The following is a 56,576-nucleotide window of genomic DNA, read 5'->3' as shown; positions in this document are numbered from 1 at the left end:
CAGCGCTGCTGCGGCGAAGAACAGGCTGAGGGCCGGCAACCAGGGCATGCGTGCCCAGATGCCACCCATCTGGCGCATGTCACGGGTGTGCAGGCGCTCGTAGAGCTGGCCGCAGAGGATGAACAGTGCAGCTGCCGACAGGCCGTGAGCCAGCATCTGCACCACCGCACCCTGCAGGGCGATCAGGCTGCCGGAGTAGATGGCGATCAGCACGAAGCCCATGTGCGAGACGCTGGAGTAGGCCACCAGGCGCTTGATATCGGTCTGGGCGAACGACAGCAGGGCACCGTAGACGATGGCGAACACGCCGAGCCACATGGCGATCGGTGCGAACTCGGCCGAGGCATGGGGGAACAGCGGCAGGGCGAAGCGCATCAGGCCATAGGCGGCGGTTTTCAGCAGGATACCGGCCAGGTCCACGGAACCGGCGGTCGGTGCCTGGGCGTGGGCATCGGGCAGCCAGGAATGGAACGGGACCACCGGGAACTTCACCGCGAAGGCGATGAAGAAGCCGAGCATCAGCAGGTATTCGGTGCCCGGCGCGAGCTGGGTCTTCAGCAGGTCGGCATAGTTGAAGGTCAACACGCCGGTCTGGTTAAAGTGGACGAATACCAGGCCGAGGATCGCCACCAGCATCACCAGGCCACTGGCCTGGGTGAAGATGAAGAACTTGGTGGCGGCGGTGATGCGGGTCTTGCCTTCGCTGCCGCTATGACCCCAGAGCGCGATGAGGAAGTACATCGGCACCAGCATCATTTCCCAGAAGAAGAAGAACAGGAACAGGTCGATGGCCAGGAACACGCCGACCACACCGCCGAGAATCCACATCAGGTTGAGGTGGAAGAAACCGACGCGGTTCTGGATCTCGTTCCACGAGCAGAGCACCGAGAGCACACCGAGCAGGCCGGTCAGGGCGATCATCAGGACCGACAGGCCGTCCATGCCAAGGTGGATGGTGATACCGAGACGCTCGATCCACTGCACCTTGAATTCATGGGCCCACTGCGGGTCCGCACCGGGTGCCGGGGCCAGGCTGAAGTCGCCGCTGGCCCACAGCCAGAGGCCGAGGCCGAACAGCAGGACCATGGTCAGCAGGGCGATCCAGCGCGGCAGGGTGTTGCCGAAGCGCTCACCTTGCCAGCACAACAGGCCGCCGATGAAGGGGATCAGGATTAGCCAGGGCAGAATCATGACGGGCTATGTTCCTTAATTCAGAAGCAGGAGAGCGGCGAGCACCAGCACGGCGCCCCCGGCGATAGAGGCGGCGTACCAGCGGATCTGCCCGTTCTCGCTGCGCGCGAGCAGGGCATTGCCACCGCGAACCACGCGCGGCACCAGGCCGATACCACGGTCGATCGGGTCACGCCCGAGCAGGCGGCAGAACAGCAGGTACGGACGCACGAAGAGCTTGTCGTACAGCCAGTCGAAGCCCCAGGCGGCGAACCACCAGGCCGACAGGAAGCGCCCGGGTGCGCTCTGCGCCACGGCGGTGGCGAAGCGGCGCTTGCCGAGGAACAGCAGCGCGGCCAGCAGGATACCGGCCATGGCGATGGCGCCCGAGGCGATCTCCAGGCTGTGCTGTGCTTCGCCGCCGGCATGACCGGCGCTCTGCGGCAGGACACCGGCCAGCGGTGGGGTGATCCACGCACCGATGAAGGTCGACAGTACGATCAGCGTCACCAGCGGCAGGCCGTGGGCGATGCCGTGACCGGCGTGGACTTCGGTCTTCTGCTCGCCATGGAAGGCGATGAAGATCAGGCGGAAGGTGTAGATCGAGGTCAGGAAGGCGCCGACCAGGCCGGCATATAGCAGACCCTGATGACCGCTGGCGAAGGCTTCCCAGAGGATCTCGTCCTTGGAGTAGAAGCCGGCGGTGATCAGCGGCAGCGCAGCCAGGGCGGCACCACCGACGATGAAGCTGGCATAGGCCAACGGCAGTTTCTTCCACAGGCCGCCCATCTTGAAGATGTTCTGCTCGTGGTGGCAGGCGTTGATCACCGAACCGGAAGCGAGGAACAGCAGGGCCTTGAAGAAGGCGTGGGTCATCAGGTGGAAAATCGCCGCTTCCCAGGCACCGACGCCCAGGGCGAGGAACATGTAGCCGATCTGGCTCATGGTCGAGTAGGCGAGGATGCGCTTGATGTCGGTCTGCACCAGCGCGGCGAAACCGGCCAGCACCAGGGTCACGCCACCGACGATTCCGACCAGCTCGAGGATATCCGGAGTCAGCAGGAACAGGCCGTGGGTACGCGCAATCAGGTAGACACCGGCGGTAACCATGGTCGCGGCGTGGATCAGGGCCGAAACCGGAGTCGGGCCCGCCATGGCGTCGGCCAACCAGGTCTGCAGCGGCAGCTGGGCAGATTTACCGACCGCGCCACCGAGCAGCATCAGGGTGGCGACCCACAGCCAGGTATCGCCGGCCACGTATTTCTGCGGCGCCAGCACCATCAGCTCCTGGATGTTCAGGGTGCCGAGGTTGAGGAACAGCAGGAACAGGCCGATCATCAGAAACACGTCGCCGATGCGGGTGACGATGAAGGCCTTGAGGGCTGCGTTGCCGTTCTTGCGTTCGCCGTAGTAGAAGCCGATCAGCAGGTACGAGCACAGGCCGACGCCTTCCCAGCCGAAGAACAGTGTCATCAGGTTATCGCCCAGCACCAGCAGCAGCATGCTGAAGATGAATAGGTTGGTGTAGGCGAAGAAGCGCGAGTAACCGCTTTCACCGCGCAGGTACCAACTGGCGAACAGGTGAATCAGGAAGCCGACACCGGTGACCACACCGAGCATGGTGACCGACAGGCCATCCAGGTACAGGGTGAAGCTTGGCGCCAGGCCGCCGACGTTCATCCATTGCCACAGCACCTGGGTGAATACGCCATCGGTAGGTGGCGCGACATTGAACTGGAAGATCACCCAGGCCGCTGTCAGGGCACTGAGGCCGATGGAGCCGACACCGATCACGGCGCTGGCGTTTTCGCCGAAGCGACCCCGCGAGAAAGCCAGGATGAACCAGCCCAGCAGGGGAAATACGAGGGTTAGATAAAGAAGGTTCATCCGCGCATCTCACTGGCAGCGTCAATATCCAGGGTGTTGAAGCGGCGATACAGCTGCAACAGGATCGCCAGGCCGATACTGGCCTCGGCGGCTGCCAGGGTGATCACCAGAATGAACATCACCTGGCCATCAGCCTGTACCCAGCGGCTGCCGGCTACGACGAAAGCCAGGGCGGTGGCGTTCATCATGATTTCCAGGCTCATCAACACGAAGAGAATGTTGCGGCGCACCATCAACCCGAGCAGGCCGATGGCGAACAGCACACCGGCCAGGGCCAGGCCATGTTCCAGAGGGATAGCAGTCATGGCTTGAGCTCCTTGGCTTCGTGACGGCCGAGGTGGTAGGCGGCAACCAGGGCAGCGAGCAGCAGCATGGAGGCCAGCTCTACCGCTAGCAGGTAAGGGCCGAACAAGGCGATACCGACGGCCTTGGCTTCCACGCTGACCAGGCCGATGGCGGCGCCACTCGGTACGGCGAACAGGGTGTAGAGCAATTGACCCAGCAGCAGGGCGCAGAGAATGGCCGGACCGACCCAGATACCGGGAGTCAGCCACTTTTTCTCCTGCTCGGCCGCGGCCGGGCCGAGGTTGAGCATCATCACCACGAACACGAACAGCACCATGATGGCGCCGGCGTAGACGATGATCTCCAGGGCCGCGGCGAACGGTGCCCCCAGGGAGAAGAAGGTCATGGACACGGCCAGCAGCGAGACGATGAGATAGAGCAGGGCATGTACGGGGTTGGTGTTGGTCACCACCCCCACGGTCGAGGCCACGGCAACGCCCGCGGCGAAGTAGAAAGCGAATTCCATCGTTCGTCCTTAAGGCAGCAGGCTTTTCACGTTGATCGGCTCGGCTTCATTCTGCGCGGCGCCTTTCGGCTTACCGGCGATGGCCATACCGGCAACGCGGTAGAAGTTGTAGTCCGGGTTCTTACCCGGGCCGCTGATGAGCAGGTCTTCCTTCTCGTACACCAGGTCCTGACGCTTGTACTCGCCCATTTCAAAATCGGGGGTGAGCTGGATCGCGGTGGTCGGGCAGGCTTCCTCGCACAGGCCGCAGAAGATGCAGCGCGAGAAGTTGATGCGGAAGAAGTCCGGGTACCAGCGGCCGTCTTCGGTTTCGGCCTTCTGCAGCGAGATGCAACCGACCGGGCACGCCACGGCGCACAGGTTGCAGGCTACGCAGCGTTCTTCGCCATCAGGGTCGCGGGTCAGGACGATACGACCACGGTAGCGTGGCGGCAGGTAGACCGGCTCTTCGGGGTATTGCAGGGTGTCGCGCTTGCGAAAGCCATGGCTGAAGACCATGACCAGGCTGCGCAGTTGGGTGCCGGTGCCGACCAGCACATCCCATATGTATTTGAGCATCGTGTTTCTCCTTACTGGGCCGCGGCCAGCACAAGTGCGCCGGTCACCAGCAGGTTGATCAGGGTCAGCGGAAGGCAGAACTTCCAGCTGAACGCCATGACCTGGTCATACCGTGGGCGCGGAATCGACGCACGCAGCAGGATGAAGATCATGATGAAGAAGCAGGTTTTCAGGGCGAACCAGATGAACGGAATCTGTGGCAGGAGGCCGAACGGGCCATGCCAGCCGCCGAAGAACAGCGTTACCAGCAGCGCCGAAACCGTCACGATCGCGACGTATTCGCCGACGAAGAACATGCCCCATTTCATCCCGGCATATTCGATGTGGTAACCATCGGCCAGCTCTTGTTCGGCTTCTGGTTGGTCGAACGGGTGACGGTGCGTCACAGCAACGGCCGCAATGAAGAACGTACAGAAACCGAAGAACTGCGGAATGATGAACCACAGGTTTTCAGCCTGATAGTCGACGATATCGCGCATGTTGAACGAGCCAACCTGCGCCACCACGCCCATCAGCGCCAGGGCCAGGAACACCTCGTAGGACACGGTTTGTGCCGAGGCGCGCAGGGCGCCGAGCAGGGCGAACTTGTTGTTGCTCGCCCAGCCGGCGAACAGCACCGCGTACACCGACAGACCGGCCATGGCGAAGAAGAACAGGATGCCGATGTTCAGGTCCGCCACACCCCAGGTCGGGGTGATCGGAATGATCGCGAAGGCCATCAACATGGCCGCGAAGGCGATCATCGGCGCCAGGATGAAGATGAACTTGTCGGCGAATGGCGGCGTCCAGTCTTCCTTGAAGAACATCTTCAGCATGTCGGCCACGATTTGGAACATGCCGAACGGGCCGACACGGTTCGGACCGTAGCGGTCTTGCCACCAGCCCAGCAGGCGCCGTTCGACGAAGCTGAGCAGGGCGCCGGTGATGACCACCGCCAGCAGGATGACGATCGCCTTGAGGACGGCGATGATCACCTCGACGATATCGGGAGTCAGCCAAATCATTGCGCAGCCTCCTGTACGGACATGGCGACAGCGCCGGCAATCGCAGCCGGAATGCCCGGCAAGCCAGCCGGCAGGCCGACCAGGCCAATGGCCAGTTCTTCACGCACCTGCAGCGGCAGGCGCAGGACCTGGCCGTTGACGGTGAGGCTGAGCAGGGCGCCGTCATTGACACCCAGGCGGTCGGCTTCGGCCTTGGCCAGGGCGACGTAAGGTTGCGCAATGCGCTCCTCGATCGGTTTCGCGCGGGAGGAGTTTTCCTCGCTGCCGAACAGGTGATGGAACGGCACGACCTGCAGGGTGCCCTGCGCTGGATTGAATGCTGCATTGACCGCGAACCACGGCAAGCTGGCACCTTTGGCTTCGATCAGGCGCACGCCCGGATCACCAGCGCGCAGGTGACCACCGACTTCGTCCTGGAACTTGTTCCAGGCTTGTGGCGAGTTCCAGCCCGGCGACCAGGCGAACGGAATCTGCTGACGGTCTTCCTTGCTGCCGGAATAACCTTCCATGGAGAAGGCGAAGGCCGAGTCCTTGTCCTGCGGCTGACGGGGCTCGTGCACGCTGATGTTGGCGCGCATGGCGGTACGGCCGCTGTAGCGGTGCGGTTCACGGGCCAGTTTCAGGCCCTTGATGCGGAACGAGGCGCTGGGCGCGGCTCCACGGATGCCGGCCAGTACCGGGGTGCTGGCGGCGCAGGCTTCGGTAACCTGGTCCAACTGAGTCCAATCGACGTGCTTGCCCTGCAGCGTGCTGTGCAGTGCGTGCAGCCAGCGCCAGCCTTCGCGGACCAGGATGTTGCTGTCGTAGTAGCTCGGCTCGTAGACCTGGAAGAAGCGCTGGGCGCGGCCTTCCAGGCTGACCAGGGTGCCGTCGCCCTCGGCGAAGCTGGCCGCCGGCAGCACCAGATGTGCTTTGGCAGTGGTACCGGTCTGCTGGTGGTCGGCAACGATCACCACCTGGGCGGCAGCGAGTGCGGCGTCGACCTTGGCGGCATCGGCGCGGCGATACAGGTCGTTTTCCAGCACGACGACGGCGTCGGCCTTGCCGGAGGTCAGGGCGTCGAGCGCAGCATCCACCGAGTCACCACCAAACAGGGCCAGGCCCATGCTGTTGGCTTCCGGTACGACCAGGTTGATCGAGCCGTTCTTCTCGCGATTCTTCAGCGCGCTGGCGATGTTCGCTGCGGCTTCGATCAGCGCCTTGCTGCCCAGCGAGGCACCGGCGACGATCAGCGGGCGCTTGGCATTCAGCAGGGCGTCGGCGATGCGTTGCACCAGCTCGGCGGCTTCGCTGTCCAGGCCGTTGACGGCCGGTGCGCTCGGATCGATGGCGTGGGCCACGGCAAAGCCGAGGCGGGCCAGGTCGTCCGGCGCGGCGTGTACGGTTTCCTCGGCGATATCGTCCAGGCGGGTGGTGGCGACACTGGCGATGAACAGCGGGTTCAGCGCGTGCTGGGCGACGTTCTGCACGGCGGCCATGTGCCAGTCCTGGATCTTCGCGCCGGCCGCGATCTCGGTGGCCTTGCCCTTGACCGACTGGCGCAGAGCCAGGGCCAGACGGGCGGCGGTCTGGGTCAGGTCTTCGCCGAGGACGAACACGGCATCGTGGCTTTCCACGTCGCGCAGGTTGGCCACAGGTAGCGGGCCGTTCTGCAGCACGTCGCGGATCAGGCGCAGGTTGTCCAGCTCGGCGGCGGCAATACCGCTGTAGTAGTTATCGGCACCGACCAGTTCGCGCAGGGCGAAGTTGCCCTCCAGGCTGGCGCGCGGCGAACCGATACCGATCACACGTTTGCCCTTGAGCAGCTCGGCGGCCTTGTCCAGCGCACCGTCCAGGCTCAATTTCTCGGCGCTACCTTCTTTATTGAGGAGCAGCGGCTGGCGCGGACGGTCGTCACGGTTGACGTAGCCGTAGCCGAAGCGACCGCGGTCGCAGAGGAAATACTGGTTCACCGAGCCGTTGAAACGGTTCTCGATGCGGCGGATCTCGCCGTAGCGCTCGCCGGGGCTGATGTTGCAGCCACTGGAGCAGCCATGGCAGATGCTCGGGGCGAACTGCATGTCCCATTTGCGGTTGTAGCGTTCGGAGTGGGTCTTGTCGGTGAACACGCCGGTCGGGCAGACCTCGACCAGGTTGCCGGAGAACTCGCTCTCCAGCGTGCCATCCTCGACACGGCCGAAATAGACGTTGTCGTGGGCACCGTAGACGCCGAGGTCGGTGCCGCCGGCGTAGTCCTTGTAGTAGCGCACGCAGCGGTAGCAGGCGATGCAGCGGTTCATCTCGTGGGCGATGAACGGGCCGAGCTCCTGGTTCTGGTGGGTGCGCTTGGTGAAGCGGTACCGGCGCTCGTTGTGGCCGGTCATCACCGTCATGTCCTGCAGGTGGCAATGGCCGCCTTCCTCGCACACCGGGCAGTCGTGCGGGTGGTTGGTCATCAGCCATTCAACGACGCTGGCCCGGAATTGCTTGGCCTCTTCGTCGTCGATGGAAATCCAGGTGTTGTCGGTGGCGGGGGTCATGCAGGACATGACCAGGCGACCGCGCTTGTCGTTTTCGTCGGTGTACTGCTTGACCGCGCATTGGCGGCAGGCGCCGACGCTGCCGAGCGCCGGGTGCCAGCAGAAGTAGGGGATGTCGAGACCGAGGGACAGACAGGCCTGTAGCAGGTTGTCCGCACCATCGACTTCAAGATCTTTGCCGTCTACGTGGATAGTGGCCATGGTTCAGGTTTCTTCTTGCCCCGCGTGAGCGGGCTTGGCTAATGGAATCTCGGTGTGTCGCGGGGCCAGGTCAGTGGCCGCCGCAGCATGAATCTTCACGCGGGAGCGAATTGCCCCGTCGCTGCCGGTGTCGCCTGACTGGACACGCCAGCCTCGAACTCCGGACGGAAATACTTGATCGCGCTGCCCAGTGGCTCCACGGCGCCCGGTGCGTGAGCACAGAAGGTCTTGCCGGGGCCGAGGAAGTTGACCAGGCCGAGCAGGGTGTCGATGTCCTCGCGGGTGCCTTGCTTACGCTCCAGGGCACGGAGAATCTTCACGCTCCACGGCAGGCCGTCGCGGCACGGTGTGCACCAGCCACAGGACTCGCGGGCGAAGAACTCTTCCATGTTGCGCAGCAGCGAGACCATGTTGACGCTGTCGTCGATGGCCAGGGCCAGGCCGGTACCCATGCGCGTGCCGACCTTGGCGATGCCGCCGGCGAACATGGCCGCGTCCAGGTGCTCCGGCAGCAGGAAGCCGGTACCGGCGCCGCCAGGCTGCCAGGCTTTCAGCGTGAAACCGTCACGCATGCCACCGGCATAGTCCTCGAACAGCTCGCGAGCCGGCAGGCCGAAAGGCAGTTCCCAGATCCCTGGGTTCTTCACCTTGCCGGAGAAGCCCATGAGCTTGGTGCCCATGTCTTCGCTGCCCGGGCGGGCCAGGGTTTTGTACCAGTCGACGCCATTGGCGACGATGGCCGGGACGTTGCACAGGGTCTCTACGTTGTTCACGCAGGTCGGTTTGCCCCACACGCCGACAGCGGCCGGGAAGGGCGGCTTGGAGCGCGGGTTGGCGCGGCGGCCTTCGAGGGAGTTGATCAGTGCGGTTTCTTCACCGCAGATGTAGCGCCCGGCGCCGGTGTGCACGAACAACTCGAAATCGAAGCCGCTGCCGAGGATGTTCTTGCCCAGCAGGCCGGCGGCCTTGGCTTCCTCGATGGCACGATTGAGGTTGGCGGCGGCGTCGACGTACTCGCCACGCAGGAAGATGTAACCACGGTAGGCCTTGAGCGCGCGCGCGGAGATCAGCATGCCTTCCACCAGCAGGTGCGGCAGTTGCTCCATGAGCATGCGGTCTTTCCAGGTGTTGGGCTCCATCTCGTCCGCGTTGCACAGCAGGTAGCGGATGTTCATGGATTCGTCAGCGGGCATCAGGCCCCATTTGACGCCGGTGGGGAAGCCCGCACCGCCACGACCTTTCAGGCCGGAATCCTTGACCGTCTGCACGATATCGGCCTGGGCCATTTCGCCGAGGGCCTTGCGTGCAGCGGCATAGCCGTTCTTCTGCTGGTACTCGTCAAGCCAGACCGGCTGGGCGTCGTCACGCAGACGCCAGGTCAGCGGGTGGGTTTCCTCGGTGCGGGCGATGTGGTTGATCGGCCCGTGGGAGGTGAGGATGGTCGAGCTGCGGCTGGTCATTGGAAGCTCTCCAGCAGTTGGCCAACGCTTTCCGGCTGGACATTGCCGAAGGTTTCATCGTCGATCATCAGCGCCGGGGCCTTGTCGCAGTTGCCCAGGCAGCACACGGGCAGCAGGGTGAAACGGCCGTCGGCGGTGGTCTGGCCGGGAACGATGCCCAGCTCACCCTTGATGCTTTCCAGCACGTTTTCATGGCCGCCAACAAAGCAGGTCATGCTGTCGCAGACGCGAATGATGTGGCGACCGACCGGCTGGCGGAAGATCTGACTATAGAAGGTGGCAACACCTTCAACGTCGCTCGCCGGAATGCCGAGGATTGCGCCGATGGCATCGGCAGCGCCGTCCGGTACCCAGCCACGCTCCTTTTGCACGATCTTCAGGGCTTCGATGGACGCCGCACGCGGGTCCTCGTAGTGGTGCATTTCGTGCTCGATGGCCGAGCGCTCGGTTTCGCTCAGGGCAAAACGGTCGGTTTGAATCAGGGATGTCTGGCTCATGTCAGCGGTCCACGTCAGCCATAACGAAGTCGATACTGCCCAGGTAGGCGATGAGGTCGGCCACCATGCTGCCGCGGATCACCGAAGGGATCTGCTGCAGGTGGGCGAAGCTCGGCGTACGAATCCGGGTGCGGTAGCTCATGGTGCTGCCGTCGCTCGTCAGGTAGTAGCTGTTGATGCCCTTGGTCGCCTCAATCATCTGGAAGCTCTCGTTGGCCGGCATGACCGGACCCCAGGAAACCTGCAGGAAGTGGGTGATGAGGGTCTCGATGTGTTGCAACGTGCGCTCTTTCGGCGGCGGCGTGGTCAGCGGGTGATCCGCTTTGTACGGGCCTTCCGGCATGTTGCGCATGCACTGATCAATGATACGGATGCTCTGGCGCATCTCTTCGACGCGGACCATGCAACGGTCGTAGGCATCGCCGTTCACCGCCAGCGGCACTTCGAATTCGAAGTTCTCGTAGCCCGAGTATGGGCGCGCCTTGCGCAGGTCGAAGTCCAGGCCGGTGGAGCGCAGGCCGGCACCGGTGACTCCCCATTCCAGGGCTTCCTTGGTGTTGTACTGGGCAACGCCGATGGTCCGACCTTTGAGGATGCTGTTTTTCAGCGCGGCCTTTTCGTACTCGTCGAGGCGCTTGGGCAGCCAGTCGACGAACTCCTTGACCAGGCCATCCCAGCCGCGCGGCAGGTCATGGGCGACGCCACCGATGCGGTACCAGGCCGGGTGCAGACGGAAGCCGGTGATGGCTTCGATGACCTTGTAGGCGCGCTGGCGGTCGGTGAACGTGAAGAACACCGGGGTCATGGCGCCGACGTCCTGGATATAGGTGCCCAGGAACAGCAGGTGACTGGTGATGCGGAAGAACTCGGCCATCATGATGCGGATGACGTCGACCTTCTGCGGCACCTTGATGCCGGCCAGCTTCTCGACCGAAAGTACGTACGGCAGGTTGTTCATCACCCCGCCGAGGTAGTCGATACGGTCGGTGTAGGGGATGAAGCTGTGCCAGCTCTGGCGCTCGGCCATCTTCTCGGCACCACGGTGGTGGTAGCCGATCTCCGGCACGCAGTCGACGATCTCTTCACCGTCCAGCTGCAGGATGATGCGGAACGCACCGTGCGCGGAAGGGTGGTTGGGGCCGAGGTTGAGGAACATGTAGTCCTCGTGCTCACCGCCACGTTTCATGCCCCAGTCTTCGGGCTTGAAGCGGGCGGCTTCCTCTTCGTGCTGCTGCTTGGCCAGGGTCAGGCTGAACGGATCGAACTCGGTGGCACGTGCCGGGTAGTCCTTGCGCAGCGGGTGACCTTCCCAGGTCGGCGGCATCATGATGCGGGTCAGGTGCGGGTGACCGTTGAAGGTGATGCCGTAGAGGTCCCAGACCTCACGCTCGTACCAGTTGGCGTTCGGCCAGATGCTGGTCACGGTCGGTACGTTGAGATCACCTTCGCTGAGCGCCACCTTGAGCATGATGTCGCTGTTTCGTTCGATCGACATCAGGTGGTAGAAGACGGTGAAGTCGGCACCCGGCAGGCCGCGGCGCTGCGTGCGCAGGCGCTCGTCGACGCCGTGCAGGTCATAGAGCATGACGTAGGGGCGCGGCAGGTTACGCAGGTAGGTGAGCACCTCGATCAGACGCTCACGGGCAACCCATAGCACTGGCATGCCGGTGCGGGTGCTTTGCGCGGTAAACGCATCAGCACCAAAACGGGTATGAAGCTCGGCGACGACATCTTGGTCGTCTGCCTTATAAGGCGGTATGGACAGAATGCTGTCTGCAGTCATGGTCTCGGTCGCTATCGGTCAACGGCGGATGTGAATGGCTCGGGTAAGAGCCAGCAATCACACTTCGTCGGGGCTGCGCAGGTTGGTAACCGCGATACGTTGTTCGCGGCGCTGTTCTTTCTGCGACGGCATATCGGCACGGTAAATGCCTTGATCGCCGACGACCCAGGACAGCGGACGACGCTCCTTGCCGATGGATTCCTGCAACAGCATCAGGCCTTGCAGGAATGCCTCGGGGCGGGGCGGGCAGCCGGGAATGTAAACGTCGACCGGGAGGAACTTATCGACCCCCTGGACCACCGAGTAGATGTCGTACATGCCGCCGGAGTTGGCGCATGAACCCATGGAGATCACCCACTTGGGCTCGAGCATCTGCTCGTACAGGCGCTGTATGACCGGGGCCATCTTGATGAAGCAGGTACCGGCGATGACCATGAAGTCGGCCTGGCGCGGAGACGCACGAATGACTTCCGCACCAAAGCGCGCAATGTCGTGCGGCGCAGTAAAGGCGGTGGTCATTTCCACGTAGCAGCAGGACAGGCCGAAGTTGTACGGCCACAGGGAGTTCTTGCGCCCCCAGTTCACCGCACCGCTGAGAACATCCTCAAGCTTGCCCATGTAGATGTTCTTGTGGACCTGATCGTCTAACAGCGGGTCGGAGACAGTCTCCCGCTCGCCGACCGGATACTGCTCATTAGGCGCATCCGGATCGATCCGAGTAAGTTTGTATTGCATCGCCAAAGCCTCATTGTTTTAGCTTCGCCTGCCGTTCACGACGTCCCTGGGGAGCCCAATCGAGCGCCCCGATACGCCAAAGATAGACAAGACCTGCCAACAGAATTGCTATGAAAACGGTAGCTTCGATCAGTCCAGCCCAGCCGCTTTCGCGAACGGAGACTGACCAAGCAAAAAGGAAGAGGGCTTCGACGTCGAAGATCACGAAGAGCATCGCGACCAGATAGAACTTGGCGGAGAGGCGCAGTTGGGCGCTGCCGGTAGGTAGCATGCCGGATTCGAACGGTTCGTTCTTGCTGCGCCCCCAGGCTTTGCTACCCAGCAGGCTGGATAGACCGAGCATGAACGCGATGAGTGCGCAGACTCCGAGCAGGAAAATGGCAAACGCCCAGTTATGGGACATGGTGGCTACCGCATCAGGCATGCCGTTACTCCTTGGGTAAGGGGCGGCTTCTATTATGGTGAGGTACACCCGATTAAAGGTGCCCTGCAAAGTATGCGCGCAATTTTAGGCCTGCATTGACCGTTAAGTAAATTTTTCTGAATAGAAAAATGCACAGGAGTCTGTCTGGAAAAGGGATTTCACGTCTGAAAAGCCGGTGTCTCCTTGTGCGCAGCCGCTCTAAAACTTTGGTCTTATGGCTCGAATAGCGTTTATCTGTACCGATTTGGCGCTTTTTTGTAAGGATGCTGTCGGTAATTGTTTACAGATCATGGGCTTATCGAAAGCGGTAGGGATTGCTGACCGTTTGGCCACAATTTGTTTCCCCTGAGGCCTGGGTGTGAGCCTGCGATGCCTTGGCGGTATTTCTACAGACAAAAAAAGCCCCGGCATTTCTGCCGGGGCTTTTTTCAACACGCTCGGCCTTGATCGTGGTCTTGGCCGAGTGAACCGTTCTTAGTGGAACTGGTTCATGGTGTTGTCTTTACCGCTTGCCTTCAGAGCGGCTTCGCCAGCGAAGTACTCTTTATGGTTGTCGCCGATGTCGGAGCCAGCCATGTTCTGGTGCTTGACGCAAGCGATGCCCTGACGCAGCTCTTCACGCTGTACGCCTTTGACGTAAGCCAGCATGCCCTGGTCTGCGAAGTAACCTTTGGCCAGGTTGTCGGTGGACAGCGCGGCGGTGTGGTAGGTCGGCAGCGTGATCAGGTGGTGGAAGATGCCAGCGTGAGCCGAACCGTCGCGTTGGAAGGTGCGGATCTTCTCGTCGGCAACCTGAGCCAGTTCGGTGGCATCGTAGTCGATGCTCATCAGCTTGGCGCGGTCGTAGGCGGAAACGTCTTTGCCTTCGGCAACGAACGCATCGTAAACCTGCTGACGGAAGTTCAGGGTCCAGTTGAAGGACGGGCTGTTGTTGTAGACCAGCTTGGCGTTCGGGATGACCTTGCGGATCTCGTCAACCATGGCAGCGATCTGACCAACGTGCGGCTTCTCGGTTTCGATCCACAGCAGGTCGGCGCCGTTCTGCAGCGAGGTGATGCAGTCCAGTACGCAGCGAGCTTCACCGGTGCCAGCGCGGAACTGGAACAGGTTGGACGGCAGGCGCTTCGGACGCAGCAGTTTGCCTTCGCGGTTGATCACGACGTCGCCATTGCCCAGCTCGGCAGCGGAAACTTCTTCGCAGTCCAGGAAGCTGTTGTACTGGTCGCCCAGGTCGCCGGCTTCTTTGGTTACAGCGATTTGCTTGGTCAGGCCGGCACCCAGGGAGTCGGTACGAGCAACGATCACGCCGTTGTCGATGCCCAGCTCCAGGAAGGCGTAGCGAACGGCAGCGATCTTCGCCAGGAAGTCAGCGTGCGGAACGGTCACTTTGCCGTCTTGGTGGCCGCACTGCTTCTCATCGGAAACCTGGTTTTCGATCTGGATGCAGCAAGCGCCTGCTTCGATCATGCGCTTGGCCAGCAGGTAGGTGGCTTCCGGGTTACCGAAACCAGCGTCGATGTCGGCGATGATCGGCACGATGTGAGTTTCGTGGTTGTCGATCTGCGACTGGATTTCAGCGGCTTTGGCGGTGTCGCCAGCTTCGCGAGCGGCATCCAGAGCGGTGAACAGCAGGTCCAGCTCGCGGCTGTCAGCCTGACGCAGGAAGGTGTACAGCTCTTCGATCAGACCGGAAACTGCGGTCTTTTCGTGCATGGATTGGTCAGGCAGCGGGCCGAAGTCGGAGCGCAGAGCGGCAACCATCCAGCCGGACAGGTACAGGTAGCGCTTGTTGGTGGTCTTCAGGTGCTTCTTGATCGAGATCAGCTTCTGCTGACCGATGAAGCCGTGCCAGCAGCCCAGGGACTGGGTGTAGACGGACGAGTCGGCGTCGTACTCGGCCATGTCTTTGCGCATGATGTCAGCAGTGTACTGAGCGATTTCCAGACCGGTCTTGAAGCGGTTCTGGGCGCGCATGCGGGCCACGGATTCCGGGTTGATAGCGCTCCAGCTGCTGCCGGCGGCTTCTTTCAGGGCGGCAACGGCTTTGATGTCGTTTTGATAAGCTGACATGGTCAATCCTTCAAAGTGTGAGTTTGGTTGAGCACCGACTTCCCACCCAAAACCAACGTGCAAAAGTTTGCAGTGTTGCGGGCGACACGCAGCAGAACGTCGAAATCTCGACAGGGACGAAAGAGGGGGTAGAGCGGAGGGGTGGCGAGACAGCAGCTTGAAGCCTGTGCACCTGGGTGCTGGGTCTTCAATCTGGCTTGTGCTTTGGCTTCCCCGTCCCTCAGGACAACTTTCGTTCCAGTCGCAACCTCGTCGAAACGCCTTGTGGGCTGTTAAAACACGGACCGTGCCGAATGGTGTTACGGCAGCGATCTGGAGGTTCTGAAGCAGAACCCCTGGCTAGCGGGAGCGGGGCAATGATGCGCTCAGGCGGAGGGTACGTCAAACGTTTTGTAGTGGATTTTTCTTCCTACTACATAATTTGCGCTGCGGCAGTTGTCAGTCGAGCGCGTCGACCTTGATGCGCATGTTCATGTCGTTGCTGCCCTGGGTGGCATGGCGGCGCAGGATGTCGCGGTCGTTGCTCTGGTTCTGTTGGCTGATGCCGCCCAGGTTGATCCATTCGCCCAGGCGGCCGCTGACGCGGGTATCGCTGCTCTGTACGTCGATCACGCCAGGGTGGGTGTTGCTCATGCGATCGTTGTTGCTGCTGACGTTGAGGTGGACGATGTCGCCGGTCAGGCTGGCGGTCACATAGAAGCCTTGGGTGACATTGCGATACTGAGTGTTGTTGTAGACCTGACCATAGGGGCCGACGCTGGAGGTGGTCAGCGGTACGCTCTGGCCGACCTGGATCAGCGCGGGGTAGCCCTCGCTGGCCTGGATCTGCTGCACGCCGCCACTGCGGCTGTTGGTGGTGCGCCGAATGATGCGCACCTGATCGCGGCCTCTCACTTCGCCGCGTCCTGCCTGAATGTCCACGCCGCCAACGCTTGCCGAGCCATCGACCGAGTAGCCGTCACTGTCCTGAATGCCTGACTCGTTGGTGTCGACGCTGATCAGCAGGCGGCGAGGCGCAGTATCCAGCTGCCCGAGCAGGTCACGGATTTCGCGAATTTTCTCCGGCGACGCATTGATCACCAGTTGATTGCCGTAGGCGCTGGCCTTGCCCTGGCCGTCGAGTGCTGACTGCACAACAGGCAGCACTTCGTCGGCAGTACGATAGCCCAGCGGGATCAGTTCGGTGGCGGCATGCAGAGGCAGGCTGAGGGCGAGCAGCATCGTGGCCAGGCAGGTACGCAGGGTCATAGCAGAAAGCTCCGCAAGTCAGGATCGAGAAGGCTGGCGTCCCACGCCTGGTCAAAGCGTGCCTGTTGTTGGCGAGCGCGGCCGGGGTCGTTGTACAAAGCATAGCCGGCCGGCAGGTCTGGTTGTGGGCGCAGCAGGAGGCCGCGCTCATCTGCCAGCAAGTAGGCGCTTTCTTCGTTGATGTTGTCGGGATTCAACTTGCGGATGTGCAGGTTGCTGGTCACCCGTTGCGCCAGTTGCAGCAGTCGATGTCCTTGTTTCACCGGGCGCGTCGGGTCGCGCAGGAGGATGCGCAGGCGGTTCTTCGGGCTGGCCAGGAGAAAGCGGGTGCAGGCATCCAGTACGCTGCCATGGTTGTACAGCAGCGGCTCCAGGTCCGGGGTAAACAGGCACAGGCTCTGTGTCGCCTGTTGCAGCAGGGCAAGCGTGTGGGCCTGGGCTTGCTCGGGGGTATGGAAGCGCTCGAGGTGCGAATGGTCACCGAGGATGAAAGGGGCAGGCTCTCGCGAGGATGCGATTGTGCCGCCTGTCTCCGGGTTGTGAATGGCGAAACGCCCCGGCGAGTGGAAGTCGATGGCGGGTAAGTCGGCTTCGATTCCATGCGCAGGGGCGTTTTCGTCGTTCATTACGGGCTCCTAGTCGCTATGGCGCACCATCATGACATGCGGGATGCCGGCTTCCAGGTACTCGTCGCCTTCGATGCGAAAGCCCAGGCGTTCGTAGAACGAGCTGGCATGCACCTGGGCGCTGAGTTTCTGTTCGCGCTGGCCGCGACGTTCCGCTTCGTTGATGACGGCCTGCATCAGGGCATCGCCGACTTTCAGGCCGCGCCAGTCCTTAAGTACGGAAACCCGGCCGATATGCCCGTCCGGGAGAAGGCGGGCAGTGCCGATCGGGTAGTCGCCCTCGGTGGCCAGAAAGTGCACGGCCTCGCTGTCTTCGTCATCCCATTCGAGCTCGGCGGGAACCGCTTGTTCCGCGATGAATACGGCCTCGCGGATGCGCCGCAGATCGGCATTGTCTTTCTGCCAATCGGCGAGGCGAACGTGAATGTTATTCATCAGCAAACTCCAGACTACCTTGCTTGACCAGTTCGCAGAGCAGCTTACGCCCGTCTTCATCGGTGAGCCATTGCTCAAGGTTGTCGGCATGCAGCGCGTCGGTGGCGCAGATCAGCCTGAGCAGTTCCTTGAGTGATGCAGGCAACAAGCGGCTCTGGCCGCTGGCGAACAGCACCAGGCCGACATCGACTTCGCTCCAGGCGAGGCGGGCACTGGGGTTGCGTATCAGCACGGCGCCCTGGTCGATGCTGGCCAGCAGATCCTCTTCTTCGATGTCATTGCCGGCGACCAGCTCAGGGTAGCGAGGTTCGGTCATGAACTGGCCGAACCAGGTCAGTAACAGGCGCTCGTCGCTCATGTGCTCGGCCAGCAGCGCTTTCAGGCGGTCGAGCGAGTCGCGCTGGATCTGGTGCGGGTCGTTGGTCGGGGCGATATCGGCATCGCTGTAGCGTTCTTCGTCCGGCAGAAACTGAGCGAGGAAGTCGGTGAAGTGGGTCAGCACTTCGGCTGCGCTGGGGGCACGGAAACCGACCGAGTAGGTCAGGCAATCGTCCTCGGCGGTGCCGAAATGGGCCAGGCGTGGCGGCAGATAGAGCATGTCGCCGGGTTCCAGCACCCATTCGTCGGTCTGCTGGAAGTCGGCCAGGATGCGCAGATCGGCGTGGGGCAGCAGCGGGCTGTCGCTGTCGCACATCTGGCCGATCTTCCAGCGGCGCTGGCCATGGGCCTGCAGCAGGAACACGTCGTAGTTGTCGTAGTGCGGGCCAACGCCCCCGCCGGGTGCGGCGAAGCTGATCATCACGTCGTCGATGCGCCAGCTGGGCAGGAAATTGAACTGCTTGAGCAGTTCGGCGACATCCGGGACGAACTGGTCGACGGCTTGCACCAGCAGGGTCCAGTCACGCTCGGGTAGTTGGCTGAACGCATCTTCGGCGAATGGGCCGCGACGCAGTTCCCAGGGGCGCTCGCCCTGTTCGATGATCAGGCGCGACTCGACTTCTTCCTCCAGGGCCAGGCCGGCCAGTTCGTCCGGGCTGATCGGGCTTTCGAAGTCAGGGATGGCCTGGCGGATCAGCAGAGGCTTCTTCTGCCAGTAATCACGCAGGAATTCACGGGCTGTAAGACCGCCGAGCAGTTGAAGAGGTACATCAGTAGTCATTTGTAAGCCTTTGAAATAAAAACGCCCGGCACAGCCGGGCGTGCAAATAAAGGGCGTCGGTTAGACGCGCTTGGCCTGGGCTACGGCGTTGCCGATGTAGTTGGCCGGGGTCAGTTGCTTCAGTTCTTCCTTGGCGGCAGCCGGCATATCCAGGCCGTCGATGAAGCTGAGCAGGGCTTCTGGGCTGATGCCCTTGCCGCGCGTCAGCTCCTTGAGCTTCTCGTAAGGGTTCTCAATGGCATAGCGGCGCATCACGGTCTGGATGGGCTCGGCGAGGACTTCCCAGCAGGCGTCCAGATCGGCGGCGATGCGTGCTTCGTTCAACTCCAGCTTGCCGATACCCTTGAGGCTGGCTTCGTAGGCGATGACGCTGTGGGCGAAGCCGACGCCGAGGTTGCGCAGCACGGTGGAGTCGGTCAGGTCACGTTGCCAGCGCGAAATCGGCAGCTTGCTGGCCAGGTGCTGGAAGAGCGCATTGGCGATGCCAAGGTTACCTTCGGAGTTCTCGAAGTCGATCGGGTTGACCTTGTGCGGCATGGTCGAAGAGCCGATTTCACCAGCCACGGTCTTCTGCTTGAAGTAGCCGAGGGAGATGTAGCCCCAGATGTCGCGGTCGAAGTCGATGAGGATGGTGTTGAAGCGCGCAATGGCGTCGAACAGCTCGGCGATATAGTCGTGCGGCTCGATCTGCGTGGTGTAGGGGTTCCACTGCAGGCCCAGGTCGTTCTCGATGAACTGACGGGCATTGGCTTCCCAGTCGATGCTTGGGTAGGCCGACAGGTGTGCGTTGTAGTTGCCCACGGCGCCGTTGATCTTGCCCAGCAGCGGGACGCCAGCCACCTGCACGATCTGCCGCTCGAGGCGGTAGACGACATTGGCCAGCTCCTTGCCCAAGGTGGTCGGCGAGGCAGGCTGGCCGTGGGTACGCGAGAGCATCGGCACGTCGGCGAACTTGACCGCCAGTTCACGGATGGCGGCAGCGATCTGGCGCATCAGTGGCAGCAATACGCTGTCGCGACCTTCGCGCAGCATCAGGGCGTGGGACAGGTTGTTGATGTCCTCACTGGTGCAGGCGAAGTGGATGAACTCGCTCACGGCGGCCAGTTCCGGCAGCTTGGCGGCTTGCTCCTTGAGCAGGTATTCCACGGCCTTGACGTCGTGATTGGTGGTGCGCTCGATCTCTTTCACGCGCTCGGCGTGCTCGACGGCGAAGTTTTCTGCCAGTTCGTTGAGAATGGCTTGTGCTTCGGCGGAGAAGGGCGGTACTTCGGTAACGCTGGCGTGGGCAGCCAGGCGTTGCAGCCAGCGGACCTCGACCAGGACGCGGAAACGGATCAGGCCGTATTCGCTGAAGATCGGGCGCAGGGCGCTGGTTTTGCCGGCATAGCGGCCATCAACGGGGGAAACCGCGGTGAGCGAGGAGAGCTGCATGGAGGCGTTCTCGGACAGTCGGTCGACGAAAAGGGCGCACATCATACATGAAATCGCTAGGCGATCTGTGATCCGCTGTTGCTCGCTCAGCGCCGCGAGATGGAGAACAGACCGGCGGCGAAGATGAGCAGCGCCCCAGCGATCGACAACACATCGGGTACTTCACCCCAGAGCCACCAGGCGATCAGCCCGGCAAACACGATCGCCAGGTAAGCAACAGGTCCGATTTGCCCAGGCGGCGCGAGCGCATAAGCCTTGGACATGATGATCTGGCTGACCGTGGCGAGCAGGCCGATACCGAGCAGCATGCCAAGCTGGTGATTATCCAGAGGTTGCCAGGCCCAGCTCAGTGGCACGGCAGCGATCAGTGTGCTGCACAGGGCGAAGTAGAAAACGATACGGAAGGTGGGTTCGGTGTTGCTCATCTCGCGGATCGAGACGAAGGCAAAGGCGGCCAGGATGCTGGCGGCGAGGCCGATCAGGGCTTGGGTATCGAGCAGGGCATCGCTGGGTTTGGCGACCAGCAATACGCCAATCAGGCCCAGCACGGAGGTCAGCAGCATGCGTCGGGTCAGCGGTTCCTTCAGCCACCAGCGGGCGATAAACGGCGTGAACAGGGGTGCTGAATACGTGAACAGCATCGCGTCGGCCAGGGGCAGGTGGGCAATGGCGTAGAAAAAACAGTACATCGCCGCCAGCCCGTAGGTGGCGCGCCACAGGTGCGATTTCAGGTGCGCTGTCTTGAGGGGTTGAATGCCGCTGACCAGGATCATCGGCAGGAAGAACAACACACCGATCAGGTTGCGAAAGAACACGATCGACTCGTTGTTGACGCTGCCGGAAATCTCGCGAATGCCGGCGCCCATGAAGGCGAATAGCAGGGCGGACAGTGCCAGGAGCAGCGCACCTTGAAGCGGCTTTACGCTGCGCATGGAGGGGTCAGGTGCGCAGCAGGGGATAGAGTTCCTTGAGCAGCTTGCTGCGGCTGAACACCAACTGCCAGCGATGCCCACCCAGCTGGCGCCAGAGGAGTGCGGAGCGAATACCGGTCAACAGCAGGGCACGAATTTTTGCCGCGTTATTGGGTTGCTGCAGGAAGCGCATGTCGCCATGGACCTGGATGCGTTGGCGGAAGGTGCTGATGGTGTCCTGGTACAGCGCGCCACAGGAGGCAATCACGTTCTCGTGAGTGAGACCGAAATGGCCAACCTGCTGCTGAACCTGGTCCAGTCGAGTGCCGATGATTTGCAGCATGTCCTCGCGCTTGCTCAACTGCCGCTCGAGGCCAAGCAGGGAAAGGGCGTAGCGCAGGGGCTCGCGCTGCAGACTGGCCGGATTACGCTCAAGGGCGTTGACCAGGGCGCGGTAGCCTTCACGCAGGTTGATGTCATCGCCGCCGTAAACGTCCAGGGTGCTTTTCGGGTCACGTACCAGCAGGCTGCCGAGCAGGCAGCCAATATCGGCATCGCTGGCCTGGCCGGTGCGGGCAATCTTGTCGACCAAGGTGGCGGCCTGGAATACGGCGGCCAGCGCCGTCAGTTGTTCCTGTACTGGCGTCATGCCTGTTGCGCTCCATTGAACCAAGGCTCTGCGTGTTCTATCACGCCACCACCCAGGCAGATTTCGCCATCGTAGAAGACCACGGACTGGCCGGGGGTGACGGCGCGTTGTGGTTCGACGAATACAGCGCGATAGCCCTGTTCGGTTTTTTCCAGCGTGCAGGTCTGGTCGCTCTGGCGATAGCGCACCTTGGCGGTCAGTTGGCGCGGTGTCTTAAGGTCGACTGGGTTGACCCAGTAGATGTCCGAGGCCAGCAGGGCGCGGGAGAACAGCCAGGGATGATCGTTGCCCTGGCCGACGATCAGCACGTTGCGTGACAGGTCCTTGTGCAGGACGTACCACGGCTCTTCGCTGGCGTCTTTCAGGCCGCCGATACCCAGGCCCTGGCGTTGTCCGATGGTGTGGTACATCAGGCCGTGGTGGCGCCCGATGACGTCGCCGTCGGTGGTTTCGAGATCCCCTGGTTGGGCGGGCAGGTATTGCTTGAGGAAGTCACTGAACCGGCGCTCGCCGATGAAGCAGATGCCGGTGGAGTCCTTCTTCTTGGCCGTGGCCAGGCCATATTTTTCGGCAATGGCGCGGACCTGGGGTTTCTCCAGTTCGCCGACCGGGAACAGGGTCTTGCCAATCTGCTCGCCGCCGACGGCGTGCAGGAAATAGCTCTGGTCCTTGTTCGGATCAAGGCCTTTGAGCAGTTCGCTGCGCCCGTCGATATCGCGGCGACGCACGTAATGGCCCGTGGCGATCAGGTCTGCGCCGAGGCTCAGGGCGTAATCGAGGAAGGCTTTGAACTTGATCTCGCGGTTGCACAGGATGTCCGGATTCGGTGTGCGACCGGCTTTGTATTCGTCGAGAAAGTGCTCGAAGACGTTGTCCCAGTATTCCGCCGCGAAATTGGCGGTGTGCAGCGTGATGCCTATCTTGTCGCATACCGCCTGGGCATCGGCCAGGTCTGCCATCGCGGTGCAGTACTCGGTGCCATCGTCTTCTTCCCAGTTCTTCATGAACAGGCCTTCGACCTGATACCCCTGCTCGAGCAGCAGGAGAGCGGAAACGGACGAATCGACGCCGCCGGACATGCCGACGATCACGCGGGGTTTGGTTGGCTCAGACATGGCGTTCGGACTGCTTGAATGCTGGCAAAGCCGTGAATTCTAACAGAAGCCCCAGGGCGAGGGGCTGCCGCTCGCCGTGTGTCAGTTGCGGATCAGGCTCAGGGCAAAGCGCTCGCCGCTCAGGTAGTCGTCCAAACACTGGCCTACAAGCTCGCTGCGCCAGCGCTTGCGCTGACTCTCCAGTTCTTCACGGCTAAGCCAGAGTGGGCCGATGATGCCTTGATCCAGGGGGCTTTCCGGGCGATGGCGCAGGGGGCGGGCGGCAAAGCACACGCGTTGATAGGTCACGCCATTGCTGGGTGCGGTGTACAGGTAGATGCCGGTCACTGCGGTGACTTCTATCTCCCAGCCGGTCTCTTCCAGGGTTTCGCGCACGGCTGCCTGAATCAGGCTTTCATTGGCTTCCAGATGACCGGCTGGTTGGTTGAGAACCTGCTGGCCTGCGCAATGCTCTTCGACAAACAGGAAGCGCCCCTGATCTTCGACGATGGTGGCAACAGTGATGTGGGGTGTCCAATCCATGTGCGGAACTCCTTGTGATGATGGACAGATGCAAGAACCCCGGCGCGTGGGCCGGGGTTCCGTTTTGCCATGACGCGAGCGTGGCGCCTTAAACCAGCGAATCGATCGCTGCGTTCAGGGTTGCGCTCGGGCGCATGACTTGAGCGGTCAGCTCAGGGTTGGACTTGTAGTAGCCGCCGATATCGACCGCGCTGCCTTGCACCTTGGCCAGTTCGGCCAGGATGACGGCCTCGTTGTCGGCCAGGGTCTTGGCCAGCGGAGCGAAGTGCGCCGCCAGCGCGGCATCTTCGGTCTGCGCCGCCAGTTCCTGAGCCCAGTACAGGGCCAGGTAGAAGTGGCTGCCACGGTTGTCGATTTCGCCAGTCTTGCGCGATGGCGACTTGTTGTTGTCCAGCAACTTGCCGGTAGCAGCGTCCAGTGCGGTGCCAAGCAGCTTGGCCTTGGCATTGTTGGTCTTGATGCCGGTTTCTTCCAGAGAAACGGCCAGGGCCAGGAATTCGCCCAGCGAGTCCCAGCGCAGGTGGTTCTCTTCGATCAGCTGCTGGACGTGCTTCGGTGCCGAGCCGCCGGCACCGGTTTCGTACATGCCGCCGCCTGCCATCAGGGGGACGATGGAGAGCATCTTGGCGGATGTACCCAGCTCCATGATGGGGAACAGGTCGGTCAGGTAGTCGCGCAGGACGTTGCCGGTCACGGAAATGGTGTCCAGGCCACGAATCAGGCGTTCCATGGAGACGCGGATGGCTTCGTTGTAGCCCATCTGGCGAATATCCAGGCCGGTCAGGTCGTGTTCCTTGAGGTACTCGTTGACCTTCAGGGACAGTTGACGGTCGTGCGCGCGCTCCGGGTCCAGCCAGAAGATGGCAGGGGTGTTGGACTGGCGGGCACGGGTAACGGCCAGCTTGACCCAGTCTCGGATCGGCGCGTCCTTGGTCTGGCAGGCACGCCAGATGTCACCGGCCTCGACCTGGTGCTCGATCTTCACGGTGCCGTCTTCCAGGACCACACGCATGATGCCATCGGCGGCCAACTCGAAGGTCTTGTCGTGGCTGCCGTACTCTTCAGCTTTCTGCGCCATCAGGCCGACGTTCGGCACCGAGCCCATGGTGGTGGGATCGAACGCGCCATTGGTTTTGCAGAAGTTGATCATCTCCTGATAGATGCGCGCATAGGTGCTTTCAGGCATGACGGCTTTGGTGTCTTTCTGCTTGCCGTCCTTGCCCCACATCTGGCCGGAGTTGCGGATCATGGCCGGCATCGAGGCGTCGACGATGACGTCGCTCGGGATGTGCAGGTTGGTGATGCCCTTGACCGAGTCGACCATCGCCATTTCCGGGCGATTGCTGTAGCAGGCGTGCAGGTCGTGCTGGATTTCTTCCTGCTGGGAGGCCGGCAGCACCTTGATCTTGTCATAGACGCTGGACAGGCCGTTGTTCGGGTTGACGCCCAGCTCGGCGAACAGGTCGGCGTACTTGTCGAAAGCGTCTTTGTAGTAAACGCTGACCGCGTGGCCGAAGACGATGGGGTGGGACACCTTCATCATGGTCGCCTTGACGTGCAGGGACCACATCACGCCAGTTTCTTTGCACTCGCGCAGGGTGCGCTCGAAGAAGTTGCGCAGTTGGCGGCAGCTCATGAACATGCCGTCCAGCACTTCGCCAGCCTGCAGGTTCAGCTCCTTTTTGACCTCGACCTTGCCATTCTTGCTCACGAACTCGATGCGGACCTTGCCGGCTTTGTCCATGGTGAAGGACTGTTCGCTGGAGAAGAAGTCACCGCCACGCATGTAGTCGGCGTGGGACTGCGAAGCCATGCTCCACTTGCCCATGGAGTGCGGGTGCTTGCGGGCAAAAGCCTTGACGGCGGCGGGAGCGCGGCGGTCGGAGTTGCCTTCACGGAGCACCGGGTTCACCGCGCTGCCCAGCACCTTGCTGTAGCGTGCGCGAACGTCCTTGTCTTCGTCGCTGGTCGGCTCTTCCGGGAAGTCCGGAATGTTGTAGCCCAGTGCCTGCAGCTCGGCGATGGCGCCCTTGAGCTGGGGGACGGATGCGCTGATGTTTGGCAGTTTGATGATGTTGGCTGCCGGGTCTGTAGCCAGTACCGCTAGTTGAGCGAGGTCGTCCGAAACCTTTTTGCTCGCATCCAGCCGGTCGGAGAAGCTGGCGAGAATTCGAGCGGCCAGCGAAATGTCGCTGGTTTCCACGTCGATATCGGCAGCGGCAGCGAAGGCTTTTACGATAGGGAGCAGGGAGTAGGTGGCGAGGGCGGGAGCTTCGTCGGTGAAGGTGTAAACAATCTTCGAGCGGGTGGGCATGTAGGGTTAACTCTCTTCTTGCAGAGCGTGCACAGAATCTCGCGGTGCGCCGGGTAAGCGCTTCGTTCGGGAGGTTTCCGAAGCGAGGAGACGAGAAGTTGCCGCTGTGATGTTGATGGCACCAGTAGAGTGTCAAGCGGTAGTCCTGCGGTAGCAGGTATCAGAAGCTGGAATCTGCGTCGTAGAGCAGCTGCTCCTATGACTCTCGAGTCACGGGGCGGAGTATATCATCGCCGCAATCACCTAAATACGTTCTTGATAACCAAGTCGTGACTCCTGTTTTCGGCATGACCGTGCCGGGGCCGGTTTGGCACAAAGGAGATCCGCTCCGCGAGCGGGCGGGAAGAGGGCGTTAGACTAACGAAGAGATGGTTCAGGCCGTTTCAAGTGGGGTAAGCTCTTGAGACCCTGATGTTCAACCATGCAGCGGAGTCAAGAATGGGATACCAAAAGATCCAGGTGCCGGCGACCGGTGACAAAATCACCGTCAATGCGGACATGTCTCTCAACGTACCGAACAACCCGATCATTCCTTATATCGAAGGAGATGGTATCGGGGTTGATATCAGTCCGGTGATGATCAAGGTCGTCGATGCCGCGGTCGAGAAAGCCTATGGCGGCAAGCGCAAGATTTCCTGGATGGAAGTCTATGCCGGCGAGAAGGCCACCCAGGTTTACGACCAGGATACCTGGCTGCCAAAAGAAACCCTTGAAGCCGTTCGCGACTATGTCGTCTCGATCAAGGGCCCTTTGACCACCCCGGTAGGCGGTGGTATTCGTTCGTTGAACGTTGCCCTGCGCCAGGAGCTCGATTTGTATGTCTGCCTGCGCCCTGTGCGTTGGTTCGAAGGCGTACCGAGCCCGGTGAAGAAGCCAGGCGACGTCGATATGACCATCTTCCGTGAAAACTCCGAAGATATTTATGCCGGTATCGAGTGGAAGGCTGGCTCGCCCGAGGCGACCAAGGTCATCAAGTTCCTGAAAGAAGAAATGGGTGTCACCAAGATCCGTTTCGACCAGGACTGCGGCATCGGCGTCAAGCCGGTTTCCAAAGAAGGTACTCAGCGTCTGGTGCGCAAGGCCCTGCAATACGTGGTCGATAATGACCGCGAGTCGCTGACCATTGTGCACAAAGGCAACATCATGAAGTTCACCGAAGGTGCCTTCAAAGAGTGGGGCTACGAAATCGCCAAGAACGAGTTCGGTGCCGAGTTGCTGGACGGTGGTCCTTGGATGCAGTTCAAGAACCCGAAAACCGGTAAGAACGTCGTGGTCAAGGACGCCATCGCCGACGCCATGCTGCAGCAGATTCTGCTGCGCCCGGCCGAGTACGACGTGATTGCCACGCTGAACCTGAACGGTGACTACCTCTCCGACGCCCTGGCGGCTGAAGTGGGTGGTATCGGTATCGCGCCAGGTGCCAACCTGTCCGACACCGTTGCCATGTTCGAGGCCACTCATGGCACTGCACCGAAGTATGCCGGCCAGGACAAGGTCAACCCGGGCTCGGTCATCCTCTCGGCTGAAATGATGCTGCGCCACATGGGCTGGATCGAGGCGGCTGACCTGATCATCAAGGGCACCAACGGCGCTATTTCGGCCAAGACCGTGACCTATGACTTCGAACGCCTGATGGATGGGGCTACGCTGCTGTCCTGCTCCGAGTTCGGCGACGCCATGATCGCTCACATGTAATTCGACGAGCGGTAACGAAAAAAAGGCCGGTCTTAGACCGGCCTTTTTCATTTGATGCTCTTTAGGCTTCTATCGGAGTGCTTTGTGGCGCGCTGGTGGTCGCCGGGGATTCACTGGTTGCCAGGATGGGGCTGATATTCACGGCGTGCAGGCCTTTGGGGCCTTGCAGAATATCGAAGCTGACAGGCTGGCCAGCCTTCAGAGTCTTGTAGCCTTCCATGTGGATGGCCGAATAATGGGCGAATAGGTCCTCATCTCGGCCGTCGGCGACGACGAAGCCGTAACCCTTGGCGTTGTTGAACCACTTGACCTTGCCGCTGAGCATGCTGATATCCCTCTGCAAAGGACTCCATCACTGGAGTATCATCCACTTCAGTTCCACACTTGAATCAGCCTGGTTGGGCGAGGGTGTGGAACCCCGATACCCGACGTGGGTATCCATTGTTTGTAACACCGATTTGCCGTTAGTCAAGGCACTCCGGCGGCTGGCTGAGAAGCTGGTCATAAACCTGTCTAGCATCCGTATCGCCCAGCCACGAAGCATTCACTTTCGTATGTATGCAAGAAACCAGATTCGTCTAACATCCAATCAGGATCGTCCGGCCTCGCACGAGGATGACGCCTCCGGCATTGCCGTGCAGGAAGCCAAGCCAGCGCTCAAGGCGCCGCCGATGTACAAGGTGTTGATGTACAACGACGATTACACACCGATGGACTTCGTGGTCGAAGTATTGGAGGTGTTCTTCAATCACAATCGTGAACTGGCAACCAAGATCATGCTAACCGTCCATACAGAGGGACGGGCTGTCTGTGGCGTGTTTACCCGCGATATAGCCGAGACCAAGGCCATGCAGGTCAACCAGTACGCCAAGGACAGTCAGCATCCGCTACTCTGTGAGATAGAGAAGGACGGTTAATACCGGCCGCCTGGGTAAGAGGTGAAGCTATGTTGAATCGAGAGCTGGAAGTCACCCTCAATCTTGCCTTCAAAGAAGCGCGTGTTAAGCGCCATGAGTTCATGACGGTCGAGCACCTGTTGCTTGCACTGCTGGACAATGAAGCTGCCGCTACTGTCCTGCGCGCCTGCGGTGCGAATCTGGACAAGCTTCGGCATGATTTGCAGGAATTCATTGATTCCACCACACCACTGATTCCTCAGCACGATGAGGAGCGCGAAACCCAGCCTACACTAGGCTTTCAGCGCGTCCTGCAGCGTGCAGTGTTCCACGTGCAGAGTTCCGGCAAGCGTGAGGTGACCGGCGCGAATGTGCTGGTTGCGATCTTCAGTGAGCAGGAAAGTCAGGCTGTGTTCCTGCTCAAGCAGCAGAATGTGGCGCGTATCGATGTGGTCAATTACATCGCTCACGGTATTTCCAAGGTGCCAGGGCATGTCGATCACTCGGAAGGCGAACAGGACATGCAGGATGAGGAGGGAGGCGAGTCCTCTGCCTCGAGCAATCCTCTGGATGCCTATGCCAGTAATCTGAACGAGTTGTCGCGTCAGGGGCGGATTGATCCGCTGGTCGGGCGCGAGACCGAAGTCGAACGGGTGGCGCAGATCCTCGCGCGGCGGCGCAAGAACAACCCGTTGCTGGTTGGCGAGGCGGGTGTCGGCAAGACAGCCATTGCCGAAGGTCTGGCCAAGCGCATCGTCGACGGTCAGGTGCCGGACCTGCTCTCCGAGAGCGTGGTTTATTCCCTTGATCTGGGCGCGTTGCTGGCGGGTACCAAGTACCGTGGCGATTTCGAGAAGCGTTTGAAGGCCTTGCTCAATGAATTGCGCAAACGCCCCCATGCCATCCTGTTCATCGATGAAATCCACACCATCATTGGTGCTGGCGCCGCCTCGGGCGGTGTGATGGATGCTTCGAACTTGCTCAAGCCGCTGCTTTCTTCAGGGGAGATCCGTTGCATTGGTTCGACGACCTTCCAAGAGTTCCGCGGCATCTTCGAGAAGGATCGGGCTTTGGCGCGGCGCTTCCAGAAGGTCGACGTCAGCGAGCCGTCGGTCGAGGATACCGTGGGTATTCTCAAGGGGCTTCGGCCGCGTTTTGAGCAGCATCACCACATCGAGTACAGCGACGAAGCATTGCGGGCTGCGGCCGAGCTGGCGGCTCGCTATATCAATGACCGGCATATGCCGGACAAAGCCATCGACGTGATTGACGAGGCGGGTGCCTATCAGCGCCTGCAGCCGGAAGATAAGCGCGCCAAGCGTATCGAGGTTGCTCAGGTCGAGGATATCGTGGCCAAGATTGCCCGGATCCCGCCAAAGCATGTCACCAGTTCGGACAAGGAGCTGCTGCGCAACCTCGAGCGTGACCTCAAGCTGACGGTTTTTGGTCAGGATGCAGCAATCGATTCGCTCGCTACAGCAATCAAGCTGTCGCGTGCCGGTCTCAAGGCGCCGGACAAACCGGTTGGCTCTTTCTTGTTTGCCGGCCCCACCGGCGTGGGCAAGACCGAGGCGGCTCGACAACTGGCCAAAGCCATGGGCATTGAGCTGGTGCGCTTCGATATGTCCGAGTACATGGAGCGACATACCGTATCGCGCCTGATCGGGGCACCCCCTGGTTATGTCGGGTTCGACCAGGGCGGCCTGCTGACGGAAGCGATTACCAAGCAACCGCATTGCGTACTGCTGCTGGACGAGATCGAGAAGGCGCACCCGGAAGTCTTCAACCTGCTATTGCAAGTCATGGACCACGGCACGCTGACGGACAACAACGGGCGCAAGGCGGATTTCCGCAATGTCATCCTGATCATGACCACCAACGCCGGCGCGGAAACTGCGGCGCGGGCATCGATCGGGTTTACTCATCAGGATCACACCTCCGATGCCATGGAAGTGATCAAGAAGAGCTTCACTCCGGAGTTTCGCAACCGTCTGGACACCATCATCCAGTTTGGTCGCCTGAGTCACGAGGTCATCAAAAGCATCGTCGACAAATTCCTCACCGAATTGCAGGCGCAGCTCGAGGACAAACGCGTGCAGCTTGAGGTCAGTGATGCGGCGCGTGGCTGGTTGGCCGAGAAGGGCTACGACGTGCAGATGGGCGCTCGCCCGATGGCGCGTCTGATTCAGGACCGGATCAAGCGACCACTGGCCGAGGAGATTCTCTTTGGCGAACTGGCCGAGCATGGTGGGATCGTGCACATCGACCTGGTCAATGGCGAACTGACGTTCGACTTTGAAACCACGGCTGAGCCGGCGTGACGGTAATGTGCAGGTAAACGAAAACGCCCGGCAATGCCGGGCGTTTTTCGTTCTGACGTGCTTAGCGGGCGCGGTAGGTGATACGCCCTTTGCTCAGGTCGTAGGGCGTCAGCTCGACGCGAACCTTGTCGCCAGTCAGGATACGGATGTAATTCTTGCGCATCTTTCCGGAGATATGCGCTGTAACGACGTGCCCGTTTTCCAACTCCACACGAAACATGGTGTTGGGCAGGGTGTCGACGACAGTACCTTCCATTTCGAAGCTGTCTTCTTTCGACATGCAGTAAAGTCCTCGGTATTCAATGAGTGGCCCGGCGCAAGTGGCTCCGGGCAAAAGCGGCGTGCATTGTGCCCGAAAACTCGCGCGCGCGCCAAGTGGCTTCAGGAAAGGACGACCCAACGCTGGTTGACGAACAGCTCTATGGGGCGGTATTGGGTCTTGTAGCTCATTTTTCGGCAGTTCTTGATCCAGTAACCGAGGTAGACGGCTTCCAGGCCAAGGCGCTCGGCTTCGGCAATCTGCCAGAGAATGGCGAAGCGTCCCAGGCTGCGGCGCTCCTCGTCCGGGTCGTAAAAGGTATAGACCGCGGAAAGGCCATTGGGCAGCACATCCGTGACAGCCACGGCGAGCAGGCGTCCGGACACGCGAAACTCATAGAACCTGGAAAAGGGCAGGTCGCGGATCAGGAATGTACTGAATTGATCTCGGCTGGGTGGGTGCATATCACCATCGGCATGGCGCTGCTCGATGTAGCGGGCGTAAAGCGCGTAGTACTCCTCGTTAAAAGCTGGTTGGGCGGCTGCGACACTGATGTCGGCATTGCGTTTGAGGATGCGTTTTTGTTGGCGAGTTGGGGTGAACTGGGCCGCAGGAATGCGTGCCGGAACGCAAGCTGTACAGCGTTGGCAGTGGGGGCGATACAAGTGGTCGCCGCTACGCCTGAAGCCCATTTCAGATAGCTCGGCATAGACCTGCACATCCATTGGCTGGCTGGGGTCGAGGAACAGGGTGGTGGCCTGTTCCTCGGGCAGATAGCTACAAGGGTGTGGCTGGGTGGCATAGAACTTGAGGCGAGCCAGTTCGGTCATGGTCAGCTCTCGGGAGGGCCCATGAGCAAGTGTATGCCAGTGTGCGGGGCGCTACCACCGAGCCTGTGTGGTTCGCTAGGCACGCCAGTCTGCCGGGGTGGGCTGGTCCAGATAGCGTTGCAGGTAGAGGGCAAATTCCGTTCTTGGGATGGGCTTGGCGCCAAAGCTTTGCAGATGCTGGGTCGGCATCTGGCAATCAATGAGGGTAAATCCCCAATCCCGTAGTTTGCCAACGAGGGTGACGAAGCCGACCTTGGAGGCATTGTCAGTGTGGCTGAACATGGATTCGCCGAAAAACAGCCTACCCATTGCCAAACCATACAGGCCGCCCACCAGCACGCCATCAAGCCAGACTTCGACCGAGTGGGCGATGCCTTGTTGATGTAGGTGCAGGTAGGCCGCTTGCATTGGTTGGGTGATCCAGGTGCCATCGGCATAGGCGCGAGGGCCGGCGCAGGCTTGGATAACGGCTGCGAAGTCTTGATCGAAACTGACTTCAAAGCGGTGCTGGCGTATCAGCTTGGCCAGGCTGCGAGATACGTGAAGTTCGTCGGGAAGCAGGACCGTACGTGGGTCGGGTGACCACCAGAGCAGAGGCTGACCGTCCTGATACCAGGGGAAGCAGCCATGCCGATAGGCGGCAAGCAGGCGTGCGGGCAATAGGTCACCGCCCGCAGCGAGCAGGCCGTTGGGTTCGCGGAGCGCTTTGTCCAGAGGTGGGAAGCTCAGGTTGTCGCGCTGCAGCCAGGTCAGCATCGGAGTGGGGTAGGGCGGCCGATGACGGGCCGCCCATGCCTACTTAGATATCGAGGTATTTTTCGGCGTCGAGCGCAGCCATGCAGCCGGCTCCTGCCGAAGTGATGGCTTGGCGGTAGACATGGTCAGCCACGTCGCCGGCGGCAAAAACGCCGTCGATACTGGTGGCGGTGGCATTGCCTTCGTTGCCGCCTTGCACGATCAGGTAGCCGTCGCGCATCTCCAATTGTCCCTGGAACAGATCGGTATTGGGCTTGTGGCCGATAGCAATGAATACACCGGCCAGGTTCAGCTCATGCGTTGCACCACTTTCGGTGTTTTTCAGGCGGACGCCGGTTACGCCGCTGGCATCGCCGAGTACTTCTTCCAGGGTGTGGTTCCAGTGCAGACGAACATTGCCATTGGCGGCCTTGTCGAACAGCTTGTCCTGCAGGATCTTCTCCGAGCGCAGCTTGTCGCGACGGTGGATCAGGTGCACTTCCTTGGCGATGTTGGACAGGTACAGAGCCTCCTCAACGGCAGTGTTGCCGCCGCCGACCACGCAGACGACCTGGTTGCGATAGAAGAAGCCGTCGCAGGTGGCGCAGGCGGATACGCCTTTGCCGGCAAAGGCCTCTTCGGAGGGAAGGCCGAGGTACTGTGCACTGGCGCCGGTAGCGATGATCAGCGCGTCGCAGGTGTAGGTACAGCTGTCGCCCTTGAGGGTGAACGGCTTGCTCTGCAACTCGGCGGTGTGAATGTGGTCGTAGACGATCTCGGTATCGAAGCGCTCCGCATGTTTTTGCATGCGCTCCATCAGGGCCGGGCCGGTGAGGCCTTCCACATCACCTGGCCAGTTGTCGACCTCGGTGGTGGTGGTCAGTTGGCCGCCAGGCTGGATGCCGGTGATGACCAGGGGCTTGAGGTTGGCGCGGGCGGCGTAGACAGCTGCGGTATAGCCGGCAGGGCCGGAGCCCAGAATGATCAGGCGCGAGTGCTTGACTTCGCTCATAAAAACCTCATAAGCCTTTGTCACAAAAGAGAATGCATGCTCCAATTAAGGTGCATGCAAGATGCTGGCGGGTATGCTACACCGAAGCAGGAAGGGCGGCAAAACGTGGCGTCTGGCCTGGTCTGCGTGGCATCGGACCTGTAAATACGTACAATGGTCCGCGTTCGTCTATTCATTGGTCGTTGGTCGCGCCGAGGGCGCAGGAATCGCAGCGTTTTGAAGAACTCCACCTCTACAGCTCAGGTCCCGCTCTGGCGTCAGCAACTGCACTACCGTCTCAAGGAAGGTGCGTTGATCGCCCTTGGAGCGTTGTGCCTCTATCTCTGGATGGCCCTGCTGACCTACGACCAGAAGGATCCGGGCTGGAGTCATACCAGTAACGTCGAGCAAGTGCAGAACGCCGCAGGCCGTGCTGGTGCCTGGTTCGCCGATATCCTGTTCATGGCGCTGGGCTATTTCGCCTACGTATTTCCGTTGCTGCTGGCCGTCAAAACCTGGCAGGTTTTCCGCAATCGCCATCAGCCCTGGCAGTGGAGCGGTTGGCTGTTCTCCTGGCGTCTGATTGGTCTGGTATTTCTGATTCTGTCTGGCGCTGTACTGGCCTATATCCATTTTCACTCTGCTGCAGGTATGCCAGCCTCCGCAGGCGGCGCATTGGGTGAAAGCCTGGGCCAGTTGGCGATCAATGCGCTCAATGTTCAGGGCAGCACACTGCTATTTATTGCCCTGTTTCTGTTCGGGCTGACGGTGTTCACCGATCTGTCCTGGTTCAAGATGATGGACCTCACCGGCAAGATCACCCTGGATCTGTTCGAGCTGATCAACAGCCTGATCAATCGCTGGTGGAATGCCCGTGTCGAGCGCAAGCAACTGGTAGCGCAATTGCGCGAGGTGGATGATCGTGTCTCCGAGGTTGCTGCGCCCGTCGTTCGGGATCGCCGCGAGCAGGCCAAGGTCAAGGAGCGCTTGATCGCCCGTGAAGATTCCCTGACCAAGCACATGAGTGAGCGCGAGAGTCGCACAGCGCCGGTCATTGCACCGCCGCCTGCCCCCAAGGCTGCCGAGCCGAGCAAGCGCGTGCTGAAGGAAAAACAGGTTCCGCTGTTCGAGGACAGTGCCGTGGCCGGCAGCCTGCCGCCAATCTCCATTCTGGATGTCGCGGAAAAGAAACAGAAGCAATTCTCCCCCGAGTCGCTCGAAGCCATGTCGCGGCTGCTGGAGATCAAGCTCAAGGAGTTTGGTGTCGAGGTGCAGGTCGAATCCGTGCACCCGGGCCCTGTGATCACGCGCTTCGAGATTCAGTTGGCGGCCGGGATCAAGGTCAGCCGTATCTCTGGCCTGGCCAAGGACCTGGCGCGCTCGATGGCGATCATCAGCGTGCGGGTCGTGGAGGTGATCCCTGGCAAGACCACAGTCGGTATCGAGATTCCCAACGAGGACCGACAGATCGTGCGTTTCTCCGAGGTGTTGTCCTCGCCTGAGTACGACGATGCCAAGTCGCCAGTGACACTGGCCTTGGGCCACGACATCGGCGGCAAGCCGGTGATCACCGATCTGGCCAAGATGCCGCACCTGCTGGTGGCCGGTACTACAGGCTCTGGTAAGTCGGTGGGGGTCAACGCGATGATCCTGTCGATTCTGTTCAAGTCAACGCCGGAAGAGGCGCGCTTGATCATGATCGACCCGAAGATGCTCGAACTGTCCATCTATGAAGGCATCCCGCACCTGCTGTGCCCGGTCGTCACCGACATGAAGGAAGCCGCCAATGCCCTGCGCTGGAGCGTTGCCGAGATGGAGCGGCGCTACAAGCTTATGGCAGCGATGGGCGTGCGTAACCTGGCGGGCTTCAACCGCAAGATCAAGGATGCCGAAGAAGCTGGGACGCCGCTGACCGATCCGCTGTATCGCCGCGAAAGCATGGAAGACGAAGCGCCGCTGCTGAAAACACTGCCGACCATCGTGGTGGTGGTCGACGAGTTTGCCGACATGATGATGATTGTCGGCAAGAAGGTCGAAGAGCTGATCGCACGTATCGCGCAGAAGGCGCGTGCTGCGGGCATCCACCTGATCCTTGCGACCCAGCGCCCGTCGGTCGACGTGATTACCGGTCTGATCAAGGCCAACATTCCGACCCGCATGGCCTTTCAGGTCTCCAGCAAGATCGACTCGCGCACTATTCTCGATCAGGGCGGGGCGGAGCAATTGCTCGGTCATGGCGACATGCTCTATCTGCCACCGGGCACAGGCCTGCCGATCCGCGTGCATGGCGCATTCGTTTCCGATGACGAGGTGCACCGCGTGGTGGAGGCCTGGAAACAGCGTGGTGCGCCCGATTACATCGAGGACATCCTGGCGGGTGTCGAAGAGAGCGGCAGTGGCTTCGACGGCGGTAGTGGCGGCGACGGTGGTGAGGGCAGCGAAGCTGACCCGTTGTACGACGAAGCCGTTAATTTCGTGCTGGAGAGCCGCCGAGCGTCGATTTCTGCTGTCCAACGCAAGCTGAAAATCGGCTACAACCGCGCTGCCCGCATGATTGAGGCCATGGAAATGGCTGGGGTGGTGACGTCGATGAATACCAATGGTTCGCGTGAAGTCCTGGCTCCGAGCCCGGTTCGAGATTGATCACTTCCACTTTCCCAAGAGGATATCCATGCGCCTGATTCGCATGCTGTTGCTGGCCGCTCTGGCCTGTATGGCCATTACTGCTCATGCCGACGAAGATGCCGCCGTGAAGCGCCTGACCGTACTGCTGAACCAGGCCCAGACCATGACCGCACGCTTCTCCCAGCTGACGTTGGACGGAACGGGCACACAGTTGCAGGAAACCTCGGGGCAGTTGGCGCTGAAACGCCCAGGTCTGTTCCGCTGGCACACCGATGCCCCTCAGGAGCAGTTGCTGGTTTCCAACGGTGAGAAGGTCTGGTTGTACGACCCGGACCTGATGCAGGTAACCATCCAGGCTCTGGATCAGCGTATGACCCATACCCCGGCATTGCTGCTTTCCGGTGATGTGTCGAAGATCCGCGAGAACTTCGAGATCAGCTTCAAGGAGGCCGGCGAAGTCGTGGACTTCATGTTGAAGCCCAAGGCCAAGGACACCCTGTTCGATAACCTGCGTCTGTCGTTCCGTCGTGGCGTGATCAATGACATGCAACTGATCGACAGCATTGGCCAGCGCACCAATATTCTCTTCCTCAGCGTGAAGATGAACGAAGCGATCGATCCCAAACAGTTCACTTTCGACGTCCCGGCAGGGGCTGACGTTATCCAGGAATAAGAGGTCGCCCGCGTTTGCCATGGACCTGTTCCGTTCCGCTCCCGTCGCTCAACCCCTGGCCGCACGCCTGCGTGCCACCAGCCTGGATGAGTACGTCGGTCAAGAGCACGTGTTGGGGCATGGCAAGCCGTTGCGCGAAGCGCTGGAGCAGGGTGCGCTGCACTCGATGATCTTCTGGGGGCCGCCAGGCGTGGGCAAAACCACGCTGGCCAGGCTCCTGGCGCAGGTGTCAGAGGCGCATTTCGAGACCATTTCCGCGGTGCTTTCCGGGGTCAAGGAAATCCGCCAGGCTGTGGACATGGCCAAGCAGCAGGCGGCGCAATATGGCCGGCGCACCATCCTTTTCGTCGATGAAGTTCACCGTTTCAACAAGAGCCAGCAGGATGCATTTTTGCCTTATGTTGAAGATGGCACGCTGATCTTCATTGGTGCGACGACCGAGAATCCCTCCTTTGAGTTGAATAACGCGCTGCTTTCGCGTGCCCGTGTCTATGTCTTGAAAAGCCTTGATGAGGCGGCCATGCGCAAGCTGGTGCGGCGGGCGCTGGGCGAAGACAAGGGGCTGGGTAAGCAGCATTTGAGCCTGCCCGAAGAGAGTTTCCAGATACTCCTGTCGGCCGCTGATGGCGATGGTCGGCGTTTGCTCAATCTGCTGGAGAATGCTGCCGACCTTGCCGAGGACGGCAGTGAAATCGGCGTCGAGCTGTTGCAGAACCTGCTGGGCGACAGCCGCCGTCGTTTCGACAAGGGCGGAGAGGCCTTTTACGACCAGATTTCCGCGCTGCACAAGTCGGTCCGTGGTTCCAATCCCGATGCGGCGCTGTACTGGTTCGCCCGCATGCTCGACGGTGGTTGCGATCCGTTGTACCTGGCGCGGCGCGTCGTGCGTATGGCCAGCGAAGATATCGGCAATGCCGACCCGCGTGCGCTGACCCTATGCCTGAATGCCTGGGATGTGCAGGAACGCCTGGGCAGCCCCGAAGGTGAGCTGGCGGTGGCGCAGGCGATCGTCTACCTGGCGTGTGCGCCGAAAAGCAATGCGGTGTACATGGGCTTCAAGGCCGCCATGCGCGAGGCGGCCGAGCATGGCTCGCTTGAAGTGCCGCTGCATTTGCGTAATGCGCCGACCAAGCTGATGAAGGAGCTGGGCTACGGTGACGAGTACCGTTACGCCCATGACGAGCCGGATGCTTATGCCGCTGGCGAGGATTATTTTCCGGAAGCGCTTGAGCCTCGACCCTACTACCAGCCTGTTCCGCGTGGTCTGGAGTTGAAAATTCGCGACAAGCTTGCCCATCTGGCTGCCCAGGATGCGGCGAGTTCGCGTAAGCGGAGGAAGCCGTGATCGGTGTGATCGTTTCCGTTGCAATAGGTGGAATGGCGGGTACGTTGCTACGTTTCGCCACCGGTAATTGGATCAGTGCGAACTGGCCACAGCATTTCTATGGCGCCACCCTGGCGGTCAACGTCCTTGGTTGCCTGCTGATCGGTTACCTGTACGGCTTGTTTCTGATACGCCCGGAGATTCCTTTGGAGCTGCGCGCGGGTCTGATTGTGGGGTTTCTGGGTGGGCTGACTACTTTTTCGTCCTTTTCGCTCGACACCTTGCGCTTGCTGGAGAGTGGCCAGGCGCCGATTGCCCTTGGTTATGGGCTGCTCAGTGTGGTGGGCGGGCTGCTTGCTACGTGGGCAGGTCTGGCGCTGACCAGGCTGTGAGGTGCCAATCGTCGGCGCTACTGCTTAAAAAGGGCTTCGGCATACTCCTTCAGCACCTGTAAACTGCGCATCTTTCATTATTTGGACCTCCCGGCCTTACGTGGCCTTGCCTGGCTTTCGTTCGCCGCGGGTGGTCGCTGTTACTCACGCTACCGATAGACGAGAACATCCCATGCTCGACTCCAAACTGGTTCGTACCCAACTGCACGAGATTGCGGACCGCCTGGCTACTCGTGGCTTTCAGCTCGATGTGGCCCGTTTCGAGGCCCTGGAGGCCCAGCGCAAGGCGGTGCAGACGCACACCGAACAACTGCAGGCCGAGCGTAACGCCCGTTCCAAGTCGATTGGCCAAGCCAAGGCCCGTGGCGAGGATATCGCGCCGTTGCTGGCCGAAGTCGACCGCATGGGCAGTGATCTGGATAGCGGCAAGCGTGAGCTGGAGACAATTCAGAGCGAGTTGGACAACTTGCTGCTGAGCATTCCCAACCTGCCGCATGAGTCGGTACCGGTCGGTGAAGATGAAGACGGTAACGTCGAGGTGCGCCGCTGGGGTACTCCGCGTGTGTTCGACTTCGCCGTGCAGGACCATGTGAGCCTCGGTGAACAGCACGGCTGGCTGGACTTCGAGACTGCCGCCAAGTTGTCCGGTGCGCGCTTTGCTCTGTTGCGTGGCCCGATTGCCCGTCTGCACCGGGCCCTGGCACAGTTCATGATCAACCTGCACACCGCCGAGCATGGTTACGAAGAGGCCTACACACCCTATCTGGTCCAGGCGCCAGCCTTGCAGGGTACCGGCCAGTTGCCGAAGTTCGAGGAAGATCTGTTCAAAATCACCCGGGAAGGTGAAGCCGACTTCTACTTGATTCCAACCGCCGAGGTTTCGCTGACCAACATCGTTGCTGGCGAAATTCTCGACGCTAAGCAACTACCGTTGAAATTCGTGGCCCATACGCCGTGCTTCCGCAGTGAGGCCGGGGCTTCCGGGCGCGATACCCGCGGGATGATTCGCCAGCATCAGTTCGACAAGGTCGAGATGGTGCAGATCGTCGACCCAGCCACTTCCTATGAGGCGCTGGAAGGCCTGACTGCCAATGCCGAGCGGGTTCTGCAACTGCTGGAGCTGCCGTACCGCGTGTTGTCCTTGTGCACAGGCGACATGGGCTTTGGCGCGACCAAGACCTATGACCTGGAGGTCTGGGTGCCGAGCCAGGACAAGTACCGCGAGATTTCCTCCTGCTCCAACTGCGGCGATTTCCAGGCCCGCCGCATGCAGGCGCGTTACCGCAATCCGGAAACCGGCAAACCTGAGCTGGTGCATACGCTCAATGGTTCCGGTCTGGCAGTTGGTCGCACCCTGGTTGCTGTGCTGGAGAATTACCAGCAGGCCGATGGCAGCATTCGCGTTCCCGAGGTGCTGAAGCCTTACATGGCCGGCATGGATGTCATCGGTTAACTGCTGGAGTTCGACTCAATGGGAAGTGACCAGCGAGTGATCGCCGCTGATTGGCTCAAGGATGAGTCTGTGAGCCAAGTATTCCGGGGTTGAGGTCTACCGACTCCTTGACCCTGTTGTTGTTCATCGCCTGCAAGCCTGTGATCTGATCATCAGGGGAGTGGCGATGGGTGTGGGCCGCCCGTAAGCGGCCTGTGTAGCGCCGGTTTGAATCAACATTTCCCGCATTGCGTAGGCCTTCGCCCATGGATTTTCTTCCTCTTTTCCACAAATTGCAGGACCGTCGCGTATTGGTTGTCGGCGGCGGTGAGGTGGCGTTGCGCAAGGCGCGGTTGCTGGCAGATGCCGGCGCTGTCCTGCGGGTGGTCGCACCGGTTGTACGCGACGAATTGATCGTATTGATCGGAGAAAAGGGCGAGCAATTGCTGCGCGGCTATCAGTTGTCGGATCTCGACGGCGTAGCGCTGATCATTGCTGCCACGGACGATGAGGCATTGAATGCCCAGGTATCTGCCGATGCGCAGGCCCGTGGCATTCCGGTCAATGTGGTGGATGCGCCGGCATTGTGCAGCGTGATCTTCCCGGCAATCGTCGATCGCTCGCCGCTGGTCGTGGCCGTGACCAGTGGTGGCGACGCCCCTGTGCTGGCCCGTCTGGTTCGGGCGAAGATCGAAAGCTGGATTCCCGCAAGTTATGGTCAATTGGCCGGTTTGGCGAAGAAGTTCCGTGCGCGAGTGAGAACCCTGTTCCCCGATGTGCAGCAGCGCCGGGTGTTCTGGGAGGATGTTTTCCAGGGACCGATCGCCGAGGGTGTGTTCGCCGGCAAGCTAAACGAGGCGGAGCAGCAACTGGAGGCGAAAATCGCCGGTGCAGCTCCACAGGCGTTGGGTGAGGTCTATTTGGTCGGTGCAGGACCCGGTGATCCGGATTTGCTGACGTTCCGGGCCTTACGCCTGATGCAGCAGGCTGACGTGGTCCTGTATGACCGGTTGGTGGCGCCGCCCATCATCGAGCTGTGCCGGCGCGATGCCGAGCGGGTGTATGTCGGCAAGCAGCGTGCTGCCCATACGCTGCCGCAGGATCAGATCAATCATCTGCTGGTGAAGTATGCCAAGGAGGGCAAGCGAGTCTTGCGCCTCAAGGGCGGTGATCCGTTCATTTTCGGGCGGGGTGGAGAGGAAATTGAAGAGCTGGCTGCCCACGGCATTCCTTTTCAGGTCGTGCCGGGGATTACTGCAGCTTCTGGCTGTGCAGCTTATGCCGGTATTCCTCTGACTCATCGTGACCATGCGCAGTCGGTGCGTTTTGTAACCGGTCACCTCAAGGATGGCAGTTGCGATCTGCCCTGGGGCGAGCTGAGTGCGTCTGGGCAGACGCTGGTGTTCTACATGGGGCTGACCGGGCTGTCGTTCATCTGTGAGCAGTTGATCAAGCATGGGCGGGCGGCCACTACACCGGCTGCGTTGGTGCAACAGGGCACTACGCAGAACCAGCGTGTGTTTACCGGAACGCTGGAAAACCTGCCGCAGCTGGTTGCGGAGCATGAGGTGCATGCGCCGACGCTGGTGATTGTGGGCGAAGTGGTGAAGTTGCGAGAAAAGCTGGCCTGGTTCGAAGGCGCACAGCAGAGCTGATCAGTCAGGCTGCCTGGTCGGGGGCGTATCCTGCGCCCCCTTTATACTCATAGGTTATCCGTGGCGTTGAGCCCACACCGTTTGTGCGCGCGCGAAGGCTTGTTCGCGAGAGCTGCCCAAGCCGCGCAATGCCACGGCCAGTGTCGCCTGGATCGCCAGTGCTCCGTAGGCATCATGTGCCTCGCCTTTCCACACCGCTAGCAGCAATTGCGGGTCGAGGCTGGCCGGTTTGACGTGACGTGCCGGTGACAGCTGCGGCCATTCCTCATCCCAATTTTCCCCATCCTGCGTGCCATACAGGTGGCAGGTGGCATCAGGGTTGGCTTCTATTTCGCCCCCTTCACCCTTGATCACCACTGCAGTGTCACCCAGCAGGCGACTGGCTTCGCGGTGCACGGCCTGGTAGCCGGGATGAAAGATGCTCTGCATCACGCAGCGCGCACCCAATGGATTGAGGATGCGTGCGAGTGAGTGGATCGGCGAACGCAATCCGAGAATGTTGCGCAGGTCGATCATGTGTTGCAGTTGCGGAGCCCAGGCGCCCAGTGGGGTGAACGCCAGTCTGTGCTGGTCGAGCGCCGATGCCGTGTCGCTCCAGGAGCGACACAGTGGGATCTCCAAGCATTCCAGCAGCTGTTCACTGTACAGGCGCCCGGCAGTATGGGCGCCGCCTCCGTGCAGGTGAATGCGCATGCCGCTGGCGGCCAACGCTTTGACCGCCAGCAGGAACCAGGGCAGATGGCGTTTCTTGCCGGCGTAGGTGGGCCAGTCCAGGTCCACTGCGATAGCTGGAGGCGAAAGGCGTTCACGTAGGGCTTCGGTGAATCCGGCGAGCTCCACCGCGCTTTCTTCCTTGTGCCGCAGTAGCATCAGGAAGGCACCGAGCTGGGTGTCTTCCACCTTGCCATCGAGCAGCAGGCCCATGGCCTGGTGCGCTTCCTCGCGGCTCATGTCCCGGGCGCCACGTTTGCCTTTGCCCAGGATGCGGACGAATTCGGCGAATGGGTGTTCTGCTGGGGTTACAAGATTCATAGGCAGTTAGTCGGTTTGGGCAGGCCGGCCAGTTTGGCTGCCAGTTTTGCAGGGGTGCCTTTGAACAGGCGGTTCAGGTGCTGGCTATTGCCTTTTTCCGGGCCCAGTTTCAACGCGGCATATTTGACCAGTGGGCGTGTCGCGGGAGAGAGCTGGAATTCGGCATAGAAGGCGCGCAGCAGATCGATGATTTCCCAGTGGGCATCGCTGAGCAGCAGGTCTTCGGTAGCGGCAAGCGCGGCTGCTGTCTCGGGGGACCAATCGTCGAGATTCAGCAGGTAGCCATCCTTGTCGAGAGGGATGGCGCGCCCGTCGATCATCAGGGTGTTCATAGCCAGCTATTGACCCGGTTAAAACGCGTACAGAGCTCGACGAACGCCACATAGTCCAGGGCTGTCACCCGCGCAGGAGTACCAAGACCGCGTGCTTGCAGGTCCTCATCCAGAGCAAACAGCGCAACGCTGTCGGGCAGGGCGCTCAGCGTGTTGAGCGGCGTGCTGTCGGGTTGTAGTGCATAAACGGCCTCACCGGTAAGCAGTACGGCGTCTTGTGCGCCCAGGAGTTGCAGGCAGCTCGTCAGTCGGCTGTCGGTGAAGGGCGAGTGGGACAATATGTGAAGGGTGGCCATCAGAGGGTGATCACCTGGTCATAGCGGTCGAGGAGGAGGGGGAGTGCGGCGTCGTCCAACTGCTCGGCCGGCAGCGCCAGCGTCTGTTGGTTGAGGCCACGCTCCGCCAGACTACGTGTGGACACGTACAGATTTTCGACGCCGAACAGCGGCAGGGCCTTTAGATTGGCAGTCAGGTCTTTTTGCTGCAGCGCGTCGGGTTGCTGGTCAGCCAGCAACTGGAACACCCCATCATCGAGAAACAGCATGCCCAGCGGCAGATCGAATGCTCCGCCCGCCAGGGCGATATCCAGGGCTTCGCGGGCGCTCGGGCCGGCCCATGGTGCCTGCCGGCTGATGATCAACAGTGATTTGCTCATCATTGGCCTCCAAAACAGATCAGGCGATCAGCCAGTTGATTGGCCTCATGTAACTGGCCCAGGCCAGAGAGTTCCCAGGGGGCGGCCAGGTTGGCGGCAGGCTTTTGGTAGCGCTGCGCCTCTTCTTCGTTGAGCACACCGCGACGCAGGGCGGCGGCAATGCAAACCACGCCATCCAGCGCGTTCTGGCTGACAAAGGTGCGCCATTCGTCAGCGATATCTGGCTCATCCTGACCGCAGACCACATTGGCCGAAGCGCTATACACACCATCTTGATAGAAAAACAGGCGGATTATTTCATGGCCGCCTGCCAGCGTGGCCTCGGCAAAGCGCAAGGCACGGCGTGAGGCGGGTGAGTGGGCCGGGGCGAACAGGGTGATGGCGAACTTCATGACGATATCCGGGTGGGCATGACGCAAGTCGCCATGATAAAGCCTGCACACCACAGATGTTTACTGCAGACATGAAAAAGCCCGCCGAAGCGGGCTTTCTTGGGGGCAAGTTACTATCAGTCGTCGCCGCCCATGATGCCGAAGATCTGCAGCAGGCTGATGAACAGGTTGTAGATCGATACATACAGGCTGATGGTAGCCATGATGTAGTTACGCTCACCGCCGTGAATGATCGCGCTGGTCTGGAACAGGATGCAGGCCGAGGAGAACAGAACGAAGCCAGCGCTGATCGCCAGTTGCAGGCCGCTGATCTGGAAGAAGAAGCCTGCGATCATCGCGCCGATCAGGACGAAGAAACCTGCAGTGATGAAGCCGCTAAGGAAGCTCATGTCCTTGCGGGTTGTCAGCACATAAGCGGACAAGCCGAAAAACACCAGAGCAGTCATGGCGAAAGCCGAGCTGATCACTTCGGAGCCGCTGCTCATGCCCAGGTAGCGGTTCAGGATCGGGCCCAATGTGTAGCCCATGAACCCGGTCAGGGCGAAGGTGGAGAGCAGACCCCAGGCGGAGTTGCGCAGCTTCACCGTCAGGAAGAACAGGCCGTAGAAGCCAACCAGTACCACGAAGATATTCGGGTAGGCGAAGTTCATCTGCTGGGAAATGAAGGCGACCAGGCCGCTGAATGCCAGGGTCAGGGCGAGCAAGCCATAGGTGTTGCGCAGGACCTTGCTGACCTCTTGCTGGTCGGCCTGCGCATGATTCAGCGCGTAATCTTGTTCGTGCATGGCAACTCTCCTGAAGGGCAAAAGTGGGGTTCCGTGACCGCAGTCCTGCCGATGATAACAGACGACTAGTTTCTGCCAATTACGAGAGTTTGACAGTGTGTTGCGTTCGGGTAGTATGGCGGCCCGCGAAAGCGGAGCTGAATGGTAAACGACACGGTAGTAATGGTGTCGTTTAGATTGGGGAAGCGTGGCAGAGTGGTCGATTGCAACGGTCTTGAAAACCGTCGACTCGCAAGGGTCCGTGAGTTCGAATCTCACCGCTTCCGCCACATTCAGCATTTGACAAGCACTACCAGAATGCCTTTTTGGCGTTTGCTTTTTGGCGAATCTGCGTCAAGCTGGGTCGGAGAAAGCTTTCGCGAATTGTCTGCATGCCCAATAGACCGTGCAATGCGGCGAATTTGATGCGGCGAGGTGTTGCTTGATTAAAGTTCTGGTGGTCGATGATCACGATCTGGTTCGAACAGGCATTACCCGCATGTTGGCCGATATAGACGGCTTGCAAGTAATCGGGCAGGCCGAATCCGGTGAGGAATCACTGAAAAAAGTCCGCGAACTGAAGCCGGATGTCGTTCTGATGGACGTCAAAATGCCAGGTATCGGTGGTCTTGAGGCCACGCGCAAATTGTTGCGCAGCCATCCCGACTTGAAAGTGGTTGCTGTTACGGCGTGCGAGGACGACCCTTTCCCGACACGTTTGCTGCAGGCCGGTGCCGCTGGGTATCTGACCAAAGGCGCGGCACTCGAGGAGATGGTGCAGGCCATTCGCATGGCATTCGCAGGGCAGCGCTACATCAGCTCGCAGATCGCGCAGCAGTTGGCGCTCAAGTCTTTTCAGCCCAATAAAAGCGATTCACCATTCGATCAGCTCTCCGAGCGGGAGATCCAGATCGCGTTGATGATTGCTAATTGCCAGAAGGTGCAGAGCATTTCCGATAAGCTCTGCCTGTCGCCCAAAACGGTAAACACCTACCGTTACCGCATCTACGAGAAGCTCTCTATCACCAGTGACGTGGAGTTGGCACTACTTGCCGTGCGTCATGGCATGGTGGACGCAGTCAGCTAAATGTCTGTTTCGTTTGATCCAAGTGCTTTCCTGGCGACCTGCAGTGGCCGGCCAGGCGTTTACCGAATGTTCGATAATGAGGCCAAGCTGCTGTATGTCGGCAAGGCTTCGAATCTGAAAAAGCGTCTTGCCAGCTATTTCCGCAAAACGGGCCTGGCCCCCAAGACTGCCGCGCTGGTCGCGCGTATCGCGCAGGTCGAAACGACCATTACAGGCAACGAAACAGAAGCGTTGCTGCTCGAGCAAACGCTGATCAAGCAGTGGCGCCCGCCGTACAACATTCTCTTACGTGACGACAAATCCTATCCGTATGTGCTGCTTTCCGACGGCGATTTCCCGCGCCTGGGGATATATCGCGGTGCGAAGAAGGAGAAAGGGCGGTATTTCGGGCCTTATCCGAGTGCCGGGGCCGTCCGTGAAAGCCTGGGTCTCTTGCAGAAGGCTTTTCTGGTCCGTCAGTGTGAGGACAGCTACTACAAGAACCGTACTCGACCTTGCCTGCAATACCAGATCAAGCGCTGCAAGGGGCCTTGCGTGGGGTTGGTCGATCCCGAGGAATATGCCGAAGACGTACGCCATTCGGTGATGTTTCTGGAGGGGCGCAGCAATGCCTTGGGTGACGAACTCAATGCAGCCATGGAAAAGGCGGCGATGAGCCTCGAATTCGAGCGCGCCGCCGAGCTGCGTGACCAGATCGGCCTGCTGCGCCGTGTACAGGATCAGCAAAGCATGGAGGGCGGCACGGGTGACGTCGATGTGGTGGCCGCGATGGTCAACCCCGGTGGGGCCTGTGTGCACCTCATCAGTGTGCGCGGCGGTCGGGTGCTGGGCAGCAAGAATTTCTTCCCGCAGGTAGGGATTGAAGAGGACAACGGTGCAGTGCTCGCGGGTTTTCTGGCGCAGTATTACCTGAGCAGCCATGAGCGCGACCTGCCTAGTGAATTGATCGTCAATGTGGTCCACGAGGACTTGGCGACATTGGCTGCGGCCCTTGCCGAGCTGCGCGGCAGGGAAATGACCATCAGTCATCGGGTGCGAGGAACGCGCGCACGCTGGCAGCAGTTGGCCGTGACTAACGCCGAGCAGGCGCTAGGTGCTCGCTTGGCCAATCGACAGCATGTTGCTGCACGTTTCGAGTCGCTGGCCGAGGCGCTCGACCTGGATGAGCCACCGCAGCGTCTGGAGTGCTATGACATCAGTCATTCCAGTGGTGAGGCGACGGTGGCCTCGTGCGTGGTGTTTGGGCCTGAGGGGCCGCTTAAGTCGGATTATCGGCGCTACAACATCGAAGGCGTCACGCCAGGGGATGACTATGCCGCGATGCATCAGGCATTGACCCGGCGCTTCAGCAAGCTGAAGGAGGGTGAGGGCAAGTTGCCTGACATCCTGTTGGTTGATGGTGGCAAAGGGCAGATGGCAATGGCGCGCGAGGTGCTGCAGGAACTGGCAGTACCGGAACTGATTCTCTTGGGTGTAGCCAAAGGCGTGACGCGTAAGCCCGGGTTGGAAACGCTATACCTGAATGATGCGGAGCATGAGTTCACTTTGCCGGCGGACTCCCCAGCCTTGCACCTGATTCAGCAGATCCGCGACGAGGCGCACCGGTTTGCGATAACCGGTCATCGAGCCAGGCGAGGCAAAACACGGCGTACATCGAGCCTCGAAGACGTCGCGGGGATCGGTCCCAAACGGCGGCGCGAGTTGCTAAAGCACTTTGGCGGTTTGCAGGAACTGAACCGTGCCAGTGCCGATGAAATCGCCAAGGCGCCGGGAATCAGTAAAAAGCTTGCAGAGTCGATTTATGCAGCTCTGCACAGCGAGTAGAATGCCGGCTCAATTGGTTGGTCAGTGGTCCAGATGAATATCCCAAACCTGCTCACCGTTTTACGTGTCCTACTGATCCCGGTCTTTATCCTGTTCTTCTACCTGCCGTATTCCTGGAGCTACCTGGCGGCCAGCAGTGTCTTTGCCTTGGCGGCAGTAACTGACTGGTTCGATGGCTATCTGGCCCGGCGCTGGGAGCAGAGTACGCCGTTTGGTGCGTTTCTCGATCCGGTAGCGGACAAGCTGATGGTGGCGGTAGCGCTGGTGTTGCTGGTGGAAGAGCACGCCAACATGTGGCTGACCTTGCCGGCTGCGATCATCATTGGACGCGAGATCGTCGTTTCAGCGTTGCGTGAATGGATGGCCGAATTGGGGGCGCGCACGCAGGTGGCGGTATCCAACCTGGGCAAGTGGAAAACAGCGGCACAGATGCTGGCGCTGGTGATCCTCCTGGCCAACCCCGCGCAGATGAGTTTCTGGGTAGGGTTGGGTTTTGCCCTGCTGATCATCTCTGCCGCGCTGACGCTGTGGTCTATGCTGCAGTACTTGCTGGCCGCCTGGCCGCATCTGCGCACGACGACCGAGAAGAAATAAACTTTTTTGAATCAAAGGCTTGACGCGGCGTTTGGAAACTATAAAATGGCGCCCGTCACCAAGACGCGGGAATAGCTCAGTTGGTAGAGCACGACCTTGCCAAGGTCGGGGTCGCGAGTTCGAGTCTCGTTTCCCGCTCCAATTTGTTGACGTTGACGCCGCAGTTTGCGGCGTCTTCGTTTTGAGGCCGGTTGGCAGAGTGGTCATGCAGCGGATTGCAAATCCGTGTACGCCGGTTCGATTCCGACATCGGCCTCCATTATAAGAACCCTGAAGATCGATGATCTTCAGGGTTTTTTATTTTGCCTGTACGTAAATAGGGATCTAGTTTTCAACGACCTATCCGATTACTTTTTGTCCGTTCCAGAGCGTCAATTTTTTTCACGAAATTTTCACTCGGCCTGGGTAATGATCAAGTCAGGTTGAAGGATCAGCCCCCCATACAAAAAGCCCGCTTCGTGCGGGTTTTTTGTTTTTGGCTGATTCATTTTTATGATGGATGCTTGTTTAGCATTATTGTCACAGCAGGATTGTGCTGGCTGTTACTGTGAGATGACAGCTGGTTATAGCTGTCGCTAAGAGTTCGCCAAGCAATCCAGTCGTACGATGGAATCGTCGAGGAGAAAACAATAATGAGTATTCCGTTCTGGTGTGTCTTTATCTCAGCGTTATTGATCTATGTGGCCAAGATGCCCGTGGCCAAAGCCATGAATGCGGAGGCTGGCGGTTATGACAATCGTCATCCGCGTGCTCAGCAGGGGCGCTTGACCGGGTTGGGGGCGCGCGCATACGCAGCCCACCTCAATAGCATCGAAATCTTTCCGTTATTTGCCGCAGGCGTCTTGATTGCCCATGTGGCCCAGGTATTCGGCTGGTGGGTCGATCTATTGGCTGTGCTGTTTGTTGTGACGCGGGCGTTGTATCTGGTGCTGTATTGGAAGGACTTGCACTGGCAGCGCTCAGTGGTGTGGGGCATTGGATTGCTGTGCTGCCTTTTGCTGATGATCAGCCCAGCCATACGCGGATTTCTTATTGGAAGTCTGTAGAGAAAAGGCCCGCTAATGCGGGCCTTTTCATATGCAGTACCACCTGCTCAGCTTTACTGTTGCTGACTACCAGGTGCGGGTGTCGGGGTCGGTGCGACAGGTTCTGCCGGAGCATTTTCCTTGGCCCGCTCTTGAGCAGCTTCTGCTTCTTTACGAGCGGCTTCGTTTTGTTTCTCGGCAGCATCGTTAAGCGACTCTTGAGCTTGCGAGTGTGCTTCGCGGGCCTCTTCGGCCTTCTCCTCGGACGGCTTGTCGCATGCGGCGAGGCCTAGAGTGGCGGTCAGCATGATGGCGATGGCGACTGATTTCTGCATGATTATTCTCCGTGGGGTAGACAGCGCGTCACTGTTTTCGAGGCGGGTAGGGCGAGTAAGTTCAGCCTGTTTGCCAGCTCTTCGGTGCAAGCAGGTGCTGGAAGTGGGTGTCGCAGGTATCATCCGCCGCTTTCCCGTAATTGCCATAAGGTTTCGACGATGAGCGAAAACCCTGCTTTTGAGCGCGCCGTGCGCTTTTTGTCGGCCTTGCGCCACTGTCAGGTCCTGGGCATTGACGTTCAAAATGCCGATGGCAAGGGGCTGACCCTGCGCCTCCCCTATAGCGCCCAGATAGTCGGCAACCCGGAGACAGGTGTGATTCATGGAGGAGCCATTACCACGCTAATGGACACCACCTGCGGTATTTCGACGGTCTGCGTACTGCCTGATTTCGAAATATGCCCAACCCTGGACCTGCGTATTGACTATATGCACCCGGCCGAGCCTCACAAGGACGTTTATGGGTTTGCCGAGTGCTATCGGGTTACGCCAAACGTGATCTTTACCCGTGGATATGCCTATCAGGATGATCCCGAACAACCCATTGCCCATGTGGTCGGGGCGTTCATGCGCATGGGCAAGGGGCCTCAAGGCGGTCTGTCGGGCGCTGGCGCTAAAGGAGAGTCTGCATGACGCCACTGAATCTCGGGCAGTTGGTTGGCGAAGCCCATCGCAGTAACGATTACAACAGCCTTGTCAGCCTGATTCCTTACGCCAAATTACTGGGTATCGAGTGCCTGAGGCTGGGGGATGACATGGTGTTCCGTTTGCCCGCGAACAAGGACACCATCGGTAATCCGATACTTCCTGCGATTCATGGTGGAGTGATTGCAGGCTTCATGGAACATGCGGCCATGCTGCATTTGCTGATGTTCATGGAAATTCCGCATTTGCCGAAAATCATCGACTTCTCGATAGATTACCTGCGCGCCGGTCATTATCGTGACACCTATGCGCAGTGCCAGGTGTGGCGACAGGGGCGGCGCGTGGCGAATGTGGCCATCACCGCCTGGCAGACGACTCAGACCGAACCGATTGCCACCGCACGTGCGCATTTCAAGGTCGATGAGCCCTGAGTTGCCCGACGAGTAAACAACAAGGAAATCTGAATGGATGCGCTGCTGATCCTCGCTGGCGTGCTGCTGATGCTGGCGGGACTGGTTTGGCTGGTGATGCTGGCTTTCTCGACGAGCCTGCTTTGGGGATGGGGCAGCCTGGTACCGCCTCTGACCCTTATATATGTGGTGAAGCACTGGCATACGGCTCGCAAAGCCGTGATGGTGGTTGCGCTAGGCTGTATCCCGTTGGTGGTTGGCCTCACACTGCTGGCAAGCAAGGATGCAGCGAGGGTGGCGGCTATCTTCAGTTTGAACTGGCTGAAGCCCATTGAGCAGGCGCCGCCCGAACTGGCTATCAAGTTGCACGGCGAACTCAATGGACAACCCTTTGCGCCGCAACAGGCTGAGCTTATTGATGGCGTGCTCAGCCTGCGTGAGGGGCAGGATTTCTTCGCGCGGCGAGAGTTGAAAATTCGCCTGCCGCACATGCCGAAAGGCTCTGTGCGCGTGGATGTCTTGCCTGAGGATGAGGGCAGCCTCCCGGAAGTCGAGGTTAGTTGGTTATTGCCAGAGCAGGACCTCCCCGAAGCCCGACGCCTGAACAAGGGCTACACCTTGCATCTGGATTTGCAGGTAGTGCCTCCGAACAAGCTCGGTGGTGAGTTCCATCTGGTATTGCCGACGCAGTACCGCACCACATTGAGCGGGCGCCTGGAGTTGTTCACGGATCGGTTGCGCTACCGTGACGGTCAGTTGGATGCATCATTCGACTCACAGGAAACCTTGATCCATATCGTCGAGGATTACCTGCAGCGGCGTTTCTCCACTCGCCTGGTGCAGCGTGTGGCTCTTCCTGTGGTGACCTTTCCAAGCACGCGAGCCACCGTAGATGTCGAGGCCAGGATCAACGGCAAGCCGCAGTCACTGCAGCTGGTTCTGGAGAAGGGCGATCAGGGATGGCGTGTGGAGGGGGACCGCTTCCCGGTATTGCAGGTTGGAACGTCCAGTACCGCAGATGCGACGTCGCCAGTCGCATTGTCTGAGCGCAAGGCAAGCGTCGATCGGCGCCAGCGCTTCACCCTGTTGCGCCTGCTCAGCAGTCCGCAGCAGTACCAGAATCTCAGCATGCGCGTTACCAAGGTGAGCGGCGGCTCGGCCGAGGGCCGTTTCGATGGTCTGGCCAGCGATGGCAGCATTCGCCTGAAGCAGCAGCGCGGTGGTGCCGGGCAAGCCAGCTTCAGCCTGCATCCTGACGAAATCAGCCGGGTGGAGTTGCTTGAACCCTGAGAGTTCTGCAGCCAAACCCTTGAAATTCTTTTTAAAGTCCCCATCTGCATGACATCCGCCGCGATTGCGGCCTGTCATGCATGTGGAGTTAGACGACCATGAGTGTGGAGACTCAAAAAGAAACCCTGGGCTTCCAGACAGAGGTGAAGCAACTGCTTCAGCTCATGATCCATTCGTTGTATTCGAACAAGGAAATCTTCCTGCGGGAGCTGATTTCCAACGCTTCCGATGCCGTCGACAAGCTGCGTTTCGAAGCGCTTGCCAAGCCCGAGCTGTTGGAAGGCGGCGCTGAGCTGAAGATTCGCCTGTCTTTCGATAAGGACGCGCGTACCGTGACCCTCGAGGACAATGGCATCGGCTTGAGTCGTGAAGAGGCTATTAGCCACCTGGGCACCATCGCCAAGTCAGGCACTGCGGATTTCCTGAAGAACCTGTCGGGCGACCAGAAGAAGGATTCGCACCTGATCGGCCAGTTCGGTGTGGGCTTCTACAGCGCCTTTATCGTGGCCGACAAGGTGGATGTATTCAGCCGCAGGGCGGGCCTCGCGGCCAGCGAAGGCGTGCACTGGTCATCGAAAGGCGAGGGTGACTTCGAAGTTGCCACCGTCGATAAGGCTGAACGCGGCACCCGTATTGTCCTGCACCTGAAAAGTGGCGAGGAAGAGTTCGCCGATGGTTGGCGCCTGCGCAACATCGTCAAGAAGTACTCCGATCACATCGCCTTGCCGATCGAGTTGCCGAAAGAATTCCATGGTGAGGAAAAGGACAAGCCTGCCGAGCCGGAGTGGGAAACCGTCAACCGCGCCAGCGCCCTGTGGACCCGCCCGCGTACCGAGGTGAAGGACGAGGAGTATCAGGAGTTCTACAAGCACGTCGCGCATGACTTCGAGAATCCGCTGGCCTGGAGCCACAACAAGGTCGAAGGCAAGCTGGAGTACACCTCACTGCTCTATGTTCCGGGCCGTGCGCCGTTCGACCTGTATCAGCGTGAAGCGCCCAAGGGCCTGAAACTGTATGTGCAGCGCGTGTTCATCATGGACCAGGCTGACGAGTTCCTGCCGCTGTACCTGCGCTTCATCAAAGGCGTGGTCGATTCCAACGACCTGTCGCTGAACGTGTCGCGTGAGATCCTGCAGAAGGACCCCGTCATCGACTCGATGAAGTCGGCCCTGACCAAGCGTGTGCTGGACATGCTGGAGAAGCTGGCGAAGAACGAACCTGAGCAATACAAGGCGTTCTGGAAGGCATTCGGCCAAGTGCTCAAGGAGGGGCCGGCGGAAGACTTCGCCAACAAGGAGAAGATCGCCGGCCTGCTGCGTTTCGCATCGACCAGCGATGAATCGGGCGAGCAGTCCGTTGCGTTGGCCGACTACCTGGGGCGTGTGAAGGAAGGACAGGACAAGATCTATTACCTGACTGGCGAAACCTACGCGCAGGTGAAGAACAGCCCGCACCTGGAAGTCTTCCGCAAGAAAGGCATCGAAGTGCTACTGCTCACCGACCGCATCGACGAGTGGCTGATGAGCTACCTGTCCGAATTCGACGGCAAGAGCTTCGTCGACGTGGCGCGTGGCGATCTTGACCTGGGTTCCCTTGACTCCGAAGACGAGAAGAAAGCCCAGGAAGAAGTGGCCAAGGCCAAGGAAGGACTGGTCGAGCGTCTGAAAGGAGCGCTTGGTGAGCAGGTCGCCGAGGTTCGTGTGTCCCATCGTCTCACCGATTCGCCAGCGATCCTGGCCATTGGCGAGCAGGACCTGGGGCTGCAGATGCGCCAGATCCTCGAGGCCAGCGGGCAGAAAGTGCCTGAGTCCAAGCCGATCTTCGAGATCAACCCTGCGCATCCGCTGATCGAGAAGCTGGATGCAGAGCCGGATGAAGACCGTTTCGCCGATCTCTCGCACATCCTCTTCGACCAGGCGGCTCTGGCCGCGGGTGACAGCCTGAAAGACCCGGCTGCTTATGTGCAGCGTCTGAACAAGCTGCTGGTCGAGCTCTCCGCTTAATCGGTAGTGCAGCGACAGAGGCCGACCATTCGGCCTACCTAATAAGGCCCGCATTGCGGGCCTTATGTTTTTTGGGCGTTATCTTCACACCGCTTTTAGAACCGATCAGCGGATTGCTCTGGTGCTCCGTAAGAGGTGGCTATTTAATAGCCCCGCATTCTCTTCGATAGCGGATGTGAGTCTCTCATTCCGCCTCCTTTGTCAGATCGATGATCTCCTGATGAGCTACCTGACCAGTCTGTTTGTCGATACCAGTGATCCTGGCTTGTTTCTTTACGGTACTTACAACACCAATCTCGTCTTACTGTCAGTGCTGGTAGCGATCTTTGCTTCGGGCATGGCCTTGCAGGTCGCCGGTATGGCTCGCCTGAGCAAGAACCCGCTGTACCGGCAGGTAGCGCTGATTACCGGATCCCTGGCTTTGGGGGGCGGTGTCTGGTCAATGCACTTTATCGGGATGCTGGCTTTCCAGCTGTGCACCCGCGTTGATTACGACCCAGGGCTGACACTGCTGTCCCTGCTGCCAAGCCTGGCCGCATCCTGGGTTGCCCTGCATCTGCTGGTGCGTCAGGAAATCAGTCCACTGCAACTGATAACCGGCGGTGTGTTGGTTGGCGCTGGTATTGGGGCTATGCACTACAGCGGCATGGCGGCGATGCAGATGGCGCCTTTATTGCGCTACGACCCACTGTGGTTTGGCCTGTCCATTGTTGTGGCAGTCGTATTGGCGATTATTTCCTTGTGGATTCGTTTCGGCCTGCGCGGGCACCTTTCGGCTGGCAAGGCGATTATCGTCAGCGCTGTGGTCATGGGTATTGCGATTTCGGCCATGCATTACATCGGCATGGCGGCCGCACGTTTTATTGGCGTTTCAGCGTTGAATAGCGATCAGGGCAATGCGGACAGCGTGTTCCTGGCTGTAGTGGTGTCATTGATTACCGTCATGCTGACGATCATGGTCGCGGGTGCGAATGGTTTGCTGCGCTATCGCCAGCTGTACCGGCATCTGCAAGACAATGAATCGCGCTTGCGGGCGGTGCTGCATACGGCGGTGGACGGCATCATCACGATTGATGAGCGCGGTTCTATCCTGGGGATGAACCAGTCAACGGAGGTCATTTTCGGGTGGTCTTCAGCTGAATTGCTGGGGCATAACATCAGCGAGCTTATGCCTGAGCCTTACCGAAGCGAGCACGATGACTACCTGAGCAATTTCCAGCGTACGGGTATAGCAAGCATCATTGGCGTTGGCCGTGAGGTAGAAGGGCGGCGCAAGGACGGTAGTCTGGTACCGATTCGTCTGGCCATTGGCAAGGCGAATATTCCGGGGCAAACCGTTTATGTAGGCTTCATCAGCGACATTACCGAACGCAAGTCGATGGAGCGTGCGTTGCGAGAGAGCGAGCAACAATACCGTTCGTTGATCCGCAATATTCCGGGGGTCTCCTTCCGCTGTCTGCTCGATGAAAACTGGACCATGTTGTTCATCAGTGAGGCCGTCGAGAAGCTGACAGGCTGGCCGCCTGAGATATTTGTCGAGGGTACGCTTCACTTTGCCGACCTCATGCACCCCGATGATCGGGAGGGCATTTATACGAGCGTTCAAGAGGCCATCGCGACCGGGCTGAGTTATGTCGTCGAATACCGTTTGAAATGCCGCGACGGCACTGAGCGCTGGGTCTGGGAAAGTGGCGGTGTGGTGAGTGATCAGTCTGGCCAGACCCAGTGGATCGATGGTGTGATCCTCGATATCACCGAAAGCAAATTACGCAACTCGGAGTTCGAGGGAACGGTGAAGGCCATCAGCCGTGCGTTGGCCGTGGTCGAGTTCGATATGGATGGCACGATCCGTACGGCCAACCAGAACTGGCTCGACTTGGTGGGTTACAGCCTTGGCGAGCTTGAGGGACGTCATCACAGCATGTTCTGTGGACAGGCGTATGTGGATAGCCAGACCTATGCCGATTTCTGGGCTGGCATTCGCGCGGGAGAGGTGCAGGGCGGGGAGTTCCTGCGTTTGGGCAAGACCGGCAAGGAAGTCTGGATTCAGGCGACCTATAACCCGATCTTCAATATCGAGGGTAAGCCGTTCAAGGTCGTCAAGTTCGCCACCGATACCAGTCAGCGTCATGAAATGGAGCAGCAGCTCCGTGATGCCAAGACCCGCGCCGAGCAGGCCGCCGAAGTAAAAACCACGTTCCTGGCCAATATGAGCCATGAAATCCGCACGCCGATGAATGCCATTATCGGTTTTACCGAACTGCTGATGAGCTCCTCGCTCGACTCCATGCAGCAGCGCCATCTAGGCACTGTTCGTCATGCTGCACGCTCACTGCTGGGCTTGCTCAACGATATTCTCGATACGGCCAAGTTGGAGAAGGGCGCTCTTGAACTGGAGCATGTGGACTTCTCGTTACGCGAGCTGTGCGAGCACATCTGTGCATCGCTGCGCCTTGAGGCCCAGAGCAAAGGGTTGACGTTGACCCTGGATTACCACGCGATGGTGGGTGAGTTCTTCAAGGGCGATCCGCTGCGGATTCAGCAGGTACTGACCAACCTGGTTGGCAATGCGGTGAAGTTTACCGAGCATGGCTGGATTCGACTTGAAGTCACCTTGCGTGCCGGACGTGTGCACTTTGCGGTGCAGGACAGCGGCATCGGCATCGCCCCGGATCGCCTGGAGCGTATCTTCGATCCGTTTGCCCAGGCGGATGCCTCGATGAGCCGGCGTTTTGGCGGCACCGGTCTGGGCACCACCATTGCCCGGCAACTGGTCTGGCTAATGGAGGGAACAATCAATGTGGAGAGTCGGCTGGGTGAGGGCAGTACCT

53 protein-coding genes and 3 tRNA genes (2 of these 56 cut by a window edge) are annotated in these 56,576 nt (G+C 60.0%); 21 read left to right on the top strand and 35 right to left on the bottom strand.

Going from position 1 to position 56,576, the window contains the following annotated elements; genetic code table 11:
• The 23 genes from nuoM to ACWPW0_RS12300 all read right to left on the bottom strand — a co-directional run.
• Positions 1–1,191: the 5' portion of an NADH-quinone oxidoreductase subunit M gene (gene nuoM, locus ACWPW0_RS12410; protein ID WP_447591348.1), read on the bottom strand. It extends 333 nt beyond the left edge of the window; only the first 1,191 of its 1,524 coding nucleotides appear in the window; it begins with the start codon at positions 1,189–1,191; the stop codon falls past the left edge of the window.
• 15 nt (positions 1,192–1,206) lie between these two features.
• On the bottom strand, positions 1,207–3,057 hold the full coding sequence (gene nuoL, locus ACWPW0_RS12405; RefSeq protein WP_454255491.1) for an NADH-quinone oxidoreductase subunit L: 1,851 nt from the start codon (positions 3,055–3,057) through the stop codon (positions 1,207–1,209).
• The gene (nuoK, locus tag ACWPW0_RS12400) at positions 3,054–3,362 is read right to left on the bottom strand and encodes an NADH-quinone oxidoreductase subunit NuoK (RefSeq protein WP_447591351.1); all 309 of its coding nucleotides are present in this window, start codon (positions 3,360–3,362) and stop codon (positions 3,054–3,056) included. The genes nuoL and nuoK overlap by 4 nt, the downstream gene beginning before the upstream one ends.
• Positions 3,359–3,868: an NADH-quinone oxidoreductase subunit J gene (nuoJ, locus tag ACWPW0_RS12395; RefSeq protein WP_447591353.1), complete on the bottom strand. Its 510-nt coding sequence runs from the start codon at positions 3,866–3,868 to the stop codon at positions 3,359–3,361. The genes nuoK and nuoJ overlap by 4 nt, the downstream gene beginning before the upstream one ends.
• Before the next feature lie 9 nt (positions 3,869–3,877).
• The gene (gene nuoI, locus ACWPW0_RS12390) at positions 3,878–4,426 is read right to left on the bottom strand and encodes an NADH-quinone oxidoreductase subunit NuoI (RefSeq protein WP_447591355.1); all 549 of its coding nucleotides are present in this window, start codon (positions 4,424–4,426) and stop codon (positions 3,878–3,880) included.
• An 11-nt stretch (positions 4,427–4,437) separates the two neighbouring features.
• On the bottom strand, positions 4,438–5,430 hold the full coding sequence (gene nuoH, locus ACWPW0_RS12385; protein ID WP_454255490.1) for an NADH-quinone oxidoreductase subunit NuoH: 993 nt from the start codon (positions 5,428–5,430) through the stop codon (positions 4,438–4,440).
• A complete protein-coding gene (gene nuoG / locus ACWPW0_RS12380) occupies positions 5,427–8,150 on the bottom strand; it encodes an NADH-quinone oxidoreductase subunit NuoG (protein WP_454255489.1) in 2,724 nt (907 codons plus the stop codon). Before nuoG ends, nuoH begins: the two co-directional genes overlap by 4 nt.
• A 95-nt stretch (positions 8,151–8,245) precedes the next feature.
• The gene (gene nuoF / locus ACWPW0_RS12375) at positions 8,246–9,610 is read right to left on the bottom strand and encodes an NADH-quinone oxidoreductase subunit NuoF (RefSeq protein WP_447591360.1); all 1,365 of its coding nucleotides are present in this window, start codon (positions 9,608–9,610) and stop codon (positions 8,246–8,248) included.
• Entirely contained in the window at positions 9,607–10,107 is a 501-nt protein-coding gene (nuoE, locus tag ACWPW0_RS12370; protein ID WP_447591362.1) for an NADH-quinone oxidoreductase subunit NuoE, read from the bottom strand. Before nuoE ends, nuoF begins: the two co-directional genes overlap by 4 nt.
• 1 nt (position 10,108) lies before the next feature.
• Positions 10,109–11,890: an NADH-quinone oxidoreductase subunit C/D gene (gene nuoC / locus ACWPW0_RS12365; protein ID WP_454255488.1), complete on the bottom strand. Its 1,782-nt coding sequence runs from the start codon at positions 11,888–11,890 to the stop codon at positions 10,109–10,111.
• A gap of 57 nt (positions 11,891–11,947) precedes the next feature.
• Positions 11,948–12,625, bottom strand: coding sequence for a NuoB/complex I 20 kDa subunit family protein (locus ACWPW0_RS12360; RefSeq protein ID WP_447591365.1), 678 nt, complete (start codon positions 12,623–12,625; stop codon positions 11,948–11,950).
• A gap of 10 nt (positions 12,626–12,635) precedes the next feature.
• Entirely contained in the window at positions 12,636–13,049 is a 414-nt protein-coding gene (locus tag ACWPW0_RS12355) for an NADH-quinone oxidoreductase subunit A (protein WP_454255487.1), read from the bottom strand.
• Positions 13,050–13,523: 474 nt separating this feature from the next.
• Positions 13,524–15,119 carry an isocitrate lyase gene (locus ACWPW0_RS12350; RefSeq protein ID WP_447591369.1) on the bottom strand — a complete coding sequence of 532 codons (1,596 nt, stop codon included), beginning with the start codon at positions 15,117–15,119 and terminating at the stop codon, positions 13,524–13,526.
• 438 nt (positions 15,120–15,557) lie between these two features.
• On the bottom strand, positions 15,558–16,367 hold the full coding sequence (locus ACWPW0_RS12345; RefSeq protein WP_447591371.1) for a secretin N-terminal domain-containing protein: 810 nt from the start codon (positions 16,365–16,367) through the stop codon (positions 15,558–15,560).
• Complete coding sequence (locus tag ACWPW0_RS12340) at positions 16,364–16,993, bottom strand: DUF7931 domain-containing protein (RefSeq protein ID WP_454255486.1); 630 nt, start codon at positions 16,991–16,993, stop codon at positions 16,364–16,366. The genes ACWPW0_RS12345 and ACWPW0_RS12340 overlap by 4 nt, the downstream gene beginning before the upstream one ends.
• Before the next feature lie 9 nt (positions 16,994–17,002).
• The gene (locus ACWPW0_RS12335; RefSeq protein WP_447591375.1) at positions 17,003–17,428 is read right to left on the bottom strand and encodes a GNAT family N-acetyltransferase; all 426 of its coding nucleotides are present in this window, start codon (positions 17,426–17,428) and stop codon (positions 17,003–17,005) included.
• Positions 17,421–18,587: a ribosomal protein uL16 3-hydroxylase gene (locus ACWPW0_RS12330; RefSeq protein ID WP_454255485.1), complete on the bottom strand. Its 1,167-nt coding sequence runs from the start codon at positions 18,585–18,587 to the stop codon at positions 17,421–17,423. The genes ACWPW0_RS12335 and ACWPW0_RS12330 overlap by 8 nt, the downstream gene beginning before the upstream one ends.
• 60 nt (positions 18,588–18,647) lie before the next feature.
• Positions 18,648–20,018, bottom strand: coding sequence for an adenylosuccinate lyase (gene purB / locus ACWPW0_RS12325; RefSeq protein ID WP_454256733.1), 1,371 nt, complete (start codon positions 20,016–20,018; stop codon positions 18,648–18,650).
• A gap of 86 nt (positions 20,019–20,104) precedes the next feature.
• Positions 20,105–20,950: a DMT family transporter gene (locus ACWPW0_RS12320; protein WP_454255484.1), complete on the bottom strand. Its 846-nt coding sequence runs from the start codon at positions 20,948–20,950 to the stop codon at positions 20,105–20,107.
• 7 nt (positions 20,951–20,957) lie between these two features.
• Positions 20,958–21,578: a high frequency lysogenization protein HflD gene (gene hflD, locus ACWPW0_RS12315; protein ID WP_447591381.1), complete on the bottom strand. Its 621-nt coding sequence runs from the start codon at positions 21,576–21,578 to the stop codon at positions 20,958–20,960.
• On the bottom strand, positions 21,575–22,693 hold the full coding sequence (gene mnmA, locus ACWPW0_RS12310; protein WP_454255483.1) for a tRNA 2-thiouridine(34) synthase MnmA: 1,119 nt from the start codon (positions 22,691–22,693) through the stop codon (positions 21,575–21,577). The genes hflD and mnmA overlap by 4 nt, the downstream gene beginning before the upstream one ends.
• Positions 22,694–22,774: 81 nt before the next feature.
• Entirely contained in the window at positions 22,775–23,215 is a 441-nt protein-coding gene (locus ACWPW0_RS12305) for an NUDIX hydrolase (protein ID WP_454255482.1), read from the bottom strand.
• A gap of 88 nt (positions 23,216–23,303) precedes the next feature.
• Positions 23,304–25,529, bottom strand: coding sequence for an NADP-dependent isocitrate dehydrogenase (locus ACWPW0_RS12300; protein ID WP_454255481.1), 2,226 nt, complete (start codon positions 25,527–25,529; stop codon positions 23,304–23,306).
• A 438-nt stretch (positions 25,530–25,967) separates the two neighbouring features.
• On the opposite strand from ACWPW0_RS12300, the gene icd reads away from it, so the two are divergent.
• Positions 25,968–27,224, top strand: a complete 1,257-nt coding sequence (gene icd / locus ACWPW0_RS12295) for an NADP-dependent isocitrate dehydrogenase (RefSeq protein WP_447591388.1) — start codon at positions 25,968–25,970, stop codon at positions 27,222–27,224.
• 61 nt (positions 27,225–27,285) lie between these two features.
• Here the strand turns inward: icd and cspD are convergent, their stop codons facing one another.
• A complete protein-coding gene (gene cspD, locus ACWPW0_RS12290) occupies positions 27,286–27,549 on the bottom strand; it encodes a cold shock domain-containing protein CspD (protein WP_454255480.1) in 264 nt (87 codons plus the stop codon).
• Between the two features lie 229 nt (positions 27,550–27,778).
• On the opposite strand from cspD, the gene clpS reads away from it, so the two are divergent.
• The gene (gene clpS / locus ACWPW0_RS12285) at positions 27,779–28,141 is read left to right on the top strand and encodes an ATP-dependent Clp protease adapter ClpS (protein ID WP_447591392.1); all 363 of its coding nucleotides are present in this window, start codon (positions 27,779–27,781) and stop codon (positions 28,139–28,141) included.
• 29 nt (positions 28,142–28,170) lie between these two features.
• Positions 28,171–30,441 carry an ATP-dependent Clp protease ATP-binding subunit ClpA gene (gene clpA / locus ACWPW0_RS12280; protein ID WP_454255479.1) on the top strand — a complete coding sequence of 757 codons (2,271 nt, stop codon included), beginning with the start codon at positions 28,171–28,173 and terminating at the stop codon, positions 30,439–30,441.
• A 61-nt stretch (positions 30,442–30,502) separates the two neighbouring features.
• Here the strand turns inward: clpA and infA are convergent, their stop codons facing one another.
• The 4 genes from infA to trxB all read right to left on the bottom strand — a co-directional run bounded on the left by infA (position 30,503) and on the right by trxB (position 33,277).
• Positions 30,503–30,721 carry a translation initiation factor IF-1 gene (gene infA, locus ACWPW0_RS12275; protein ID WP_002553999.1) on the bottom strand — a complete coding sequence of 73 codons (219 nt, stop codon included), beginning with the start codon at positions 30,719–30,721 and terminating at the stop codon, positions 30,503–30,505.
• 101 nt (positions 30,722–30,822) lie between these two features.
• Entirely contained in the window at positions 30,823–31,530 is a 708-nt protein-coding gene (locus tag ACWPW0_RS12270) for an arginyltransferase (RefSeq protein ID WP_454255478.1), read from the bottom strand.
• Positions 31,531–31,605: 75 nt separating this feature from the next.
• On the bottom strand, positions 31,606–32,286 hold the full coding sequence (aat, locus tag ACWPW0_RS12265) for a leucyl/phenylalanyl-tRNA--protein transferase (RefSeq protein WP_454255477.1): 681 nt from the start codon (positions 32,284–32,286) through the stop codon (positions 31,606–31,608).
• A gap of 43 nt (positions 32,287–32,329) precedes the next feature.
• Positions 32,330–33,277, bottom strand: a complete 948-nt coding sequence (trxB, locus tag ACWPW0_RS12260) for a thioredoxin-disulfide reductase (RefSeq protein ID WP_454255476.1) — start codon at positions 33,275–33,277, stop codon at positions 32,330–32,332.
• A gap of 153 nt (positions 33,278–33,430) precedes the next feature.
• Between trxB and ftsK the strand changes: the two genes are divergently transcribed.
• The 6 genes from ftsK (at position 33,431) to cysG (ending at position 41,357) form a co-directional block, all read left to right on the top strand.
• Positions 33,431–35,899 carry a DNA translocase FtsK gene (gene ftsK / locus ACWPW0_RS12255; RefSeq protein WP_447591403.1) on the top strand — a complete coding sequence of 823 codons (2,469 nt, stop codon included), beginning with the start codon at positions 33,431–33,433 and terminating at the stop codon, positions 35,897–35,899.
• 28 nt (positions 35,900–35,927) lie between these two features.
• Positions 35,928–36,554 (top strand): outer membrane lipoprotein chaperone LolA, encoded by a 627-nt coding sequence (lolA, locus tag ACWPW0_RS12250; RefSeq protein ID WP_454255475.1) that lies wholly within the window; start codon positions 35,928–35,930, stop codon positions 36,552–36,554.
• A 19-nt stretch (positions 36,555–36,573) separates the two neighbouring features.
• A complete protein-coding gene (locus ACWPW0_RS12245) occupies positions 36,574–37,899 on the top strand; it encodes a replication-associated recombination protein A (RefSeq protein WP_454255474.1) in 1,326 nt (441 codons plus the stop codon).
• Positions 37,896–38,270: a fluoride efflux transporter CrcB gene (crcB, locus tag ACWPW0_RS12240; protein ID WP_454255473.1), complete on the top strand. Its 375-nt coding sequence runs from the start codon at positions 37,896–37,898 to the stop codon at positions 38,268–38,270. Before ACWPW0_RS12245 ends, crcB begins: the two co-directional genes overlap by 4 nt.
• 172 nt (positions 38,271–38,442) lie before the next feature.
• Positions 38,443–39,723: a serine--tRNA ligase gene (serS, locus tag ACWPW0_RS12235; RefSeq protein WP_447722262.1), complete on the top strand. Its 1,281-nt coding sequence runs from the start codon at positions 38,443–38,445 to the stop codon at positions 39,721–39,723.
• 245 nt (positions 39,724–39,968) lie between these two features.
• Positions 39,969–41,357, top strand: coding sequence for a siroheme synthase CysG (cysG, locus tag ACWPW0_RS12230; protein WP_454255472.1), 1,389 nt, complete (start codon positions 39,969–39,971; stop codon positions 41,355–41,357).
• 54 nt (positions 41,358–41,411) lie between these two features.
• Here the strand turns inward: cysG and ACWPW0_RS12225 are convergent, their stop codons facing one another.
• From ACWPW0_RS12225 to ACWPW0_RS12200, 6 genes are all read right to left on the bottom strand, one after another.
• The gene (locus tag ACWPW0_RS12225; RefSeq protein ID WP_454255471.1) at positions 41,412–42,389 is read right to left on the bottom strand and encodes a glycosyl transferase family protein; all 978 of its coding nucleotides are present in this window, start codon (positions 42,387–42,389) and stop codon (positions 41,412–41,414) included.
• Entirely contained in the window at positions 42,386–42,721 is a 336-nt protein-coding gene (locus tag ACWPW0_RS12220) for a TusE/DsrC/DsvC family sulfur relay protein (RefSeq protein ID WP_447591416.1), read from the bottom strand. The genes ACWPW0_RS12225 and ACWPW0_RS12220 overlap by 4 nt, the downstream gene beginning before the upstream one ends.
• The gene (gene tusB, locus ACWPW0_RS12215; protein ID WP_454255470.1) at positions 42,718–43,017 is read right to left on the bottom strand and encodes a sulfurtransferase complex subunit TusB; all 300 of its coding nucleotides are present in this window, start codon (positions 43,015–43,017) and stop codon (positions 42,718–42,720) included. The genes ACWPW0_RS12220 and tusB overlap by 4 nt, the downstream gene beginning before the upstream one ends.
• The gene (gene tusC / locus ACWPW0_RS12210) at positions 43,017–43,376 is read right to left on the bottom strand and encodes a sulfurtransferase complex subunit TusC (protein ID WP_454255469.1); all 360 of its coding nucleotides are present in this window, start codon (positions 43,374–43,376) and stop codon (positions 43,017–43,019) included. Before tusC ends, tusB begins: the two co-directional genes overlap by 1 nt.
• The gene (gene tusD, locus ACWPW0_RS12205; RefSeq protein ID WP_454255468.1) at positions 43,376–43,768 is read right to left on the bottom strand and encodes a sulfurtransferase complex subunit TusD; all 393 of its coding nucleotides are present in this window, start codon (positions 43,766–43,768) and stop codon (positions 43,376–43,378) included. The genes tusC and tusD overlap by 1 nt, the downstream gene beginning before the upstream one ends.
• A 116-nt stretch (positions 43,769–43,884) precedes the next feature.
• Complete coding sequence (locus tag ACWPW0_RS12200; RefSeq protein ID WP_447591423.1) at positions 43,885–44,553, bottom strand: Bax inhibitor-1/YccA family protein; 669 nt, start codon at positions 44,551–44,553, stop codon at positions 43,885–43,887.
• 181 nt (positions 44,554–44,734) lie between these two features.
• Here ACWPW0_RS12200 and ACWPW0_RS12195 point away from each other — a divergent pair.
• The 7 genes from ACWPW0_RS12195 (at position 44,735) to ACWPW0_RS12165 (ending at position 49,083) form a co-directional block, all read left to right on the top strand.
• Positions 44,735–44,822 (top strand) — tRNA-Ser (locus tag ACWPW0_RS12195).
• Positions 44,823–44,974: 152 nt separating this feature from the next.
• Positions 44,975–45,619 carry a response regulator transcription factor GacA gene (gacA, locus tag ACWPW0_RS12190; RefSeq protein WP_454255467.1) on the top strand — a complete coding sequence of 215 codons (645 nt, stop codon included), beginning with the start codon at positions 44,975–44,977 and terminating at the stop codon, positions 45,617–45,619.
• Entirely contained in the window at positions 45,620–47,443 is a 1,824-nt protein-coding gene (gene uvrC / locus ACWPW0_RS12185; RefSeq protein ID WP_454255466.1) for an excinuclease ABC subunit UvrC, read from the top strand.
• A 33-nt stretch (positions 47,444–47,476) separates the two neighbouring features.
• A complete protein-coding gene (pgsA, locus tag ACWPW0_RS12180) occupies positions 47,477–48,037 on the top strand; it encodes a CDP-diacylglycerol--glycerol-3-phosphate 3-phosphatidyltransferase (RefSeq protein WP_447591429.1) in 561 nt (186 codons plus the stop codon).
• 65 nt (positions 48,038–48,102) lie between these two features.
• Positions 48,103–48,178: transfer RNA gene (locus ACWPW0_RS12175), tRNA-Gly, on the top strand.
• 44 nt (positions 48,179–48,222) lie between these two features.
• Positions 48,223–48,296, top strand: a tRNA-Cys gene (locus tag ACWPW0_RS12170).
• Positions 48,297–48,669: 373 nt separating this feature from the next.
• A complete protein-coding gene (locus ACWPW0_RS12165) occupies positions 48,670–49,083 on the top strand; it encodes an MAPEG family protein (protein ID WP_454255465.1) in 414 nt (137 codons plus the stop codon).
• A gap of 53 nt (positions 49,084–49,136) precedes the next feature.
• Here ACWPW0_RS12165 and ACWPW0_RS12160 read toward each other — a convergent pair whose 3' ends face one another.
• Positions 49,137–49,397 (bottom strand): hypothetical protein, encoded by a 261-nt coding sequence (locus tag ACWPW0_RS12160; protein WP_447591433.1) that lies wholly within the window; start codon positions 49,395–49,397, stop codon positions 49,137–49,139.
• Positions 49,398–49,556: 159 nt separating this feature from the next.
• Here ACWPW0_RS12160 and ACWPW0_RS12155 point away from each other — a divergent pair, with 159 nt between their 5' ends.
• The 5 genes from ACWPW0_RS12155 to ACWPW0_RS12135 all read left to right on the top strand — a co-directional run.
• A complete protein-coding gene (locus ACWPW0_RS12155) occupies positions 49,557–50,030 on the top strand; it encodes a PaaI family thioesterase (RefSeq protein ID WP_447591435.1) in 474 nt (157 codons plus the stop codon).
• Entirely contained in the window at positions 50,027–50,473 is a 447-nt protein-coding gene (locus ACWPW0_RS12150; RefSeq protein ID WP_447591437.1) for a PaaI family thioesterase, read from the top strand. Before ACWPW0_RS12155 ends, ACWPW0_RS12150 begins: the two co-directional genes overlap by 4 nt.
• Before the next feature lie 33 nt (positions 50,474–50,506).
• Entirely contained in the window at positions 50,507–51,742 is a 1,236-nt protein-coding gene (locus ACWPW0_RS12145) for an MFS transporter (RefSeq protein ID WP_454255464.1), read from the top strand.
• A gap of 98 nt (positions 51,743–51,840) precedes the next feature.
• Positions 51,841–53,745 (top strand): molecular chaperone HtpG, encoded by a 1,905-nt coding sequence (gene htpG, locus ACWPW0_RS12140; protein WP_454255463.1) that lies wholly within the window; start codon positions 51,841–51,843, stop codon positions 53,743–53,745.
• Between the two features lie 64 nt (positions 53,746–53,809).
• A protein-coding gene (locus ACWPW0_RS12135) for a PAS domain S-box protein (protein WP_454255462.1) crosses the window boundary here: on the top strand, positions 53,810–56,576 show its 5' portion. It continues 1,094 nt past the right edge of the window; only the first 2,767 of its 3,861 coding nucleotides appear in the window; it begins with the start codon at positions 53,810–53,812; its stop codon lies off the right edge, out of view.

The sequence above is a fragment of the Pseudomonas sp. Marseille-Q8238 genome (genome assembly GCF_965111915.1).
This window is presented reverse-complemented; position numbering and strand designations above follow the sequence as displayed.

Coding starts and splice junctions, on each gene's coding strand:
- nuoL (WP_454255491.1), bottom strand. CDS start 3,057: ATGAACCTTCTTTATCTAACCCTCGTATTTCCCCTGCTGGGCTGGTTC.
- nuoK (WP_447591351.1), bottom strand. CDS start 3,362: ATGACTGCTATCCCTCTGGAACATGGCCTGGCCCTGGCCGGTGTGCTG.
- nuoJ (WP_447591353.1), bottom strand. CDS start 3,868: ATGGAATTCGCTTTCTACTTCGCCGCGGGCGTTGCCGTGGCCTCGACC.
- nuoI (WP_447591355.1), bottom strand. CDS start 4,426: ATGCTCAAATACATATGGGATGTGCTGGTCGGCACCGGCACCCAACTG.
- nuoH (WP_454255490.1), bottom strand. CDS start 5,430: ATGATTTGGCTGACTCCCGATATCGTCGAGGTGATCATCGCCGTCCTC.
- nuoG (WP_454255489.1), bottom strand. CDS start 8,150: ATGGCCACTATCCACGTAGACGGCAAAGATCTTGAAGTCGATGGTGCG.
- nuoF (WP_447591360.1), bottom strand. CDS start 9,610: ATGACCAGCCGCAGCTCGACCATCCTCACCTCCCACGGGCCGATCAAC.
- nuoE (WP_447591362.1), bottom strand. CDS start 10,107: ATGAGCCAGACATCCCTGATTCAAACCGACCGTTTTGCCCTGAGCGAA.
- nuoC (WP_454255488.1), bottom strand. CDS start 11,890: ATGACTGCAGACAGCATTCTGTCCATACCGCCTTATAAGGCAGACGAC.
- ACWPW0_RS12360 (WP_447591365.1), bottom strand. CDS start 12,625: ATGCAATACAAACTTACTCGGATCGATCCGGATGCGCCTAATGAGCAG.
- ACWPW0_RS12355 (WP_454255487.1), bottom strand. CDS start 13,049: ATGCCTGATGCGGTAGCCACCATGTCCCATAACTGGGCGTTTGCCATT.
- ACWPW0_RS12350 (WP_447591369.1), bottom strand. CDS start 15,119: ATGTCAGCTTATCAAAACGACATCAAAGCCGTTGCCGCCCTGAAAGAA.
- ACWPW0_RS12345 (WP_447591371.1), bottom strand. CDS start 16,367: ATGACCCTGCGTACCTGCCTGGCCACGATGCTGCTCGCCCTCAGCCTG.
- ACWPW0_RS12340 (WP_454255486.1), bottom strand. CDS start 16,993: ATGAACGACGAAAACGCCCCTGCGCATGGAATCGAAGCCGACTTACCC.
- ACWPW0_RS12335 (WP_447591375.1), bottom strand. CDS start 17,428: ATGAATAACATTCACGTTCGCCTCGCCGATTGGCAGAAAGACAATGCC.
- ACWPW0_RS12330 (WP_454255485.1), bottom strand. CDS start 18,587: ATGACTACTGATGTACCTCTTCAACTGCTCGGCGGTCTTACAGCCCGT.
- purB (WP_454256733.1), bottom strand. CDS start 20,018: ATGCAGCTCTCCTCGCTCACCGCGGTTTCCCCCGTTGATGGCCGCTAT.
- ACWPW0_RS12320 (WP_454255484.1), bottom strand. CDS start 20,950: ATGCGCAGCGTAAAGCCGCTTCAAGGTGCGCTGCTCCTGGCACTGTCC.
- hflD (WP_447591381.1), bottom strand. CDS start 21,578: ATGACGCCAGTACAGGAACAACTGACGGCGCTGGCCGCCGTATTCCAG.
- mnmA (WP_454255483.1), bottom strand. CDS start 22,693: ATGTCTGAGCCAACCAAACCCCGCGTGATCGTCGGCATGTCCGGCGGC.
- ACWPW0_RS12305 (WP_454255482.1), bottom strand. CDS start 23,215: ATGGATTGGACACCCCACATCACTGTTGCCACCATCGTCGAAGATCAG.
- ACWPW0_RS12300 (WP_454255481.1), bottom strand. CDS start 25,529: ATGCCCACCCGCTCGAAGATTGTTTACACCTTCACCGACGAAGCTCCC.
- icd (WP_447591388.1), top strand. CDS start 25,968: ATGGGATACCAAAAGATCCAGGTGCCGGCGACCGGTGACAAAATCACC.
- cspD (WP_454255480.1), bottom strand. CDS start 27,549: ATGCTCAGCGGCAAGGTCAAGTGGTTCAACAACGCCAAGGGTTACGGC.
- clpS (WP_447591392.1), top strand. CDS start 27,779: ATGTATGCAAGAAACCAGATTCGTCTAACATCCAATCAGGATCGTCCG.
- clpA (WP_454255479.1), top strand. CDS start 28,171: ATGTTGAATCGAGAGCTGGAAGTCACCCTCAATCTTGCCTTCAAAGAA.
- infA (WP_002553999.1), bottom strand. CDS start 30,721: ATGTCGAAAGAAGACAGCTTCGAAATGGAAGGTACTGTCGTCGACACC.
- ACWPW0_RS12270 (WP_454255478.1), bottom strand. CDS start 31,530: ATGACCGAACTGGCTCGCCTCAAGTTCTATGCCACCCAGCCACACCCT.
- aat (WP_454255477.1), bottom strand. CDS start 32,286: ATGCTGACCTGGCTGCAGCGCGACAACCTGAGCTTCCCACCTCTGGAC.
- trxB (WP_454255476.1), bottom strand. CDS start 33,277: ATGAGCGAAGTCAAGCACTCGCGCCTGATCATTCTGGGCTCCGGCCCT.
- ftsK (WP_447591403.1), top strand. CDS start 33,431: ATGGTCCGCGTTCGTCTATTCATTGGTCGTTGGTCGCGCCGAGGGCGC.
- lolA (WP_454255475.1), top strand. CDS start 35,928: ATGCGCCTGATTCGCATGCTGTTGCTGGCCGCTCTGGCCTGTATGGCC.
- ACWPW0_RS12245 (WP_454255474.1), top strand. CDS start 36,574: ATGGACCTGTTCCGTTCCGCTCCCGTCGCTCAACCCCTGGCCGCACGC.
- serS (WP_447722262.1), top strand. CDS start 38,443: ATGCTCGACTCCAAACTGGTTCGTACCCAACTGCACGAGATTGCGGAC.
- cysG (WP_454255472.1), top strand. CDS start 39,969: ATGGATTTTCTTCCTCTTTTCCACAAATTGCAGGACCGTCGCGTATTG.
- ACWPW0_RS12225 (WP_454255471.1), bottom strand. CDS start 42,389: ATGAATCTTGTAACCCCAGCAGAACACCCATTCGCCGAATTCGTCCGC.
- ACWPW0_RS12220 (WP_447591416.1), bottom strand. CDS start 42,721: ATGAACACCCTGATGATCGACGGGCGCGCCATCCCTCTCGACAAGGAT.
- tusB (WP_454255470.1), bottom strand. CDS start 43,017: ATGGCCACCCTTCACATATTGTCCCACTCGCCCTTCACCGACAGCCGA.
- tusC (WP_454255469.1), bottom strand. CDS start 43,376: ATGAGCAAATCACTGTTGATCATCAGCCGGCAGGCACCATGGGCCGGC.
- tusD (WP_454255468.1), bottom strand. CDS start 43,768: ATGAAGTTCGCCATCACCCTGTTCGCCCCGGCCCACTCACCCGCCTCA.
- ACWPW0_RS12200 (WP_447591423.1), bottom strand. CDS start 44,553: ATGCACGAACAAGATTACGCGCTGAATCATGCGCAGGCCGACCAGCAA.
- uvrC (WP_454255466.1), top strand. CDS start 45,620: ATGTCTGTTTCGTTTGATCCAAGTGCTTTCCTGGCGACCTGCAGTGGC.
- pgsA (WP_447591429.1), top strand. CDS start 47,477: ATGAATATCCCAAACCTGCTCACCGTTTTACGTGTCCTACTGATCCCG.
- ACWPW0_RS12165 (WP_454255465.1), top strand. CDS start 48,670: ATGAGTATTCCGTTCTGGTGTGTCTTTATCTCAGCGTTATTGATCTAT.
- ACWPW0_RS12160 (WP_447591433.1), bottom strand. CDS start 49,397: ATGCAGAAATCAGTCGCCATCGCCATCATGCTGACCGCCACTCTAGGC.
- ACWPW0_RS12155 (WP_447591435.1), top strand. CDS start 49,557: ATGAGCGAAAACCCTGCTTTTGAGCGCGCCGTGCGCTTTTTGTCGGCC.
- ACWPW0_RS12150 (WP_447591437.1), top strand. CDS start 50,027: ATGACGCCACTGAATCTCGGGCAGTTGGTTGGCGAAGCCCATCGCAGT.
- ACWPW0_RS12145 (WP_454255464.1), top strand. CDS start 50,507: ATGGATGCGCTGCTGATCCTCGCTGGCGTGCTGCTGATGCTGGCGGGA.
- htpG (WP_454255463.1), top strand. CDS start 51,841: ATGAGTGTGGAGACTCAAAAAGAAACCCTGGGCTTCCAGACAGAGGTG.